The sequence below is a fragment of the Streptomyces sp. NPDC056452 genome (assembly GCF_042796085.1).
In the GTDB taxonomy this organism is placed as follows: domain Bacteria; phylum Actinomycetota; class Actinomycetes; order Streptomycetales; family Streptomycetaceae; genus Streptomyces.
In genome coordinates, this window is the sequence record NZ_JBHTRI010000004.1 from 115,344 (window position 1) to 172,888 (window position 57,545).

Genomic DNA, 57,545 nt, shown 5'->3' on the forward strand with positions numbered 1-57,545 from the left:
CAACTGAACCTCCACGGGGTGGGCCGCCGGTACGGCCTCCGCGGCCCCTGGGTGCTGCGCGGGGTCGACCTGGTGCTGCCCGCGCGGGGCCTGCTCCGGATCGAGGGCGCCAACGGGACGGGAAAGTCGACCTTGTTGCGGCTGCTCGCCGGGATCGACGCCCCGTCCGAGGGGCGGATCACGGGCAGGCCGCGTACGGCGTACGTCCCCGAGCGCTTTCCGGCCGCCCTGCCCTTCACGGCGGCCGGCTACCTCGTCCACCTCGGCCGGATCCACGGACTGCGGACCGCGGAGGCGGCCTCGCGCGCTCAGGAGTGGCTGACACGCTTCGGTGCGGCGGAGCACGCCCGTACACCGCTCGCGGAGCTGTCCAAGGGCACCAGCCAGAAGGTCGCCGTCGCCCAGGCGCTCCTGGCCGAGCCGGACCTGCTCGTCCTGGACGGGCCTGGACGCCGAGGCCCGGGACGCACTGGACCGGGCCGTCGGCGCGCGGGTCCTGGCCGGGGCCACCGTCGTCTTCGTCGACCACGATCCGCGCCGCCTGGCCGACAGCGTCGATGCCGTCTACCGGCTGGAAGGCCGCGCCCTCGCCCCGGCCGGGCTTCCGGCGCTGCCGCTCGAACCGCCCGGCCCCCGTGTCCGGATCGACGCGACAGGTCCGGCGGGCGGAGCCCTCCCGCCCGGACTCCGGGGTGCGCTCGCCGTGGAACGGACCGGGGGCGACGCCACGGGACGGGTGCGCCTCACCGTCGCCGCGGCACACTCGGACGCGGCCCTGCGGGCCCTGCTCGAGGCCCGGCCGCCCTGGCACATCGCAGGGGTCGCGCAGATGCCCCTCACGGACCGGGCTGTCACGCGGGAACGAGCCGTGGACGGGGTTGCGGCACCGGGCCGAGCACCTGCCCCGGACCTGGCTTCGGCCCCGGACCGCGGTGCGGCCCCGGACCGCGCCGTGGCAGTGGCACGGGTCCCGGACCTTGCCCCGGTCCCGGTCATGGCGTCGTCCTCGGCGCCCGGGCCCGCACCCCGGGGCGCCACGACCGCTCTGATGCGCTATCAGGCCGAACTGCTGGTGCGCTCGCAGCGCTGGCTCGCGCCCGTCCTCCTCTACGCGGCCTTCCTCGGCGTCGGTGTGGGCGCAGGGCAGCCCCTGCTGGACTCGCTCGGTTACGCCGCCGCCGCGCTGCTGCCCGTCGCCGCGTGGTTCGTCCGGCTCTGCGTCACCCAGGAGCCGCCCGCCGCCCGGACGGTCGCGGCCGCGGCTGCCGGGCAGCCGCGGGTCCACCGCGCCGCGCTGCTCACCGCTCTGGGATCCGCACTGGCCCTGGGCGTCGTGGCCGACGGGGCCGTGCTCCTCATCAGCAAACCGGTCAGCACCGACAACACTGTCGGCATCCCGATTCTGCCCGCCGCCTGCGCCGGTCTGCTCGCCACCGTCTGCTGCGCCCTGCTGGGAGCGGCGGTCGGAGCGCTCTGCTCCCGGCCGCTGCTGCACCGCCGCGGCTGGTCGCTGGCCGCCACCGTGTTCGGCAGCCTGCTCGCCCTGGTGGCCGGCGGCTCACCCGCGAGGTACGCCGTGACGAGCCTGGTCACCGGTTCGTCGGCCGGGACGGTCCCGGTCCCCGTCCTGCCGCTGGCCGGGGCCGCTGTCATCGCGGCGGCAGTGGCCGCCGTCACCTCCCGGCTCACTTCGGTGCGCGGGTGAGTACGCTCGCAGGCATGGACGATGCGTACTGCGGGACGCCCGCGCCGGCCCCCGTACCCGTCGACGCGGGCCCGCCGTACGCCGAGTGCGTGCTGTGCCGGAAGCCGACCGAGTACCCGGAGGCGACGAAGGGCAGCACCCTCTGCCCCGTCTGCGAGTGGCAGGAGGCGGGGCGCACCGCCTGCTCGGGCTGACGCCGGCTCTCAGCCCCTCATCAGCTCGGAGACCTTGACGAAGCGGTACCCCCGCGCGCGCAGCTCGGGGACCACGCGCCGCAGGGCCTCGTCGGTGACGGGCGCCGCGCTGCGCGTGCAGTGCATGACGACCAGCGAGCCCGGCTTCACGCCCGCCAGTACCTGCTCGGCCACCGCGTCCGCGTCCGTGGCGAACGCGTCGCCGCTGACCACGTCCCACTGGACCGCCGTCACCCCGGTGGCCGCCAGGGCCTTCAGAGAGACGTCGTCGTAACAGCCGCCGGGGAAGCGGAAGTACGGCACGACGTTGCGCGCCCCCGTCTTCCGGATCGCGGTGAACGCCCGCTCCACCTCGCCACGCATATCGCCCTTCGCGACCGTCGGCAGCCCGTAGCAGGGGGAGGAGAAGGCGTAGTGGCTGTACGAGTGGTTGGCGACCTCGAACAGCGGGTCCGTGCCGATCGAGCGGGCCTGGGCCGGGTACTCCTGGGCCCACCGTCCGGTCATGAAGACCGTCGACGGCACCTTCAGCCGACGGAGCAGTGTGATCAGACCGGGGTTGTCGAAGTGTTCGCCCGCGGCGGCGCGCGGTCCCTGATCCGCGGTCATGTCCGCGTCGAAGGTGAGCGCCACGACCTTGTCGGCCTTGCCGGCCCTGCCGTTCCTGTCCCCGGATCCGCCGGAGCGGCGCTCGAAGACGGGAGTCAGCCCGGCCGGCCCCGGAGCCATCGTGGGCGGCTTCGTCTGCGTGCCCCGCGCCTTCGCCGCGTGGCTCGGGCTCGGCGCGGCCGACGCGAGGGTCTGGGTGCGGGTGACCTCCGGGTTCCCGCAGCCGGCGAGTACCGCCCCCAGAATCGTCAGCATGGTCATCGTACGAACAGATTTGATCACTGAAGGACGCTAGCTGATGGGCGGTCAGCAATCCCTCCGGCACTCCGGCCCACCGGGGCTCGGAGCCGAGCCGTCCGGGGGCTGAGCGCAGAAAACCGGGGCCGGGCAGCGGATGCCGCCCGGCCCCGGTCGCGCTACCGGTCGCTCAGCGCCAGGGGCCCGTCACGGCGAACGTCGTCCCCGGCGTGTAGCAGTTCACGAACATCGTCCCGCCGTCCGGCGAGAACGTCACCCCGGCGAATTCGCCCCACTCCGGCTCCTCGGGCGTTCCGATGTTCTGCCGCCCCCGCGCCATCGGATAGACCTCCCCGCGCCGTGTCACCCCGAGGACGTGCTGTGCGCCCCCGCCGTCCTCGCACACCATCAGCCCGCCGTCGGCGGCGAGGCAGATGTTGTCCGGGGACTCGCCGGGCAGCTGGATGTCCGAATCAGGACCGAAGACGACCACCAGCGTGAGCCGGCGCCGCTTCGGCTCGTACCGCCAGACCTGGCCGAAGTGGTCGGCCGCCGACCCCTCCGTACTGTGGGCGAAACTGGAGACGAAGTAGACGGACGAACCGCCCCAGTAGCAGCCCTCCAGCTTCTGGGCGTGCGTGATGCCCTTCGGTCCGAAGTCCTGCAGCCGGATCGGGGTCTCGACGGCCTGCGGATCCGGGACGGGTACCCACTCGACCCGGTCGAAGCTCGCACCGATCTCCTGGACGACGGACAGGTCGGGTACCCCGGGCACCCGCATGGCTTCGAGCGCGCCACCGGCCCGCAGCGAACCCGTGCCGCCGAGCGGCTTCTCGGGCAGGAAGCGGTAGAAGAGCCCGAAGGGCTTCTGGAACGCGTCCTCGGTCTCGTACACGATCCCGTTCTTCGGATCGACCGCGATCGCCTCGTGCTGGAAGCGGCCCATCGCGGTCAGCGGTACGGCTCCGGTTCGGCGCGGATCGGCGCCGTCCACCTCGAAGATGAACCCGTGGTCCTTGGTGTAGCCGTTGGTGCCGGCCTTGTCCTCGGTCTCCTCGCAGGTCAGCCAAGTGTTCCACGGGGTGGGGCCGCCCGCGCAGTTGACCGCGGTACCGGCGATGGCGACGCGCTCCCCGAGGACGTTCCCCCGGCTGTCGAGCTCCAGGGCCGTACAGCCGCCCTTGCCCGTCGGGTCGTACGTGAGGCCCTCGACCGTCGGTACGCCGATCTTGCCGGTCGGCCGGTTCTCGTGGTTGCGCACGAGGTGGACCCGGCCGCGGCGGCCCGCGAAGGCGGCCATGCCGTCGTGACTGCTCGGGACCAGGCCCTCGCCGGAGAGAAGGGGCTCACCCTCCCGGGAGAGGACTCGGTAGCGGAAGCCTTTCGGCAGGTCGAGCAGTCCGTCGGGGTCGGGCACGAGGGGGCCGTAGTCGCCGTGCCCCCGGGCGACGGCGGTGCCGGCGAAGAGTTCGGTGAAAGCCCCGGCGAAGGCGATCGAGGCGGCGGTGGCGCCGGTGCCGGCCAGGACCTGTCGTCGTGTTGCGCGTCCTTGAGGTGCTGATGCTGATGACATGAGGCAACTCCCTGTTGGCGGACAGGTGAAGTGACCCGCATGTGTGTACCACGCGTAGTGTCGCGCGGGAACCATGCGGGCCACTGTGCCTCGATGTGACCCAGGGACGGACGTGCTCCCCGGGACAGGTGGGATCAGGCCAGCGAAGCGCTGAGCGTGATCGTCGTGCCCGTCAGCGCCTGGCTGACCGGGCAGTTCACCTTGGCGTCCTCGGCGGCCTTCACGAAGCCCGCCTCGTCCAGACCCGGAACCTCGCCCTCCACCGTGAGGTGGATGCCGGTGATGCCGGTACCGGGCTGGAAGGTGACCTCCGCCTGGGTGTTCAGCTTGGTCGGCGGGGTGCCCGCCTTGGCCAGGCCGTTGGACAGAGCCATCGAGAAGCAGCTGGAGTGCGCTGCGGCGATGAGCTCCTCCGGGCTGGTCTTGCCGTTCGCCTTCTCCGCGCGGGAGGGCCAGGAGACCGGGTACTCCCCGATCCCGGAGGAGTCGAGGGTGACAACGCCCTTGCCCTCGAGCAGGTTGCCTTCCCAGACCGTGTGCGCCTGACGCGTGGTAGCCATGCTGGATCCCTTCAAACGGTGTGCGCGGTTATACGGGACGTACGCGGTGCCGTGAGGCTCCTCGTACGCGGTACGCCCCCGAACCTACTGCGCCACCAGACCCTTTGCGTCACGCGCCAGTGCCGTCAGCCTGGAGATCGCCCGGAAGTACTTCTTCCGGTACCCGCCGTTCAGCATCTCGTCGCTGAACAGCTGGTCGAACGGAAGACCGGATGCGAGCACCGGGACCTCGCGGTCGTACAGCCGGTCCGCGAGCACCACCAGACGCAGCGCCGTCGACTGGTCCGGCACCGGCTGCACATCGGTCAGGCAGACCGCCGTGATGCCGTCCGTCAGCGCTCCGTAGCGGCTCGGATGGACCCGGGCGAGATGGTCGAGCAGGCCGGGGAAGTCGTCCAGAGCGGCGCCCGGGGTGGCGTACGCGGCCCTGGTGACCTGCTCGTCGGAGTACGGCGGCGGGGCCTCGGGCAGCCCGCGGTGACGGTAGTCCTCGCCGTCGATCCGCAACGGCCGGAAGTGGGAGGACAGCCCCTGGATCTCGCGGAGGAAGTCGGCGGAGGCGAAACGGCCCTCGCCGAGCTTGCCGGGCAGGGTGTTCGAGGTGGCGGCCAGCGCGACCCCCGCCTCGACGAGCCTGCTGAGCAGCGACGACACCAGGACCGTGTCACCCGGGTCGTCCAGTTCGAATTCGTCGATGCACAGGAGCCGGTGGCCGCTCAGGGTCTGCACGGTCTGCTGGAAGCCCAGCGCGCCGACCAGGTTCGTCAGCTCGACGAACGTGCCGAAGGCCTTCAGCGAAGGGGCGGCCGGGGTGGCGTGCCACAGGGAGGCCAGCAGGTGGGTCTTGCCGACGCCGTAACCGCCGTCGAGGTACACCCCCCGGGGCCCGGTGGGCGGCGCAGGCTTCTTGCTGAACCACTTGCGTTTTCCCGCACCACTGGCGTGCGCCCCGCCGAGACCACCGGCGAAGCCGCTGAGCACCTTGACGGCCTCGGTCTGGCTCGGCTGGTTCGGGTCGGGTACGTACGTATCGAAACGCACCGCGTCGAAGCGCGGAGGCGGCACCATCTCCGCGACCAGGCGGTCGGCGGGGACGCGCGGCTCGAGGGCGCACAGGGACTGCGGGGCCGTTTCGGCTATGGGGCTCTGCCCCGGCACGGCGGTGGAGGACGACACAACTCTCCACCTTAAGGGCCGTGCCAGACTGCGGGGCATGCGACGCCTGCTCCCTGTGACGGACCTGACAATCGCGGACCCGGCAGATGCCGCCGGGAAGACATCCGCAGCCAGCGATCGCGAGTGGACACTCGACGAACTGGCCGACGCCTACGCGTACCCCGGGGGCAGCCGCCCCTGGCTCCGCGCCAACATGGTCTCCACCCTGGACGGTGCGGCCCAGCACGAGGGCCGCTCCCAGGGCATCTCCAGTGCGACGGACATGCGGATCTTCGGCACGCTGCGGGGGCTGGCCGATGTGATCGTCGTCGGCGCGGAGACGGTGCGGCTGGAGGGCTACCGGCCCGCCCGGGCCCGCGATGCCTTCGCCGCCCGGCGCGCGGCGGCCGGGCAGGGCCCCGCCCCCGCGATCGCCGTCGTGAGCGCGAGCCTGGACCTGGACTTCTCGCTCCCCCTCTTCGTCTCGCCCCTGGTCCCGACCCTGGTGATCACCGGGGCGGCGGCACCCTCCGACCGGATCCATGCGGCCCGGGACGCGGGTGCCGAGGTGCTGATCGCCGGGGACGGCGCGGCCGTGGAGCCGGCGCGGGCGGTTGCGGAACTGGCCGCGCGCGGCCTCACCCGGCTGCTCACGGAGGGCGGACCACGGCTGCTGGGGCAGTTCGTGGCGGCCGGGGTGCTGGACGAGCTCTGTCTGACCGTGTCCCCGATGCTCACCGCGGGGGATGCGCAGCGCATCGCGGGAGGCCCCGGGGTGACCTTGCCGGAACGTTTCTCCCTCACATCCCTGCTGGAAGAGGCGGGATTCCTCTTCACCCGGTACGGGAAGATCTGACACTTAGCGGAATTTCCCGTTCCGGTTAGCTTCGGGTGGGCACACTTAGTCCTGCAGACCCCGTGCAATTGCGGGGAAGGATGGTTTCAGCAGCAGCGGCCGTCCAGGGCCGACGAGATGAAACGGAAGGGCGCCTGCCGTGTTCACAAGCGTTTTGATGATCGAGAAGCCCCTCACTCCCGAGGACGTGGAGTTCGTCACCACCCTCCACGGCGAGGAGCAGATCTCGTTCGTCGTACTGATGCAGCCGCGCGGTGACCAGGCCGATGTCCTGCTGCGGGCGATCGACGACGTGGCGCTCGGCGAACTCAGAGAAGCGGCCCGCGAGGGTGAGGAGCCGGAGGGCAAGGCGGCGCAGGAGCCTGCCGCGGTCGCCCTGGAGTACTCGCTCCAGGAACTGCGCAAAGCGGGATCCGAGGCCGTCGGACAAGTGATCGAGGACCACCCCCTGGACAAGCTGAAGACCGTGGTCGACGACTCCGGGGCCGACGAGGTCATCGTGCTCACCGCACCGCACTACGTCGAGGAGTTCTTCCACCGCGACTGGGCGTCCCGGGCCCGTCACAAGGTCGGCGTACCGGTGCTCAAGCTCTTCGCGCACAGCGAATAGGCTGGGCGGACCACATCCACGTCACACCTTCGGGAGACACACGCATGGCACCCGGTATTCCTGCCGCCCTTGAACGGCCGCACTTCATCGGCATCGGCGGCGCCGGGATGTCGGGCATCGCGAAGATCCTCGCCCAGCGAGGAGCGAAGGTGGCAGGCAGCGACTCCAAGGAGTCCGCCACCGCCGAGGCCCTGCGGGCGCTGGGGGTCACCGTCCACATCGGGCACGCCGCCGGTCACCTGGCGGACGACGCGTCCTGCGTGGTCGTCTCCAGCGCCATCCGCTCGGACAACCCCGAGCTGGTCCGCGCCGCCGAGCTGTCCGTGCCCGTCGTGCACCGCTCCGACGCGCTCGCCGCCCTGATGGAGGGCCTGCGCGCCATCGCGGTCGCCGGTACGCACGGCAAGACCACCACCACGTCGATGCTCGCCGTCGCCCTGTCCGAGCTGGCCCTCGACCCCTCGTACGCCATCGGCGGCGACCTGGAGGGTCCGGGCACGAACGCCGCGCACGGCGGCGGCGACATCTTCGTCGCCGAGGCGGACGAGAGCGACCGCAGCTTCCAGAAGTACGACCCCGAGGTCGCGATCGTCCTCAACGTCGAGCTGGACCACCACGCGAACTACGCGTCGATGGAGGAGATCTACGACTCCTTCGAGACGTTCGTCGGCAAGGTCGTCCCCGGTGGCACCCTGGTCGTCTCCGCCGACCAGCAGGGCGCGGTGGAGCTGGTCCAGCGGGTCCGCGACATCTCCTCGCTCAACGTCGTCACCTACGGCGAGTCGGAGACCGCGGACGTACGGGTCCACAAGGTCACCCCGCGCGGGCTGACCAGCGAGGTCACCGTCGTCCTGGGCGGCAAGTACCTCACCTTCACGGTCTCGGTGCCCGGCAGCCACTACGCCCACAACGCGGTCGCCGCCCTCGCCGCCGGTGTCGCCCTCGGCATCCCGGCGCACAACCTGGCCTCCGCCATCGGCAAGTACACCGGCGTCAAGCGCCGTCTCCAGCTCAAGGGCGAGGCCGCCGGGGTCCAGGTCATCGACTCCTACGCGCACCACCCCACGGAGATGACCGCCGACCTGGAAGCCATGCGCGGCGCGGCCTCCGAGGCCCGCCTCCTGGTCGTCTTCCAGCCCCACCTCTTCTCCCGCACCCAGGAGCTCGGCACCGAGATGGGCCAGGCACTCGCCCTCGCCGACGCCTCGGTGGTCCTGGACATCTACCCGGCCCGCGAGGACCCGATCCCCGGCATCACCAGCACCCTGATCGTCGATGCCGCGAAGGCGGCCGGGGCCGACGTCACGGCCGTCCACGACAAGGCGGCGATCCCCGCCGTCATCGCGGGAATGGCGAAGCCGGGCGATCTGGTTCTCACGATGGGAGCGGGCGATGTCACCGACCTCGGCCCGCAGATCCTGGACCACCTGTCGAGCTGAGGAGCCACCGTGTCGTACGACGTCGAGAAGCCCGACGAGCAGTGGCGGGCAGAGCTGAGCCCCGCCGAGTACGCGGTGCTGCGCAAGGCAGGCACCGAGCCCGCGTTCGTGGGTGAGTACACCGACACCAAGACCGCGGGCGTCTACTCCTGCCGCGCCTGCGGGGCGGAGCTGTTCCGCTCCGACACCAAATTCGAGTCGCACTGCGGCTGGCCGTCCTTCTACGACCCGAAGGACACGGACGCGGTCGAGCTGATCCAGGACAACAGCATGGGCATGGCCCGTACCGAGGTGCGCTGCGCCCGCTGCGGCTCGCACCTGGGCCACGTCTTCGAGGGCGAGGGCTACGCCACGCCCACGGACCAGCGTTACTGCATCAACTCGATCTCGCTGACCCTGGCGCCGGACGAGAGCTGAGCACGGGGACGGGGCGGCGCCGCGGTCGGTCCTCCCGGGACTCCGCGGGCGCCGCCGGCCAGTCCTGCCCGGGTGCGGCCGGTCAGTCCTCTTCGGGCTCCGCGGGCGCCTCGGGGCGCAGCAGCGGGTGCGCGACGCCGGGGAACACCCGGGCCCGCACGACTTCCTCGGCGGACCCGCCCTGGACCACCGTCTCCGCGACGCCCCACGGCCGGCCGGCCAGCCGCACGGTCAGGGTGTACGAGGACGAGCAGCCGGTGCACTCGTAGCGGTCGGCCCAGACCTCCACATCCGTGACGCTGCCCGGATACCGCCTCACGTGCAGGTGCCGGGCATGGCAGTGATCGCACGTCTCGCCCGGCTCGCAGGTGCCGCCGCACGGACAGGGCACGTCCAGCGACTCCGCCGGCTGCCAGCGCTGGATCAGCCTGGCCTCACGGGTCGCGCCCATGTCCTTCATGGCCTTGAGATTGCGCGCGGCGACGTTGTACGACTCGCCGGTCGCGGCCATCCGGTCCCGGATGACGTCCTTGCGCCCGCGGTTCGTCGTCATGTGTTCCTCCTGGGTGTACGCAGCCCGCCAGGAGGCCCACGAAATCGTTCTCCCTACGGTACCTGGCGCACCACCCCCGCCGCCCCGGCCCCGGCCCGCAGCCCGGGCGGCCCGCGTACCCACAGTGCGACTGTCTGTCCGGTATTCGAACCAAATGGCCATTCCTCGGGGCGGAACGCACGGCGGCGCGCCGTCATCGAGTCAATTCGGCTTGATTCTCTCGCGGGCTCAGACTTTTCTGTGAAGCGATGGTGAACTGAATCTTCATATGCTCATACGGAAATCCTCTGACCATGCCGAATCATTTATTGCAGATCCGGTCGGACCGTCCTGCCGGATGACCGAATCACCACCTTGACCGGCTCTCCGGGCGCGATACACACTCGCAAGAGGCACTCATGCATCAGGAGCCACCGGCGCACACGGATGCGGATGGCCCTGCGAGACCGATATCGCACGGGGTGAACAACGGGGGAAACGCGCGGGGGGATTATGTGTGCGGGTTCGACGCATGCACGCAATTCCTTCACCTCTCCTCTCATCTCTTGGTGCGCGAAGGGAATGGAGGGGGAATGCCGACGCACATGGGCTATCCCGGTGTTTACATCGAAGAACTTCCCAGCAGCATCCGTACGATCGCCTCGGTCACCACCTCGGTGACCGCGTTCGTGGGACACACACGCCGGGGTCCGCTCAACCAACCTGTCCGGGTCACCAGCTTCGCCGACTTCGAGCGCCGCTTCGGCGGGCTCACCTCGCAGAGCGCCCTCAGCTACGCGGTGCACCAGTTCTTCGGCAACGGCGGCACCCTCGCGGTGATCGTCCGTGTGGCCAAGGCCGGCACCGGCGAGGACGCCTGCGTCACGCTTCTGTCCACCGAGGGCCGCAGTGAGTGCCCGGTGCTGGAGGTGCACGCCAGGGAGCCCGGAGTCTGGGGCTCGGGCCTGAGGGTGGCCGTCGACCACGACACCCCGGCACCGGACAGGACGTTCAACCTCCATGTCCTCGACGCGCGCGGCGGAGCCCGGGAGTCCTTCACCGGCCTCTCGATGGACGCCGGTCACGGCCGCTTCGTCGAGACAGTGGTCAACGCGGGTTCCTCCCTCGTCCGGGTGAAGGCCCTCGATGAGGACCGGCCCGACCCGTCCGGCACGGTTTCCAAGCCCTTCGCTGCGGAACTTCCGGACCTGAACGTCGAGTTGAAGGTCAAGATCGGCGATGTGGAGCGTGAGTTCACGCTCTTCGAGCCCGACCGCGACGGTGAGCCGCCGAGCAACGTCATCGAGCTGGCCCTCCTGCTGGAGCGCAAGCTGCGCGCGCTGCCCGACGCCCCGGGGAAGCACGCCTTCGCCGGGGCCGAGGTCGCCGCCTTCGGCAGGCGGCTCCAGGTCGTCGCGGGGTCCGTCGACCCGGACGACGTGGTCCGCTTCGTCGGCGAGTGCGCCAACGACCTGGGACTCGAGGCCTCGGTCAACCCGCCCGTCTTCCCGCTGGAGGGCGGCAAGGACGGCGACCCGCCCGGGCCGCGCGACCTCATCGGCAGCGAGGCGCGCAAGACCGGCGTGCAGGCCCTGCGCGACGTGGACGACGTCAATCTGCTCGTCCTGCCGGAGCTGTCGGCGTACGAGTCCACCGAGGACATGGTCACCGTCCTGTCCGCGGCCGAGCAGCTCTGCCAGGAGCGGCGGATCTTCCTGCTCGTCGACTCTCCCTCGACGTGGGGCAACGTCGACGCCGCTCGGGCGGGGATCGGCGCGTTCGAACCCGTACGCAGCAGCCACGCGGCGCTGTACTTCCCGCACCTGCAGCTCACGGACCCGCTCACCGGACGGCTGCGCTCCTTCCCGCCGTCGGGTGCCGTCGCCGGTGTGATCGCCCGGACGGACGGCGAGCGGGGCGTGTGGAAGGCGCCGGCCGGGACCGAGGCGCGCCTCGCCGGGGTCCGGTCGCTCACGGTCAAACTGACCGACCGGGAGAACGGGCTGCTCAATCCGCTGGGCGTGAACTGCCTGCGCACCTTCCCCGTGGTGGGGCCGCTGGTCTGGGGCGCCCGCACGCTCGAGGGCGCGGACGCGCTCGACAGCGAATGGAAGTACGTACCGGTGCGGCGGCTCGCGCTGCATGTCGAGGAGAGCCTCTACCGCGGTCTGCAGTGGGTCGTCTTCGAACCCAACGACGAGCAGCTCTGGCAGCAGATCCGGCTCAAGGCGTCGGCCTACCTCAACGACCTCTTCCGGCAGGGCGCTTTCAAGGGCGGCACACCGCGCGAGGCGTACTTCGTGAAGTGCGACAAGGACACCACCACCGACGCCGACATCGAGCGCGGAGTGGTGAATGTCGTGATCGGAATCGCGCCGGTCAAGCCCGCGGAGTTCGTGATCGTCAAGATCCAGCAGTTCGCCGGGCAGTTCGACCTCTCGTAACCAAGGAAAAGGAACACGAAGGAAACCGATGGCTGAGTTCCAGATCAACGCCCATCGCTTCGACCCCTACAAGAATTTCAAGTTCCTGGTCCTCTGGGACGGTCGAACGGTCGCGGGTATCAGCAAGATCAGTCCACTGAAGCGCACCACCGAGGTGGTCAAGCACCGCCACGGCGGTGACCCGAGTTCACCCCGCAAGTCGCCGGGCCGCTCCGAGTTCGAGGGCGTCACGCTCGAACGCGGTGTCACCCACGATCCCGAGTTCGACCGCTGGGCCAACAAGGTCTGGCAGGTCGGCGCCGGGCTCGGCTCGGAGGTCTCGCTCCGGGACTTCCGCAAGGACATCATCATCCAGGTGCTCAACGAGGCCGGGCAGGTGGCCGTCTCGCACAAGCTCTACCGGGCCTGGGTCAGCGAGTACCAGGTCATGGGCGAGCTCGACGCGAACGCCAATGCCGTCGCCATCCAGAGCGTGAAGCTGGAGTGCGAGGGCTGGGAGCGGGACTACGAGATTCCGGAACCGGTCGAGCCGTCGTTCACCCACCCGGCCTGAACGTCGTCGTGATCCCCGGAACAGCCCCCGTGGGGCCCGCCGAGCTGCTGGCCGCCTGGGAGAGCGGGCTGGCCCTGGGTGCGGCGGAGAGGTCTCTGCTGCTGCACCGGGCGGCCCGCCCGGCGGCCGGTGCCGACGAGTTGCTGTCGGTACCGGTCGGTGAGCGGGAGGCCGACCTGTTCGCGCTCCGCCGGTCGCTGTTCGGCGAGCGGATGCAGGTGCGGGTCGAGTGCGGTGCCTGCGGCGAGGCCATGGAGTTCGACCTCGACGCCGGTGCACTGGGCGTGCGTCCGGCGGCGGGGGACCGGCTGCTGCGCGTGGCGGAGGACGATTGGGTGGTCGAGTTCCGGCTGCCCACCGTCGCCGACCTCGCGGCGGCCGGCGGGGCCGCCTCCCCCGCCGAGGCCCGCCGGCTGCTCGTGACGGGCTGCACCGTGCGGGCCCTGCGGGGCGGGGAGCCCGTCGACGTCGAGCAGCTGACCGCTCTGCTGCCCCCACGGGTGGAGCAGCTCATCGCCGAGCAGGCCGCCGAGGCGGACCCGACGGCCGAGGTGACGCTGAACGTGGCGTGCCCCGAATGCGGTGAGGCCACCCCGGCCGAACTGGACATCACCTTCTACCTGTGGACCGAACTGGACACCTGGGCACGGGACCTGCTCCTCGATGTCCATCTGCTCGCCACCGCCTACGGATGGAGCGAGCCGGAAATTCTGGCGCTGAGCCCCACCCGGCGCCGTTACTACCTGGAGCTGTGCACCGATGCCTGACTACTTCGACCGGCTGCTCGCCCGGTACACACCGGTGGCCGCGGCCACCGATGACACCGGCGCGCGCGTGCGGGTGCGGCCACGGCTGTCCGGCCCGTTCGAGCGGGCCGAGGCACTGCGGCACGGGCAGCCCGAGCCGGACGAGCCGGCCGCGCTGCTCCCCTCCGCTCCCCGGGCCGCCACGAACCCTGGCCAATCGGTCCGGCCGGCCCGGGAGGTGCACACCGAGCGGCACACCGTGGTGCGTACCGAGCAGGCTCCGCAGCCCGCTGAGCCGGGGCAGCCGGTCCGGTCCGCGGCCGCGGTCCCCGCACCCCTGCTACGGCCCCCGGCGGCTCCGTCGCCGGAGGCCCGGCCCAGTGGGACGGACGGCACGCGGGCCGCGCGCCGGGGGCGGCCGTCCGCACCGGACGACCCGGCGTCGGCGCCCGTCACGGCGGCCGCACCGGCACGGGCGGCCGCCGCACCGCCACGTGCGGCGCTGCTCCCCATGCCCCGCGACTCCGACTCGGCCGCCGCGCGAGGAGCGGCGCTCGCCTCGGTGGGACGGCGCGCGCCGCGACCGGCCGAGCGCGTCGTACACGTGCAGATCGGCCGGCTGGAGGTCAGCGCGGCGCCACCACCCGGAGCGAGCGGTTCACCGTCCGGCCGCCCCGCACAGCCGGCCGGACGGCCGGCCCCCGTACTGACGCTGGCCGACTACCTCTCGCGCGGCGGGAAGAGGGACTGACGACATGAGCAACGCACTCGCCGTCGCCTTGGTCACCCAGGCGCTCGCCCTGCTGATCGAGAGCAACCTGGGGCCCGAGATGGACATCGCCGTCAAGGTGGAGACCCGTAAGCCACCGTCGGAGCCGCCGAGCGAGCCGACGATCACGGTGTTCCTCTACCAGGTGACGCCGAACGCGGCGATGCGCAACAACGACCTGCCGACACGCGCCGCCGACGGAACGCTGCGCAACCGGGCGGCTGCGCCGCTGGACCTGCACTACGTGATCAGCGCGTACGGGGAGGAGACGGAGCTGGTCGGGCAGCGACTGCTGGGATGCGTGATACGCACGCTGCACGAATTCCCGGTACTGCCACGCGAACTGATCGAACTGGCCGCCGAACGACCGCATCTGGCGGGCACCGATCTGGCGGACTCGCTGCAGAAGGTGCGCTTCACACCGACGGTCATGGACGTCGACGAGACGTCCAAGCTCTGGGGAATGCTGCACCAGACGCCCTACACCCTGTCGGTGGCCTACCAGGCATCGCTGGTGGTGATCGAGGGCCGCGAGAAGCCGGTCCCGGCGAAGCCGGTCGAGCATCGCACGGTACGGGTGCTGCCGTTCGGGGCACCGGGTGCTCCCGTGCCGCCCGTCGCTGCTGTGGAAGAGGCGGACGAGGACACGTCCAGTCCGCCCGCCGGCAAGAAGGCCGTGGCGACGAAGGCTGTGGCGACGAAGGCCACGGCTAAACAGGCCACGGCTACACAGGCCACGCCTCAGCAGACCACGGCGAAGAAGGCCGCAGGGGTGGCGAAGGCCCCCGCCAAGGCCCCGGCCAAGGCCCCCGCCAAGTCCACCAAGGCGGCCGCCCGCCGTACCGCTCCGCCTCGTCCCCGCAGGACGGCCGACAGCGATACACCGGCGCCGGACGACAAGAGCTGAGCCGAAGTGCGGAACACGGGGGGTGAGGACATGGGTACATACGAGGAGGCCGGTCGGGGCGAGAGCGGCGACGCGGCAGCGCAGGGACGTGCGCTTCTGGCGGCCGTCCACGCCGTACTCGCCCGCGTCGACGCCCACGCCGGGCGTGCGACCGCCGGGGCAGCCGATTCGGCCGGGGCAGCCGATACGGCAGGAGGCGTGCGGCCCGCACGGAACGAACCCGAACCCGAACCCGACCCCGGATCCGGCACCGGTGCCACCCCCTCGACGGGCGCCGTCCTGGCCGCACCCCCCGGCCCCGCCGCCCTCGACGCGCTCGTCGCCTGCTTCGGCCTCAGCCCGTTCGAGCGCGAGATCGTCCTGCTGGCGGCAGCAGCCGAGCTCGAACCCACCACGGCCCCCCGCTGCGCCGCGGCCTGCGGGGACCCGGAGCGCGCCCACCCCACCTTCTCGCTCGCCCTCGCCGCCCTCGGCGATCCGCACTGGAGCGCACTCACCCCCGTCGCCCCGCTGCGGCGCTGGCGCATCGTCGAGCTGGACGACGAGACCAGGCTGACGACGTCCCGGCTCCGGCTCGACGAGCGGATCCTGCACTTCCTGGTCGGTTCGCCCTATCTGGACGCACGGCTCCACGGGCTGCTGCGCCGGACCGCCGTGCCGGACTCGCTGCCCGTCTCCTACGACCTCGCGGCGAGCCGGGTCGCGGCCGGCTGGGCGGGGGCCGGGCGCGGTGCGCCGCTCCGGGTCGAGCTGGTCGGGGGCGATCTCCGTACCCGCGCGGACATCGCCGCGGTCGCGGCCCGCCGCTCGGGACTCGGCCTCTACGAGATGTCGGCCGCCGACCTTCCCGCCGCTCCTGACCGACGCGACCGGCTGGCCCGCCTGTGGCAGCGCGAGGCGATTCTGCTGCCTGCGGCGCTGCTGGTGGAGATCGGTGACATGGACCGTGAACAGGCCGCCGCCACCGACGCGTTCGTCGAGAGCGCGGCCGTGCCGCTGGTCGTGTCGAGCCCCGATCCGCGGCAGACGGCCCGTCCCCGCGGGGAGCGCGTCACCGTTCCGCCGCTCGACGCGGACGAGCAACTCGGCGTGTGGACAGATGCGTTCGCCGACGTACCGGATGTGTCGGAGGGCGATCTGCGCGACCTCGTGGCCCAGTTCTCACTGCCTCCGCATCTGGTCCGCTCGGCCGGCGCAGCCGTGGCCCGGGACCTGCCCGGCGAGGACGAACTGGACGCGACCGGCCTGGCCTGGCAGGCGGGTCTGACCGAGGCCCGGATGGGCATGGACGAGCTGGGCCGTCGGATCGAGCCGCAGGCGACGTGGGGCGATCTCGTGCTGGCCGAACGGCAGTTGCGCGTCCTGCGCGAGATCACCGCACACGTGCGGCAGCGGCCGACCGTGTACCAGGAGTGGGGTTTCGCCGGGACGCTGCGCCGGGGGCTGGGCGTCACCGCGCTCTTCGCGGGCGGCTCCGGCACCGGCAAGACCCTCGCCGCCGAGGTGATGGCCAAGGAGCTCGGCCTGGACCTGTTCGTCATCGATCTCTCCCAGGTGGTCAGCAAGTACATCGGCGAGACCGAGAAGAACCTGCGCAAGGTCTTCGACGCCGCCGAGCAGGGCGGGGCGCTGCTGCTCTTCGACGAGGCCGACGCGCTGTTCGGCAAGCGCAGCGAGGTCAAGGACAGCCACGACCGGTACGCCAACCTCGAAGTCAGCTATCTGCTGATGCGGATGGAGGCCTACCGGGGGCTCGCGATCCTCACGACGAACATGAAGCAGGCCCTGGACACGGCGTTCATGCGCCGCATCCGCTTCGTCGTCGACTTCCCGTTCCCCGGCGAGAGCGAGCGGGCCGAGATCTGGCGCCGGGTGCTGCCCGCGCGGGCGCCGATGAAGGGCGTCGATCCGGAGCTGCTGGCCCGGCTGACCGTGGCGGGCGGTTCCATCCGCAACATCGCCCTGTCGGGTGCGTTCCTCGCGGCGGAGGAGGGCGACCGGCTCCAGATGCGCCACATGCTGGAGGCCGCTCGTACCGAGTACCTGAAGCTCGACCGTTCCCTGACGCCTTCGGAGGTGCACGGATGGGTCTGAACGAGCAGCAGCGCACGGTACGGGTGGACATCGGCGAGCTGGTACTCGACGGATTCGGCCGGGTCGACCCGGAACGCGTATCGGAGGCCTTCCAGGCCGAGTTGGGCCGACTCGTACGGGAACGGGGCGTGCCGCTCGCCGCGGACGGCGGACAGGCACTGGACGCCCTGGCGGGACTGCCCCCGCTGCCCGCGTCGCTCTCGGCGCGACGCCTCGGCCAGGAACTGGCGCGCGCGGTGCACACAGGCCTCTCGGGCGGGGGCGAGGTGACGCGATGAGTACGTCCCACTCGCAGGAGGCGCGGTCGGACCAGTCCGCCAAGCGTCGTAAGCGCAAGGAGCGCGCCGCGTCCCGGGCGCCCGAGCCGAAGAACATCGTCAGCGGCGCCGGCCAGCCGCTCGACGTGAGCGTACGCCGCGAACTGGAGGAACAGCTCGGGCACGACTTCAGCCGGGTAAGGCTGCACAACGACCCGGACGCCGCCGCGCTCACCGAGATGCTCGGCGCGGACGCGGTCGCGGTCGGCCAGGACATCTTCTTCCGGGAGGGCGCGTACCGCCCCGGCACCTTGGACGGTCAGCGTCTGTTGGCCCACGAGTTGCTGCACACGGTGCAGAACCCGCACGGCCTGGGCGCGCTGCGCGCCGGGCGCGAGCTGGGCGAAGTGAGCCTGCCGCAGCAGGCGATGGAGCGCGAGGCGGAGGCGGCGGCCCAGGAGTCCGTACGGGACGGGGAGCCCGGAACCCGGGTCGAGGAAGGGCAGTCGACGCCCGGCTGGCTGCGGTACGCGACCGTGGACGCGGACCGGAACCGGCTGGAGCAGATCGATCCGGCGACGCTCGTGGAGCGGCTCGCCAACTCGGTCGTCCGCTCGCTGCGCGGCGACCCGGAGGACCGGTCCAAGCGCACCCGTAAGCAGCTGGCACGGTTGCCCGAGGAGTTGCAGGACTCCGTTCTGGAGCGCCTGGAGGCCAGGCTACTCAACTCGGAGCACGAGCGGGTGCTCGACCTCGTCGACGAGGTGGAGGCCTACGACGACCTGGAGCGGAACTCGCTCGAGGCACCGGGCGTGGAGAACGATCCGGTCGAGGAACTGCGGTACGAGCGGGAAACCGAGCAGCGGTCGGCCGAGGAGCAGCGGGAGGAGGAGCAGCAGCCCGCGCCGGGTCCGGAGAAGGACCAGGACGACGAGGGCGGTGCTCCCGGCAGTACCCCGGAGAACGAATCCGCTCCCCAGGGCGGCCAGCAGCAACAGGCCCAGGAGCAGGACCAGGGCGCCGCTTCGGCGGCACCGGCTGCCGCACCTCAGCAGCAGGTGTCGTCCGCCTCCTCCGGCTCGGCCTCGTCCTCACCCTCGGGCGGTAGGTCCGAGGGTGGCGGAAAGCCGGCCGCCTCCTCCGGCGAGGGCAAGGAAGGCCAGGAGCAGCAGGGCGCCCCGGCCGCGAGCAAGGAGGAGTCCGCGGCCAAGAACCGTCCGGGCGCCGTCGATGCGCTCGTGGCGGGTCAGCAGCTGAAGCAGGAGGACAAGGGCGGCTCGGAGAAGCCCGCCGGCTCTCCGTCCGCGGCCGGCAAGGACACCCGGTTACCCGGTGCGTTCAGCACACTCGACGGCGTACGCAACCAGGATCTCGACGGCCCGGAGAAGACGTCCGACGACGACCCGTTAGCGTCCGGCAGCGAGTCGGAGGCCGAGGCCGGCGGGGAGCCGAGTGCCTGGGACGTCGAGCTCGAGCCGGAGGACTTCCTGCCGGCGCAGGACCTCGACGTCTCCGCCGTACCGACGGCGGACAAGCTGGACCCCTCCTCGTCCGGCGCCGGGACCGTCCCGTCGTTCCCCGCGCCGCCGGTCACCAAGGCCGACCAGGTGCAGGCCGAGCGGGACGCGGAGGACGCCGAGGACGCTGCGGCGGAGTCCGAGCCCGAGCCCGACGGTGCCGGTCCACCCGCCGATACGGAGCCGTCGGCCGAGGCGGACCAGGGCGCACAGGGGGACACACAGCTCGGCGGACTCGCCCTGGAACAGGCCGCCGAGGTGCGGCCGGTGACCGACTCGCGCGACCCGAAGAGCGGCGCCGACCCGAAGGCCGGTCCCGTCGCCGCGCAGACGACCGTGCAGGAGGCGCCGGGCACGTCGGAAGCCGGAAGCGACGCCAAGGAGGCGGCAGCCAAGGAGGAGAAGGGCACTCCTGCCGGGGGCGGCACGGCGGCGGGTGCGCAGGAGAAGGCCTCGCCGCCGGCGGTGGCCGGCAGCGCGGCGGCGCCGGAGCCTGCGGCCAAGGAGGAGCAGAAGAAGACGGACGCGGCTCCGGCGGGCCGGAGTGAACCGACGGCGGACTCGCAGGCCCCCTCGCCCGCACGGGACACGCATGTCTCCGGCGGGTCCACCGTGGACACGTCCGGCGGTGCACCGAGCGAGTCGTCGGACAGCGGCCCGGCGAAGAGCGAGCCCGCTTCGCGTACGGAGAGCCCGGCGCCGAAAGCCTCCGCGCCCACCACTGCTCCGGAACCCACTAGGGCTCCCGATGCCCCGAGCGCGGCGAAGGCCGCACCGGCCCCCAGGGCAGCGGCTTCCAAGCCGGCTCCCGCCCCCAAAGGGTCGAGCGGCGGTGGCGGTGGCGGTGGGGCCAAGGCGGCCGCACCGGGCAAGGGCAGGAAGGACTCGGGAGCGGCCCCGAACCTCTCCGGAGTGGCCCCGGAAGCGGGCCTGACCACCGCTTCGAAGCTCAAGCCGCACAAGGCACTTCAGGCGATGACCGGCGTGAGCGGCTCCGTGGACCGCACCGTCGGCGACGAGCACAAGACCCTCGCTGCCGCGCCGCCCTCGATGCAGCGCCCCGCCGGCGCCCCGCAGACCCTGGAGGGCAAGCCGAAGGCGGACGCACCGGCCCAGTACTCCCAGGATCCGGCGGCCAAGTCCGAGGCCCCGAAGGACGAGAAGGCCGAGGTCAAGGGGGCCAAGGAGCCCGAGGGCCAGATCGAGGCGGAGAAGGCGGAGGAGCCGGGCGGCTGGGACACCTTCAAGATGGCCCTGGGCTTCGGCATCGGCAAGGTCCTGAGCTGGGTCGGCTTCGAGGTGGACGCGTCCGAGCTGGCCGCCAAGTTCGCCGGACTGCCGACCAAGGACGAAGCGCTGAAGAAGGCCCAGGCGGGCAATGCGCCGGGCGTGGAGATGGAGGGCGCCGCCGAGCAGACGGCGGGCGAACAGGGCACCGCTGTCGACACCAAGGGCCAGGAAGTGGTGGCGACGGGCAAGGACGACGCAGCCCGCCCGATGGGGGAGAACCAGGTCTACCCCAACGCTCCCAAGGAGCAGATGACGGCGAAGGTGCCCGGCGGGCAGGGCGGCAACGGGGGCGCGCCCGACGGAAGCGCCGGAACCGGGGCCGTACCGCCGGAGGCGGCCTCCGAAGTGGCCGAGCACGAACAAGGGCCGCAGTTCCAGGCCGCGTTCAGCGACGGCCAAAAGGGCATGTCCGAGGGTCGGCAGACCAAGGACAGGGACTTCCGCGACTCGCAGCAGAAGCACAGGGCGAAGGTCGACACGGAGGTCGCGACCAACACCAAGAGCCAGGCGGGCGAGCGCGAGAAGGCCCTGGACGAGGTCACCGCCGAGCGCGCCGACTGGCGCACGGAACAGGACGCGGAGCTCAAGACCCTCGGCACCAGGAAGACCGAGCGGCACGAGAAGGTCCGCACGGACGTCAAGGAGAAGGAGAAGAAGACCGACGAGGACGTCGTCAAGGAGAAGGACGACGGCGACAAGAAGATCCAGGACGAGAACACCAAGGCGGAGAAGGACGCGGAGAAGCAGCGCGACGACAGCGTCGAGGACTCGGGCAACTGGGTCAGCAAGGCCTTCGACTGGATCAAGCAGAAGGTCATCGACATCAAGAACGCGATCGTCCGCGTCATCAAAGCGGCGCGCGACGCGGTCGTCGGCTTCATCAAGAACTTCAAGGAGACGGTCGAGCGCTGGATCAACGAGGCGCGGAAGTTCATCGTCGACGCGATCAAGAATCTGATCGACGATCTGATCGAGTTCGCGAAGTCGATGGTCCGGGCCGTCGTCGAACTGGCCAACCGCATCAGGAAGTTCATCACCGGGCTGATCGCTGCCGCGATCGCCCTCGTGAACAGGCTCGCCACAGCGCTGAAGCAGATCATCACCGATCTGCTGGACGCCATCGGCAAGCTCCTGAGCAGCATCCTGGACCTCCTCAAGAAGATGCTGCAGGCCGCGGTGAAGGCGGTCGTCGCCGCGGTGAAGGCGGTCATGGACTTCGCCTCGAAGCTGCTGAGCGCGCTCGGCGACTGGATGCTGATCGCGGTCGACTTCCTCTCCGACCCGGGCGGCTGGCTGGGCGGTGCCAAGAACTCGGCGGTGGACGGCGCGAAGAACCACCTGTTCCGGGAGGTCAAGGCCGCCGTCAAGCAGTGGTTCAACGACAAGATCCAGGAGATCATCGGCGTCCCGAAAGCCATCTTGGACAAGCTGCTCAAGGGCGGCATCAAGATGGAAGCCATCGTCAAGGAGGCCTGGGACGCCGTAGTCCCCCAACTCCCCTTGATCATCGGCGAGCTGGTCATGACCAAGATCGTCGCCAAGCTGATCCCGGGCGCGGGCTGGGTCATGGCCGTGATCGACGCCATCCGCACGGCCTGGGGCGCGCTGAGCGCCATCCTGAGCGCGCTGGGCATGGTCCTGGACTGGCTCAAGTCGGTCCGGAGCGGTGGCGCAGGCATCCTCTTCGCCAAGGCGGTCGCGGCGGGCGTGGTCGCCCTGCTCGAAGTCCTCTACCAGGCGCTGATGACCGGCATCGGCAAGTACGTGTTGAAGGTGGGCAAGCGCCTCAAAGGAGTCGCGGCGAAGCTCGGCAAGGACAAGGGCGGGGGCAAGGACAAGAACAAGGACGGCACGGGCTCGGACGACAAGGGCGGCGACAAGAAGAACCAGGAGCAGGCCCCGAAGAAGGACACGGCCGCCCCGGGCAACCGCCCCACCACCACGACTCCGAAGCCCGACCTCACCAAGCCCGGGAAGCCCAAGACCGCCCCGGGCAAGGGCAAGGACAAGGACGGCACCAAGCCGGACACCCGCCCGAGCCCGTCCCCGAAGCCCAAGCCGAAGCCGGAACCGCCGGCCAGGCCGAAGACCGAACCGGACACGAAGCCCAAACCGAAGGACGACACCCCGGACAAGCCGAAGGACGACACCCCGGACAAGCCGAAGGACGACGACAAGGACGCGACGAAGCCGAAGCCCGATAAGGACAAGGGCACCCCGAACAAGCCGAAGGACCAGGACCCGAACAAGCCCAAGCCCGACGACAAGGTCGGCCCGGCCAAACCCACCGAGGACAAGGGCAAGGACAAGGACGGTGACGGCAGGAAGCCGAAGCCCAAGGACGGAGACAAGGACCCGAAGAAGCCGAAGCCCGACAGGGACAAGGACAAGGACAAGAACGGGAAGCCGAAGGACAAGGACCCGGCCAAGGAGAAGCAGGCCAAGAAGGACCAGAGGAAGAAGGGCGAGGACTCGAAGGAGTCCAAGGATCAACGTCTCCAGAAGATCATCGCGCGCATCCGGCCGAAGCTCCTCAAGATCATGCGAGTGGGCGTTCCACGCCCAGTCATGAACGGAACGCTTTCCGGCATGCGGGTCTGGTACAGGCTCACTGCGCTCCTGCTCCAGGGCAAAGACAACGGCAGCATCATGGCCGAACTCAACCCGAAAGGGCCGGTTCTGCCGTTCCACAGCACCGACGGCTGGGAAGAGGAAGAGGCAGTAAAAAGGGCTCGCAACGAGGCGCGGGAGCAGGAGAAGGAAGCCACCCGCGGCCTCAGGGAATCCGGACGCGGCGAAGGCACTCAACGGACCGCGCACGAGAGGGAAGGAGGGACGTCTCCCGAGCAGTCCAAGCCGGGCTCGCTCTCCCCCCAACTGAGGAGCATTCTCGCAGCACCGTTGCCAGGCCATGGAAAGCGGCGAGGCCGGCGCGGCGGACCAGTTACACAGGGCGAGAGCCTGACATTCCGAAAGGCCAAGGTGAAGGGCCGGGAAGTGCCGGGCGACGGGCTCACTCCGGACCACATCCCGTCCGGCGGTGCGCTCATCTATGCGGCACAAAGAAAGGCCATCGCCAGGGAGGAGAAGAAACAGGGGACCAAACTGACTGACGCGGAGGTCTTGAAACTACTCAAGGACGAGGAATTCATAACCGTCGACTCGAAGGGAAACTGGAAGCGAGGACCGCGATCCGAAAAGCTTTACAAGGAAGCCTTGACCCTCATGATCACCGGAAAGGAGCACGAATATCGCAAGGCGGACCCGGAAGGTGGTTCGCGGACCCACGGGGCACGAAACGATGATCGCCAGATCGCCCTTGATGCCAGGGATCTGACAAAGGCCACCGAGGACGATTTCAGATTCTATCTGAACCGTTGGCTCGCAAGAAACACCCTCATCAAGAGTCTGGTCTACAGTATGGTGGTCCACTACAAGAGACTGACCGATCGAAAAGAAATCGAATACTCCGACAGCATCGACAATCTGCTGTTGCACTACTGGGAGAAGGCGAGAAATGACGCCAACTGAGGTAATCGAAAGAATTGTCCTCGATCCCGACCTGTCGGTTCCTGAGAAGGATGAACGCATCATTGCCTTCCTGGCGCAGTCCGTCGGCAAGGGGGTGGCCGCAGCCGTCCAATGCCTCAGTGAAACCTCCGACAAGCGGGTATCCGAGTTCGTCGCCGCCTACCTGGAGATGATCCCCGGAGCACGCCCGGAGAAGAAGCGGGTGGCGGAGCGGCTGCGCGGCGCCGGTCCGCTCGCCCAGTCGGCCGCCAGACTGGTCCCCTGGCTTCCAGGATCCCTCGTCGACGCATTCATCCAGGACTATCTGGCCGCCCCGGACCCGGATTCCCCTCTGGGATCGGTCCTTCTTGCCATCGGGATCTACTACCCGGAGAGTCTGCGCCCGCACGCCGACCGGATCGACAGCCCCTTCATCCGGCGCAGTCTTCTGTCCGGTGCCCCCGACTCCCTGGCCGACGCTCTTCTGGGCCAGTGGCAACAAGATCGGGACATCGACGAGCTGCACTCATTGGCACTCATTCGAACTCGACATGCCGCTGACCTTATCGAATCCGTACGCGACGACATTGATGACCCGGAGGACTGGGAATGGTTGATGCCGCTCGCCGGCCGCCTCCCGGACAGCGGTGAGGACTCCGGATTTCGCCCTTCTTTCATGGGATTCGTTGCCGACGAAGGCGAAAGCAGCCACGTCATGGGCGGAACGTACCCGGGTGACGTTCCCCTCTGCGCCGACTGCCGGGCACCGGCCGAGCGTGTTCTTACTCTCTCGGCAAATGCGCTACCCCACAATCTGAGCCAGGACCCCACATTCTTCTGGTTCTCCTGCGACTGCGAAGAAGTCGACAGAATTGTCGTGCGATTCAATCCGGATGGCACAAAGGTCTACTTTGGGCCGCAGGGGCCCGCTGGAAAAGGCTCACGCATCATCCCGGGTAAGCGTTCAATGGTTCTGGAAACGCATCCCAATCAGGCAGGAGTGAGCCTTATGGCTATTGCCGGACGGTCGCAGCACCAAGTGGGCGGCCTGCCTCGATGGCCCTCGCCTGAGCTGCATCCCATCTGTCCCGAGTGCGGAAATTTCATGCCCTTTCTAGCCGCCATCGACAGTGGCCCCACCCCGTACGGCCCGATGGGTTTTGAGGGTTTGCTCTTCGGCTTCTGGTGCGACGGCTGCTCCGTTTCCACCACGCAGATTCAGGAATGAACATCCAGAAGGAGAAGGCGTGACCCGCTACGCAGACATCCCCAAGCCCATCCGCTCCGGAATAGTCGTGGTCGACCCCGAACGCGGCACCCCCCAGCGCATCATCGTCCTCCAGTTCAACCCCGACACCCTGGAACGCAGCCTCGCGCCCCAGTCCGCCGGCGGGAGCGGTGACTCCGGGGGAGGCGGCAGTGGGAGCGGGGACCGCAACGAGGCCCTCCGCCTCAAGGGTCCCGCCCAGGAGACCTGGAAGTTCACCGCCGAGATCGATGCCACCGACCAGTTCGAGGTCGCCGCCCCCGACGGGATCCACCCCGAGCTGGCCACCCTCGAAATGCTCGTGCACCCGACCACCGCACAGCTGCGCGAGGCAAGCCGCCTCTCGAAGAAGGGGACCATCGAGATCAGCCCGATCGAGATGCCGCTCACCCTCTTCACCTGGGGCAGCAAACGCGTCATGCCCGTGCGGCTCACCGAACTGTCCATCAACGAGTCCGCGTTCGACGTGAACCTGAATCCGATCCGGGCGAGCCTCAGCATCGGCATGAAGGTACTCAGCGTCAGCGACCTGCCCGCCGGGCACCGCGGTGCCGATCTGTACATGGCGCATCTCGCGCAGAAGGAGCAGCTCGCCCGGGCCGCGCGCAGTGGTGGGCTCGCCTCGCTGGGGCTGGCCGGGGGCAACACCGTCATGGGGAGGGGCTGAAGGACATGGCCGACATCGAACCGTACGAGAACGCGCTGGACGCCGTCCCCGGCGCCCACCCCTACCCGCGCTCCAGCCGCTACCACGACGCCGAGATCGGCGTGCACCGTAGGGCGGACGGGACCGAAGTGCGCTACGCCAAGCGGCGGTTGCTGCCACCGCTGGACGAGACGGCGCAGGAGAGCGCGCCGCACACCGTCAGCAACGGCGACCGGCCCGACCTGCTGGCGCAGCGGTACTTCGGGGACCCCGGGCAGTGGTGGCAGATCGCCGACGCCAACCCGGTGCTCGACCCGCAGGAACTGACCGGCGAGCCGGGCCGCGCCATCGCCGTCCCGCATGCCGGGGGCTTCCCCGGGCCGGGGGCGCGGTATGTCTGAGCAGCCGGTGGGGACCGGGCCCATCCACATCACCCTGCAGACGGGTCCACGGCTGACCAGGCCCGTGCCGCCCGAGGTCGTCCAGGCGCTGCTGTCCGCCCAGATCACCGCCACCGCGGGTGAACGCAGCGGGTTCCAGATGGCGTTCGACCTCACCAAGCAGGGCGCGCTGTCACGGCGGCTGTTACCCGAGGGGTTCTTCGACCCGAAGACCCGGGTGATCCTCTCCGTGAGCGTGAAGGGGACGCCCCAGGTCCTGCTCGACGGGCTCATCGTGCGGCAGGAGGTCGGCGCGAGCAATCAGCCGGGGCACTCCACCCTGACGGTGACCGGTGAGGACCTCACGCTCCTCATGGACCTGGAGGAGCGCACCGACCGGTACCCGAATCTGCGGCCCTCCGGACGTGTCGCGCGCATCCTCGCCAAGTACGCCGACTACGGCATCGAGCCCCGCGTCTTCCAGGAGCAGATCGAGCAGCCGCCGCGCGAGCAGCTGAGGGTCGACTACCAGTCGGGCACCGACCTGAGCTACGTGAACGAGCTGGCCCGGGCGAACGGGTACACGTTCTACCTCGAACCCGGACCCCGCCCCGGTCACTCCACCGCCGTCTGGGGCCCGGAGGCCCGGATCGGGCAGCGGCAGCACGCGCTCAACGTGAACATGGACGTCAACTCGACGGTGGACCAGCTGACGTTCGCGTACGACGGGACCGCCCGCGAGGAGCCGCAGGCCCGGGTCCAGGACCCCGCCACCCGTGACAGCCGGCTGCTGCCGCAGCCCGACATCGGGCCGCTGCGCCCCCCGCTGGGCCGCCGGGCCACGCCCGCGCTCAAGCGGCGCACGCTGTCCGGCACGGCGAAGAAGGAGTCGGCGCAGGCACAGGCGGAGCTCCTGGCGCGAGCCGCGCTGTCCGCCGATGCCGTCTCGGGCTCCGGCTCCCTGGACGTGAACCGGCACGGCTACATCCTGCGGCCCCGCGAGCTGGTCGGGGTCCGCGGCGCCGGGGTGACGTACGACGGCGACTACTTCGTCAAGTCGGTCACCCACACCATCAGGCCCGGCTCGTACCAGCAGAACTTCACGCTCTCGCGCGAGGGCCTCATCGCCCGGAGCGACACCGTACGCCCGTGACGGCCGCGACAGCGGAAGTGGAAGAGGACCAGGAGAACTTGCATGGCTGCAGGACCGAACAACCGGTTTCTCGGGAAGTTCCGGGGGCGGGTGGTGGGCAATGACGACCCGCTGAGGATCGGGCGGGTCACGGTCAAGGTGCCGGACGTCCTGGGCGACGAGACGTCCACCTGGGCCATGCCCTGCCTGCCGTTCACGGGCCCGCAGTCGGGGCAGTACGTGGTCCCGGCCGAAGGGGCCGGGGTGTGGGTGGAGTTCGAGCAGGGGGATGTCAGTTTCCCGATCTGGACCGGCTGCTGGTACGGCGACACGTCCGAGCTGCCGCCCGACGCGCTCACCGGCGGTCCCGCCCACCAGAACGTGGTGATCCAGACCTCCGACCGGCACAAGTTCGTCCTGGGCGACGTGCCGGACGGCGGCAGCGGTATCCGCCTCCAGGCCGCGACCGGGGCGTACATCCAGGTCGACGAGAAGGGCGTGACGATCGCGAACGGCCAGGGCGCCTCGATCGTGCTGGCCGGCGGCGAGGTCGACATCAACGACGGCCGGCTGATCGTGGCCAAGAAGCAGTAAACAGACAACGGGGAGAGAACTCTTGTCCACCAGCTCAGGGACCATCGTCAGCGCCGCCGCGACCCTCACCTGCCCGCACGGCGGCCGGGCCTCCGCCACCTCCGCGCACCCGGCCGTGCGCCTGGACGGGAGGCCCGTGCACACCGCCTCCGACACCTTCGTGGTGACCGGGTGCCCGCACACCGTCGACGGCGCGCCGCATCCGTGCACCACCCTGCGGTGGAGCCCGGAGCCGGGCGGTGTGCTCATCGACGGCTCGCCCGTCCTGCTGCACACGAGCGCGGCGCACTGCTTCAGCGCGGCGCTCGTGCAGCAGGGGCCACCCGTCGTGAACGCGGACCGGCAGGGGGCGACATGCCGGTGAGGACCGTACGGAACGACATCGCGTTCCCCTTCCGCAGCGACCGGCGCGGGCGGACCGCCCACGCGAGGCACGACGAGCATGTCCGCGACCTGGTCGAGCAGTTGCTGTTCACCAGCCCGGGCGAGCGGGTGATGCGGCCCGACTTCGGCTGCGGGCTGCTGGATCTGGTGTTCACGCCGAACAGCCCCGAGCTGGCTTCGGCCCTCGAACTGTCGGTGCAGGCATCGCTGCAGCGCTGGCTGGGCGAGCTGATCGATGTGGAATCGCTGGACGTGGTGAGCGAGGAGAACGTGGTCCGGGTGCACCTGCGCTACGTGGTGCGCTCCACCGGGAACAGGCGCGACGAGGTGTTCGAGGGGAGCGGGCCCGCATGAGCGGCACGAGCAGGGAGTCGGTCTGCCGGACGGACGGCAGGCGCGGCAAGGTCCGCGCGGCGCGGCTCGACGGCGTGGACGCGGTCGAGGTGGGGGACGACGGGCTGACGCTGACGGTCACCTTCCTCGGCAAGGCGCCGCAGGGGCTGTGCCCGGAGAACATCCGGATCGACGGCGGGCGCCGGATCACGGGTATCGAGGCCGTCGAGGTGGCCGTCGAGCGGGAGGAGGACCCGGAGCTCGACGACCGGCTGCTCGTGACGGTCGACCGTACCGGGGACACCTCGCGCTACCGGCTTTCGGTGGTGGACACCGATCCGTACGGGCGCCCCGGCACGGAGCCGTTTCCCGGTTTCGACCAGCGCTATTTCGGGGCGGAGTTCGAGTTCCGGCCGGACTGCCCCACGCCCTTCGACTGCGCGGACGAGGCGGCAGGCGGTGACCCCGGCCTCCCGGTCGCGGCGCCCGTCATCGACTACACGGCGCGCGACTACGACTCCGTACGCCGCCTCCTCCTCGACCGGCTCGCACTGACCACCCCTGGCTGGGTCGAGCGCAACCCCGCGGACCTCGGCATCACCCTCGTGGAGCTGCTGGCCCACACGGCGGACCGGATCAGCTACCACCAGGACGCGGTGGCCACCGAGGCATACCTGGACACCGCCCGCAGGCGGGTGTCGGTACGCCGGCACGTCCGGCTGATCGACTATCCGATGCACGACGGGTGCAACGCCCGGGCCCTGGTCACCGTCGAGGTGACGAAACGGCTGACGCTGCTGCCGGGGACGTTCCGCTTCGCCGCGGTCGACGTCCGCACACTGGGGCCGCGCGACCGGCCCGAGACCGGCACCGTCATCGAGGACGGCGACCTGGCGGTGCTGGCCGAGCGCGGTTCGGTGGAGGTCTTCGAGCCGGTGGTGGCCGCCGAGCCTGCCGAGCTGCGCCCCGCGCACAACACCATCCGCTTCTGGACGTGGGGCGACGAGGTGTGCGCCCTGCCCAAGGGCGCGGTGTCGGCGACGCTGCGGGACGAGTGGGCCGACAGGAAGTGCACGGTACGGGCGCTGGACCTGGCGCCCGGCGACCTTCTGGTGTTCGAGGAGGTACGCGGGGCGCGCTCGGGAACGCCGGGCGACGCGGACCCCGCGCACCGGCAGGCCGTACGGCTCACCTCGGTCACCCCGGGCCTGGACCGGCTCACCGACCAGCCGGTGCTGGAGGTCACCTGGGCCCGCCAGGACGCGCTCGCCCTCCCCCTGTGGCTGTCGACGCGCGCCGCTCCGGGCTGTGAGCCGGTCGCGGACGTGAGCGTCGCCCGGGGCAACGTGGTCCTCGTCGATCACGGCAGGTCGCTGACGTTCGGCGGGGCCCTGCCGGAGACGGTGACCGTGCCGCCGGAGCCCGCCGTACCCGGGTCCTGCGAGCCGTCCGGCTCCGGGTGCGGGGACATCGACGCGGGCAACGCGACCGCCCGGCTCCTGGGCGAACGCCTGGAACAGACACGGAGCGGACGGCTGCTCACCGCCGAGCAGGTCAGGGAACTGTCCGAGCAGGTCGGCGACGACCAGGTGACGCGCGCCGGAATCGGCCGGGAGCTGGCGGGGCGACGGCGCGAGAAGGTCGTACCCGGTACGGCCTACGAGCAGGCCGAAGCACTGGCGACGCTCCTGGCGCAGGTGGTGTACCCCGGCATCCGGCCCCGCTTCAGGCCGGTCCTCCAGCGATCGCCCGTCGTCCAGGCGGCACCGTTCCCGCTGCCGGAACACGTGTCGGCCGGACAGGCCGACCGGCTGGCCGCCGTACCCGGGCGGGTGCGGGAACGGCTGGTGGAGCTGTGGCGCAGCGCCCGTGACCACGACGGGCTGACCGAGGCGGAGATCGACGAGCTGACCGTGGTCTTCGGGCTGCGGACGCTGGAGCACCTGGAGCTGCACCGCCACCCCGTACGCGCGCTGCGCGACCTGCTGCACCGCAGCGAACGGCTGCTGGCACCGAAGCTGCGCAGGCTCGAGGTGCTGACGGCCCGGGCCCGTGCGGGTGCGGTGCTGGACGCGGGCATCGCCTGGGAGATCGCGCACAGTTGGGGCCCCGGCCACGCGTCCGGGCTGCACCCGGACGAGCCGGTGCTGCGCGGTCCCGCCGCCGCCCTGGTCCAGGATCCGCGGGCCGCGCTGCCCGCGGTGACGGCCGTGGACGGCGACGAGGTGTGGACCGCCCGGCGGGATCTGCTCACCAGCGGACACCGGGACCGGCACCTCGTCGGTGAACTGGAGGACGACGGGCGGATCGCGCTGCGGTTCGGCGACGGGCGGCACGGTGCCCGGCCGCGGCCCGGCGCCCGGCTGGAGCTGCACTACCGGCTCGGCGGCGGCACGGCGGGCAACGTCGGCGCGGAGGCCGTCAACCACCTGGTGCTGCGGGGCGACACGGACACCGGGAAGGCGCTGCCGGTCGCGGGAGTACGCAACCCGCTGCCCGCCGTCGGCGGAACGGAGCCCGAACCACTGCAACAGGTACGGCAGTTGGCCCCGCTCGACCTGAAGCGCACCACACAGCGCGCGGTGACGGCCGCGGACTACGCGGCGCTGGCCTCCGCACTGCCGGGGGTCCAGCGGGCGGCGGCGGAGATCCGTTGGACGGGCAGTGTGCAGGAGGCCCATGTCGCCGTCGACGCACTGGGGGCCGCGGAACCGGCGCCCGAGCTGCTCGACTCGGTGGCGTACGCGCTGGAGGGATACCGCCGGATCGGACACGACCTGGTGGTCGGCCCCGCCGGCACCGTACCGCTGGACATCGCACTGGCGGTGTGTGCGGCACCCGGCCACCAGCACGGGCAGATCCTCGCCGAGCTGTACCGGCTGATGGGCAGCGGGCGGCTGCGCGACGGACGGCTCGGCTTCTTCCACCCCGACGCCCTCGTGTTCGGCGAACCGGTGCGGCTCAGCCGGCTGGTCGCCGCCGCGGCCGCGGTACAGGGGGTGGAGAGCGTGACGGTGACCCGGCTGCGCCGGCTCTTCGACGACGCGGGCGTGGACGACGGGGACGACACAGCTCTGGAGGCAGGCGTGCTGCGGATCGGCCCGCTGGAGATCGCGCGGTGCGACAACGACCCGGACCGCCCCGACAACGGGCGGCTGACCATCGAACTCGCCGGAGGTACCCGATGAGCGGCGCGGGCAACTGCGGCTGCGGCTGCGGCGGACACGACGAGAGCAGGGCTCCCGAGGCCCTCTACAACCCGCCGGGGCGCACGGCCCTCGACTACCGGGTGGGGGACTACGGCTCCTTCCTGGCGGCCATGGTGGACCGGCTCGCCTCCCCGGCCTATCCGGCCCTGCGGGGGCTGACGGTCCGTACGCCGGACGATCCGGCGATCGGGCTGCTGGACTCCTGGGCCGTCGTCGGCGACCTGCTGACCTTCCACTCCGAGCGGATCGTGGACGAGGCGTATCTGCGCACCGCGAACGAGTACCGCTCACTGGCGCTGCTCGGGCGCCTCGTGGGGCACCGGCCGAGGCCGGGCATCGCCGCCGACACCCATCTCGCGTACACCCTGGACAAGGACCCACGCGGCGTGGACGTGGAGGTGGTCATTCCGCGCGGGGCGCGCAGCAACAGCGTTCCCCTCACCTCCGAGGAGGAGTCGCAGGTCTTCGAGACGGACACCGGACTCGTGGCCCGCGCGTCGTGGAACGAGCTGGCGGTGCGCAGGCGCAGGCCCTCGCTGCTGACGGAGCAGGACCTGACCCGGCGCTCCGAGATCCAGGTGTCGGGCACCATGACCGGTCTGCGGACCGGCGACCGGCTGCTCTTCGTCTTCAAGGGGCAGGGCGACGGTGTTCCCGGGCAGCGGCTGATCCGCACGGTGGCCCGGCTCCGCGTCGACCGGGAGGACGACGTGACGGGGATCGGACTCCAGCAGTCCGCCCCGCCGACCCTGGGTGAACTGGTGGCGCTGCTGCTCGAGTGGATCACTGAGGACGAGCGGGCGGTCGAGGACGGCGAGCCCGTTCCCGACAACCCCAATCCGCGTCCGGTCAGCAGGTTCATCGCCGACTTCGACGCCCAGGTGCTCGCCCCGCTGCGGGCGGGCCTCGGCACCGTCACCTCACCCGCCCGTCTCGTGGCCGTGCTCGCGGAGCCGCACGAACGGCTGGCCGAGGCACAGTCCGTCGCCCGTGCGCACGCCGAGGTCGTCGCCTGGTTCGAGCAGCTGGAAGCCATGATCGGCGAAGTCATGGCGCAGGCGGCCGAATTGGAGCCGTCCCGGCCGGCCCCCGAGGCGCTGCGCGCGGCCGCGCCGGAGGGTTCCGCGGCGCTGCGGGCGCTCGGCGCCGTGCTGCCCGCGCTGCGCGGCGAGGTCGTGCGGCACGGTTCCCGCAACCGGTCCGGACCGGGGTCCGGTCCAGGTTCGGCGGATGCCGGGGCGGACCGGCTGTCGGCTCCGGGCTCCGACCTGGGGGCTCAGCTGCTGGCGGCGCTCGACCCGCGGATCGCCGACGGGATGTACCCGGCGTGGCGGCAGTCGGCCCCCACCGTGCCACCGCTCCTGCACGAGGTGCAGGCGATGCGGGTGACAGCGGCACCGTTCGGCGCGACGGCACCGCTGCGGCCGGTGCAGGACGACCGGGGACGGGTGGTCAGGCAGGCCGACTGGCCGCTGACCGGCTCGGCGCTGACGACGATGCGGGTGGTGTTCGACACGGCGGGCAAGGTCCCCCAGCGGGCCGAGTTCCAGCACACCGAGACGGGTTCGTCCGTCCAGCACTCGGAGACCCTGCCGTCGGAAGCGACGTTCGATCTCGGGCCGGGCCGCGTCGCGGTCATGACCCGGACCGCTCAGGACCACGATCTGAGCTGGCTGAACAGGCGGCCCGCCGACTCCCAGGAGCCCGGTGTCACCGCCCAGTTGCTCGACGGTCTGCCGGAGCGGACGCTGTTCGTGTCCCGGCCGGCGGACGACGGACGGGTCCATGTCGCCGTCCACAACGGTGAACCGCGGAGCTGGCGTCTGGCACCCGGCGACCACCACCAGATCAGGCACGAGGGCTATGAACTGACCGTGCGCTACACGGTCGGCAGCGAACCGGCGAACGTGGTGATCGGCATCGCCACGGTGCCGGAGCCCGCGAACCGCCAGGTGATCGCGCTCGACTCGGTACAGGACTCGGTCACCGTCGGCAGCTGGATCGCGATCGAGCGCCCCCGCAAGGGCGCCGAGGGGCCGGACGGCATTCCGGGCGACGCGGCCCTCAGCTTCGTCACCACCAGGGTGACCGCCCTGCGCACCGCCGTGTACACCGACTTCGGAATCACCGGCCGCGGTACGGAGCTCACCCTGGCCGACCCCTGGCTGGACGAGCACGACGTACTGCTCTCCACGATCCGTGACGCGACCGTGCACGCGGGCGGGCAGGCACTGCGCCTCGCCGAGGAGCCGCTCGGTGAGGACGTGCACGGCAACGAGCTCGAACTGGCCGAGCTGTACGACGGGTTGCGGCCCGGTCGGCAGCTGATCGTGTCCGGGGAACGCACGGACGTACCCGCCTCACAGGCCACCGAACTGGTGACGGTCGCGGGCGTCGAGCAGGAGCTCGACCCGCTGGTGCCCGGCGACCACGTGCACACGAGGCTGACCCTGACGACGGACCTGGTCCACCGCTACCGGCGGGCCACCGTCCGGGTACGCGGCAACGTCGTGGCGGCCACCCACGGCGAGAGCAGGGAGGAGCCGGTCGGAAACGGGGACGCGGACCTGGCCAACCAGACGTTCGCGCTCTGGCAGGCACCGCTGACCTGGCTGCCCGCCGACAACCCGCTGGGAGCGGCCCCCGCCCTCGAGGTCCGGGTCGACGGGCTGCTCTGGCACAGGGTGGACAGCCTCGCCGGGCGCGGCCCGCGCGAGCGCGTCTACGTGTGCGGCGAGGCGGGCGGCCGGACGACGGTGACCTTCGGCGACGGGGTGCACGGCGCCCGGCTGCCCACCGGCCACGAGAACGTACGGGCCCGCTACCGCTTCGGTACCGGCCGGGCCGCGAACATCCGGGCCGACCGCATCACCCAGGCGGTCACCCGTCCGCTGGGCGTCACCGGCGTCACCAATCCGCAGCCCGCGACGGGCGGCGCGGACGCGGACGGCCCCGGCCGGACCCGGTCGGCGATCCCGCTCGCCGTGTCCGCCCTCGACCGGCTGGTGTCCCTCGCGGACTACGAGGACTTCGCCCGCTCCCGGGCGGGGATCGGCCGGGCGGCGGCCCGCGAGATCTTCGACGGCAGGCGGCGGCTGCTGCACGTGACGGTCGCCGGGGTCCAGGACATCCCGGTCGCCGAGGACTCCGATGTGCTCTCCGCGCTGCGCTCCTCGCTCGCCCGCTACGGCGACTCCCGGCTGCCCGTACGCGTACAGGTGCGCGAACTGGTCCTGCTGCTCCTCGCGGCCAAGGTGAAGGTGGCACGCGACCACAGCTGGCAGATCGTCGAACCAAGGCTGCGTCAGGCCCTGCTGACCCGGTTCGGCAGCTCCCGGCGCGAGCTCGGCAGCCCGGCACACCTCTCGGACGTGCTGGCGACCGCCCACCGTGTTCCCGGTGTCGACCACGTGGACGTCGACGTCTTCGGCGGAGTCCCGGCGTCGCTCACCCCCGGTGGACTGCCCGGCCTCGCCGACACGCTCGCCGAGCCGCGGACGACGGTCCCGGCGCGGCTCGCCGCGTACGACGAGGACGTGCACCGGGTGACCGAACCCGAGGGCGAGACGCTCACCTCGATCGCCGCCCGGTACGGCATCGCGCTCGTCGAACTGCTGCGCCTCAACCCGGACATCACCGACACCCGGCGACTGGAGAAGGGCCGTGCGGTGTTCGTCTTCCGCGGGATCCGGCCCGCCCAGCTCGCCCTGCTGTCACCGGACGTCCCGGACACGCTGATTCTCACGGAGGTCACCGCATGAACACCCAGGAAGGGAGCGTCGCATGAGCAGGGAACCGGACGGGCTCGCGGAGCTGCTCCCGCAGTGGCACCGGCTGCGGGACGCGGAGGGCGGGGAGCCGCTGCGGGCACTGCTCGCGGTGATCGCCGAGCAGGTCGACCGGGTGCGCGACGGGGTCGACCAGAGCTACGAGGACCTGTTCGTGGAGACGGCCGCGCCCTGGGTGCTGCCGTACCTCGGAGACCTGGTGGGCTACCGGCCGCTGCCCGGGTACGAGCGGGTCCGGTCGGCCGGGCTCGGCGACGCGGACGACAAGGACGCCCGCACCCGGCTCGCCGAGGCTCTCGCACCGCGCCGCGATGTCGCCGCCACCGTTGCCAACCGCCGCCGCAAGGGCACCCTCGCCCTGCTGGAGGAGCTGGCCCAGGAGGTAGCCGGATGGCCGGCCAGGGCCGTGGAGTTCTCCCGGCTGGTCTCCCACCACCAGCCGGTCAGGCTGTACGGGACGGGGGCGGCGGCCACCGACGTACGCAGACTGGGGCGCGGCAGGCTGGCCGACGTACGCGAGGGTGCGCAACTGGACCTCGCGGGCGGGCCGTTCGACACGACCGCCAGGTCCGTGGACGTACGCAGGGCCGGTTCGACGCGGCGCAGGGGCGGCCATTCGCCCGCCGGCGTCGGGCTGTTCGTGTGGCGGCTGAAGCCGTACCGGGTCAGCCGGGCACCGGCGTACTGCATCGACCGCGCCCGCAGCCTGTACACGTTCTCGATCCTGGGCAACGACAGCGGGCTGGTGACGCGACCGGTGCCGGAACCGTCCGCCACGCACATCGCGACCATCGACAACGTGCCCGCGTCCATCAGCCGGCGGCAGCTCGCGGACCGGCTCGCCGACCACTACGGGCCGGGCAAGAGCTTCACGATCTGGCGCGACGGCCAGGACGAGCCGGTGCCCATGTCGGACATCGTCGTGGCGGACCTGTCGGGCTGGCGCTACCGCCCCAGGCTCGGCCAGGTGGCCGTCGACCCCGTGCTGGGCCGGATCGCCTTCGGGTCCCGTTCGGCACCCCGGCAAGGGGTATGGGTCACCTACCACTACGCCTTCGCCGACGACACCGGCGGCGGGGAGTACCCGCGCGAGCGCGTCACCTCGCCCGCCGCCCGGATCTACCGGGTGGGACCCGGCAGGCCCCACCAGCGGATCATGGACGCGTACGAGCAGTGGCGCAACGACCGGCGGACGGGGCACTGCGGCGCCGAGGGCATCATCGAGATCACCCACAGCGGCGCCTACCAGGAGCAGCTCGACTTCGACCTCGGCCGCGGAGACCGGCTGGAACTGCGTGCGGCCGAGGGCTGCCGCCCGGTCATCCGGCTGCTCGACTGGTACAGCAACCGCCCCGACGCGCTCAACATCCGGGCACAGGAGGGCGGACAGGACGGCGGTGAGGACGGCGCCAAGCCGGGTGGGCAGGCCGGGGGTCCGGCGCATCACGAGGGCGAAGCCCCCCGGATCGTGCTGGACGGCCTGCTGATCACCGGACGCGGGCTCCACGTCAGCGGCCCCGTCGGCGCGGTCGCCCTGCGCCACTGCACCCTGGTGCCCGGCTGGTCGCTCGAAGCGGACTGCGATCCGCACTCGCCCGAGGAGCCGAGCCTCGTCCTGGACCGGACCACCGCCTGCGTGTCCATCGAGCGCAGCATCCTCGGCACCATCGAGGTCATCGGCGAGGAGGTGAGCACCGACCCGTTGCCGATCCACATCCGCGACAGCATCCTCGACGCCACCGGCCACGGCCTTCCGGCGCTCTCCGCCCCGGACTGCCGCCACGCGCACGCCGTGCTCCACGCCCACCGCACCACCGTCATCGGGGAGGTCCACACCCACGCGGTGGAGATCGCCGAGAACAGCATCTTCACCGGGCAGGTACGGGTGGCCCGGCGCGGCATCGGCTGCCTGCGGTACTCGTACGTGCCGCCCGGCTCCCGCACGCCCCGCCGCCACCGCTGCCTGCCCGACCTCGTGGGCACCGACCGGGCGCAACAGGTGCGCCCCCAGCTGAGCAGCGAGCGATACGGGACCCCCGCGTACGGGCGGCTCGCCGACGGCGGCCCCTGGCAGGTCCGGCGGGGCGCCGACGACGGCTCCGAGATGGGGGTCTTCCACCACCTGTACGAACCGCAGCGCGAGGACAGCCTGCGGGCCCGGCTCGCCGAGTACACCCCTGGCGGTACGGACGCCGGGATCTTCCCCGTCACCTGACACGGCCGCCCGACCCGAACCGCTTCCGACCGACGCACAACCGACGGACTTCCAAGGGGGACCCCTTCCCATGCACGCAGATCTCTCCCGCGACACCTTCCGGCCCGACCGGCACTACGCGGCCGTCCTCGTCCAGCAGGGCCGGGTCCAGCTGGACGCGGACGCCAACGAACAGGCGGCGATCCAGCTCCACCGGGCCAGGACCACCGCCGCCGACCTGATCGGGCGGCACGGCGGCCCGCGCGGCGCGACCGGGTTCGAGGTGGGGTTCCTGGGCGGCAGCCGGGAGCTGGACGACCTCTCCATCGGCGCCGGCCGCTACTACGTCGACGGGATCCTGCTGGACGCCGGCCGCCCCGAGCCGGGCGTCCCCGCCGGGGAGGACACCGCCGAGGACGGTGACAGCCCGGCTGCGGTCCCGGCGACCTGGACCTACTGGGACCAGCCCGACGGCCACCGGGACCCGGAGCGCCCCGGCGACCGGCTGCCCACCCAGTTCCCGTACCTCGCCTACGTCAAGGTGTGGGAGCGCGCGGTGACGGCGGCCGAGGATCCGCTGCTGCGCGAGGTGGCGCTCGGGTCGGCGATGCCCGACACGGCGGCCCGGCTCCGCACCGTCTGGCAGGTGCTGCCGCTGCCCGGCGCGCAACTGGAACTGGAGGACGGGGCGACCAAGGACCTGATCCGCCCGGCGTTCGAGCGGTGGGCGGCGGCGCAGGCGCCGACCGCACGCATGGCGGCGCGCAGCGAGCGCCCCGAACACGCGGACGAGGACCCCTGCCCGGTCGGGCCGGACGCCCGGTACCGGGGCCCGGAGAACCAGCTGTACCGCGTGGAGATCCACGAGGGCGGCCCGGCGAAGGACGCGACCTTCAAGTGGTCGCGGGAGAACGGCTCGGTGACCTTCCCGGTCGACGAACTCGACGGAACCTGGGCGGAGCTGGCAACCCTCGGCAGTGACGACAAGCTCGGTCTGAGCGTCGGCGACCAGGTGGAGTTCGTGGACACCGCCTACACCAGCAGGGGCGAGCCGCTGCCGCTGCTGCGCATCGAGGAGGTCGACCTGCCGGGGCGGCGGGTCCGGCTCTCGGGCGAGCCGGATCCTTCGGTCGGACGGCGACCCGAACTCCACCCGTACCTGAGGCGCTGGGACCACCGTTCCGGCTCCCGGCACGGGGGCGGCGCGGGCCGGGGGAAGCAGGCCGCCGCGCAGCTGCGGGGCGGTGCGGTCCGGATCGAGGAAGGCGCGTGGCTGCACCTGGAGGACGGTGTGCTCGTGTACTTCGAGCCGGGCAGGACCTACCGCTCCGGTGACTTCTGGACCGTCGCGGCCCGTACGGCGACGGGCAGCGTCGAGTGGCCGACGGACGCGGCGCGCCGCCCCCTGCTGCAGTCCCCGAAGGGGATCGAGGTCCACTACGCGCCGCTGGCATGGGTGCTGTCGGAGGGCTCCGTCGCGGATCTGCGCATGACGTTCGCACCGCTCGCCGCCGTCATTCCCGCAGCGAGCGAGGAGGAACTGGCCGCCGAGGCCGAAGCCGAGGCGGAGGCCGTGGCCGCGGAGGCCAAGGCGGCGAAGACGGCCGGAGCGGCCGGTTCGGGCGGACGCACGGCGGGGCAGGACGACGAGGGACAGCCCGAGAACTGACGCATCACCTGGGTAGATGAAGGAGCACCACGATGGCAACGCCTCTGTCCGCCGACAAACTGCTCAAGGCCCTCCGGGACGAAGGTCTGCATGTCGTCGAGCACCGGAGCTGGCGCACGCACAACCGCAACCACAAGGGCTCGTGGGGGCCCGTCCACGGTGTGATGATCCATCACACCGTCACCTCGGGCACCCAGAGCTCCGTCGACCTCTGCTACAACGGCCATTCGAGCCTGCCGGGCCCGCTGTGCCACGGGGTGATCGCCAAGGACGGCTCGGTCCACCTGGTCGGCCACGGCCGCGCCAACCACGCCGGACTCGGCGACGACGACGTCCTGCGCGCGGTGATCAACGAAACGGCGCTGCCCGCCGACAACGAGGCCAACACCGACGGCAACCGCTCCTTCTACGGCTTCGAGTGCGTCAACCTCGGCGACGGCAAGGACCCGTGGCCGGCCGCCCAGCTGGAGGCGATCGAGAAGGCGGCCGCCGCGATCTGCCGGGCGCACGGCTGGAACTACCGCTCGGTGATCGGCCATAAGGAGTGGCAGCCGGGGAAGATCGACCCGCGCGGATTCACGATGGACTCGATGCGCGGCCGGATCAGGACACGCCTCGGCGGCAAGCCGGACGGCCCCTCCAAGCCGCCGGCGACGCAACCCCCGGCGAAGTACGAGCCGTTCCCCGGAGCGACGTACTTCCGGGCCGGCCGGCGCAGCGCCGTCATCACGGCGATGGGGAAGAGACTGGTGGCCGAGGGCTGCGGAAAGTACGAGGTCGGCCCGGGCCCCGACTGGTCCGAGGCGGACCGCAAGTCGTACGCCGCATGGCAGCGCAAACTGGGCTACTCGGGGAGCGGCGCGGACGGCATCCCGGGCAAGGCCAGCTGGGACAAGCTCAAGGTGCCCAACGTCTGAGCCGCGGGTGGTCCGGTACCGCCCGGTGCCTGACCACCCGGGATCACCCCCGGCGTACCCGCCCCACGATCCGCTTGCCCAGCCGCCCGATCGAGCGGGACGGCCGGCGGTTCCAGGCACGGAAGGCGTCGAGCGTGCGGCTGTTGACCTCGCGCTCGACGGCCCCTTCCACCGCCGCGACCCCGTCGGGGGACAGGGCGCGCACCGCCGGACGCAGCACCTCGTCCAGCAGGGCGGTGCGGGTCCCGGTCCAGGCGTCGCCGGCGTGCGGGTGGGCGGTCCACACGGTGAAACAGTCCGCCACGTACGCGGGTTCGGCCCGGAGCCGGGCCAGGACCTCGTCGCGGCGGGCGGCCCTGCCGTAGGCCGCGATCAGGTCCTCGTCCCCGCTGTGCACGAACGCGTACAGTTCCGCCTCCGGCCGGTCCGGGGCGAGCAACCGCTGGGCCAGGGCGCCGTAGGCGTGCTCCAGCACCAGGGGCTCCACCGGTTCGGCGAGGGCGCGCAGCGACCCGGCCCGCTCCGCCCAGCCGGGCTCGGCCGCACCCGAGCGGACGTCCCGGGCGAAATCCAGCAGCAGCAGCGAGGCACGCACCCGGGCGCCGATGTCGTGCGGGAAGCTGCGCAGCAGGTCGTGGGCGAGTTCCGGGGCGGCCTCGTCGTCGAAGGGCGCCGCGAGTGCCGCGGCGACGAGATGCCTCCAGGTGCCGGCCGTCCGGTGCGCGTCCGACGTGGTCTCGCCCAGCAGCGAACGGGCCTCGCCCGCCGTCGGGGTGTCCTCGCCCCAGACCAGGCCCACGGCGGTCCGCAGCACCAGCGGCTCGGCGAACGGGGACATGCCTGCCGCCCGCAGCACCGTGTGCAGGACCATCACCCGGTCGGCGCCGCGGGCCTTGGCTCCCGGAGCCTCGGCGCACATCCGCAGATGCGGCAGCGCCTGCGTCCCGGTGAACGGGAGGGCGACCCGGACCAACAGCCGCTCCGTGCCCGCGGGGTCGTCCGGCGCCAGCCGGTCCAGCTCGCCCAGCAGCGCCGTACGCACGTCGAACTGCTCGTCCAGCAGGTCGAGCAGCGCGGGACAGGCGCCGGCCTCCGGGTCGTCGAGCAGCGCACGCGCCAGCCCGCGTACGACACCGGGCAGCAGCTCCGCACAGTCCACGCCGAGCAGCCGCACGATCCGCAGCACCTGCACGGTCCGCGCGACACCCCGGGGGACTCCGGCGGCGAGCTCGGCCAGGAGGTCCTCGCCGAGCTCCGCGACCAGCGCGGCGACGGCACGCTCCCCGGCCGGCTCGGCGAACGCCGAACGCGGGGGCGGCTCGAGGGCGACATCGGTGCCCCGTACCGCCTCCGTCACCAGCAGCGCGGCCAGGGGCGCCGTGACTTCGGCAGGGGAGCGGCCGTCGAGCGCCGTGAGGAGCCGGAGCGCGGAGGCGCATTCGGCGGCCGTGCGGTCGTCGGCGGGCGCGGTCAGCGCGTCGGTCAGCTGCCGGGTCTGCTTCTCGTCGAGGGCGTAGGGCCGGTCGGCGGCCCAATCAGCCGCAGCGGCACGCTCGTTGGACCCCAGCGCGATACCGGCTCCGAGCGCTGTCACGGCGAGCGGCCCGGCGGCGAAGGGCTCGCCCGGCAGCTCCGCCGCGTCCCGGAAGAGCTCGGGGGCCCGGCTGCGCCAGATACGGGCAGCGGTTCCCGCCCAGGCGTCGTCGACGGGTATCGCAGGGCGCGGACCGGTGCTTGCGTGCACCCGGAAGCGGGGGTTGCCCGCGTCGGGGGTGTCCTGCGGCAGCACACCGATGACCTGGTGCGACGCGCGTCCCGGATGCCGGGTGTACGTGGTGAACGTCAGCCGTTCGGCATGCTCCCGGGGCAGTACGGCGGCGGCCAGCGCGACCCACCGGGCCACGTCCGCGCTGTGCCGCTCCACGAGGACGACGCGCGGCGCGGACGGATCCTCGCTCACCCGGCGCAGGTCCGCGAGCACGGCCGCGAGCCAGGGGCTCCGGGACACGGCGAAGTCGCCCAGCCCCTCGCGGGAGAGGCCGCCGGAGGCGGACGGGGAGGTGGAGCGCGCGGTCAGCGGATCGGGCAGCGCGCGGTCCGGTGTCGCGGCCAGCCAGCCCGAGGCCCCCCAAGCGGCGACGGGGAGCGCACCGCCCGGCAGTGGCGTACCGGCCGGCAGGTGGACGCCGTGCGCGTGGAACGCTCCGGCGCCGACGGCCACGGTGCGGCCGAGCAGATGACTGCCGTCGGACAGTGCGCTGAAGCTGAACGCGACGGGCAGCGCGCGCAGTTCGGCGTCCGTGAGGCGCCCGGACGCCCCGGACGTCCCGGAGGCGCCGGGAGTGCCTGCCGGAGGCTCGTACCCGAGGAGCTGCCCGGCCTCCGCGCGTACCGGTCCGGGTATCGCGGGATCGACGGCGGTGAACCGGCCGCCGGGCTCCCCGTCCCCGGCCGCGGCGGAGGTGTAGTGCAGCTGCGCGAGGCTCATGTGAGTCGGTCCTTTTTCCGTGCCACGTCCGTCCGGGCCCACCGCGGTCACAACTCCGTGAAGGGAGCGGTCCGTAGTCGCGTGGGCGACGCTATCAAGGCCCGGGCCATGAGCTCTCGTTGTCGAGGTACGAGGGCGGCCGACGGGCGCCGTACGGCGCCGGACGTACCGGAGTCCGGGGCATCCGCGGCACTTTCGACATGGCCGGAACCCGCAGCCCGCTCCACCCCGCCCGGGCGGTGACGGCGGTTTAGGTTGGTCGCATGACCGATGTGCTGCTTTCCGCAGGAGTGGTGGAGTACGAGGACACGGGTGGCGACGGACCCGTGGTGGTCCTGCTGCACGGGGTCGCGATGAACGGCACGCTCTGGCGGCACGTCGTCGGCGAGCTGCGCGACGACTTCCGGTGCATCGTGCCCACGCTGCCCCTGGGGGCCCACCGCCGGCCCATGCGCCCGGACGCCGATCTGACGGTCCCCGGGGTCGCGCGGCTGGTGGCGGAGTTCCTGGACGCACTGGACCTCACCGACGTCACGCTGGTGATGAACGACTGGGGCGGGGCGCAGGCCCTCGTCGCGGACGGGCGGGACCAGCGGATCGGCAAGCTCGTCATCACGTCCTGCGAGGCCTTCGACAACTTCCCGCCCGGCCTGCCCGGCCGCAATCTGTACGCCGCGGCGAAGATGCCCGGCGGCATCGAGCTCGCCTTCGCGCTCCTCAAGCTGAAGCCGATGCGCAGACTGCCCATGACATGGGGGTGGATGAGCAAGCGGCCCGTCCCGAACGAGGTGCTGGACGCGTGGTTCCAGCCCCTGTGGACCTCCACCGAGATCCGACGGGACCTCAGGGCGTACGTTCTCGGGGTACCGCCCAAGGACGAACTCCTGCGATGGGCGGAAGGGCTGCGCGCGTTCGACCGTCCCGCACTCGTCGTCTGGGCGACGGAGGACAAGGTCATGCCGCTCGACCACGGACGCAGGCTCGCCGAGCTGCTGCCACAGGGCGAGCTCGTGGAGATCGCCGACAGCTACACCCTGATCCCGGAGGACCAGCCGCAGCAGCTGAGCGCGGCGATCAGAGCGTTCCTGCTCAAGACCGCAGGGGCCTGAGCCCGCATCCGGGGGCCAGGTGGCCCCGCGGAACCGGGGCTGCCGTGTCACACCCTCCGGACGTCCACGCCCACCGCTCTCAGCGCCTCGACCTCGTCATCGGGAGCCGCCGCGTCGGTCACCACCGTGTGCAGGGCGGCGGCGGGGGTGACCAGGGCCAGGGCCGTACGGGAGAGCTTCGGGGCATCGGCAACGGCGATGACGCGGCGGGCCGACGCGATCGCCGCGCGCTTGACCGCCGTGTCCTCGAGGTCGTAGGCGGTCAGCCCGTCGGCAGCGGTCAGACCGCAGCAGCCGATGACCGCGGTGTCGAAGCGGAGCGAGGCGAGGGACGCCTCGGTCAGCGGGCCGGTCAGCGCGAGCTCGCCGGGGCGGGGGCGGCCTCCGGGCAACAGCAACGTCAGCCGCTCCGCCCCGGTCAGGGCGTTGGCCGCGTGCAGGGACAGCGGCATGACGGTCAGTCGGCGGTGGGCGAGGGCGTGGGCCACTTCCAGACACGTGGTGCCGCTGTCGATGACGACCGACTCGCCGTCCGCGATCAGTGAGGCGACCTCCGCCGCGATGCGCCGCTTCGTCTCCAGGCCCTCCTGCGCCCGCAGGGCGAACGGCGGCTCCTCGCCCCGCAGCACCAGGCTTCTGGCCCCGCCCCGGTATCGCTCCAGGACGCCCTGGCCGGCCAGGGTCTCCAGATCGCGGCGGATGGTCATCTCCGAGGCGCCCGTGAGCTCGGCCAGTTCCGCCACGGTCTGCCGGCCCGCACCGAGTACCGCGTGCGTGATCTGCTTCAGTCGGTCTGCGCTCGCCATGGACAAAGTGAACACCAAAGATGTGCGTAAAACAAACTTACGAACAGAAAATCTGTTTGTTAGGTTTGCGCGCATGGAAAGACTTCTGCGGGTCGGCCGACTGGCCACCTTCGTGTACTTCACCCTCTGCGGCTTCATCCTCGGGATGTGGATCGTCCACATCCCCACCATCGAGCACCGGGTGGGTATCAGCCATGCCGTCCTCGGCTGGCTCCTCCTGCTGCTCGGCGGTGGAGCGTTCGCGGGGATGCAGCTGATCGGTCCGCTCAGCGACCGCTTCGGCGCCCGCAAGGTCGTCCCGGTCAGCGCCGTACTGTCCTGCGCCGCTCTCGTCCTGCCCGGCCTCGCCACCGATGCCTGGACCCTGGGTGCCTCGCTCTTCGTGCTCGGCTGCGTCACGGGCTGCCTGGATGTGGCCATGAACGCCCATGCGGTGCAGGTCGAGCGGGGTTACGGACGACCCGTGATGTCCGCCTTCCACGCCATGTTCTCCATCGGCGGGGTCTTCGCGGCACTGGTCGGCGCCTTCACCCTCGGCCGGAACTGGAGTCCGGCGGTCACGCTCGGCGCCATGGCCGTACTCAGCCTCGCCGTCACCCTGGCCGCGATGCCGGCGCTGCTGCCCCCGGACGCCGCCCCGGCGGAGGCGGACGACGCCCCGAAGTCAGCCAAGGGCCCCGTGCCCCGCCGGATCTGGATCATGGCGGCACTCGCCCTCATGCTCATGCTCTCCGAAGGGGTGGCCGGAGACTGGAGTGCCCTGCACCTCAAGGACGTCCTGGACGCCTCCCCGTCCACCGCGGCCTTCGCCTACGGCGCCTTCGCCACCGCGATGACCATCGGCCGCCTGCTCGCCGACCGGGTCTCCGCACGCTTCGGCCCCGTCGCCATCCTCCGTTACGGATCCGGCCTTGCGGCCGCAGGACTCGTCCTGGCCGCGCTCTCGCCCACGATCCCCCCGGCCCTGATCGGCTGGACGCTCTTCGGCATCGGCCTGTCCGGCACCATCCCCCAGCTCTTCAGCGCCGCGGGCCACATCGACCCGGCCGCCGCGGGGACGAACGTCTCGCGCGTTGCGGGCCTCGGCTACATCGGCATCCTGGCGGGTCCCGCGGTGATCGGGCCGATGACCCACTTCATGCCGCTGAACCTCACCTTCTTCCTGCCGGTGGCCTTCTGCGTCATCGCCTGCCTCACGGCCCCGATCCTCATGACCGACGCCGCGAAGCCGGCCGAGGCCGTGAGCAAGGAGCCGGCGCCCCAGGAGGCCTGAGCACTCCCGCCGCCCCTGCCTGCGTAAATCGTGATCAAGGGATCGTTGACCATGGCACGGGGTGTTGGGGACGCTGCTGGTTCGAACCAGTGGGGCGGGAACATGGAACGGCAGCAGTACATACAGCGGTGCTCGGAGCTGTACGCGGTGGGCGGCTACGCAGGGGTCAGGGAGACGGCGGAGGCCGGGCTCGCCGAGCTCGGGCCCGATCCGGTCCTCTTCCGCTGGCTCGGGCAGGCGCACGCCGCCGAGGACGAGGACGACCACGACACCGAGGCCGAGGGCGCGTACCGCAAGGGGCTCGCGCTCGCGGCGGACGACCTGGGGCTCCTCGTGTCCTACCTGGAGCTGTGCCTGCGGTCCGATTCCTTCACCTACCCGGGCCGCGCGGCCCGCGCCGCGGCCATGAAGGTGCGGCTCGATGAGCTGGCCCCGCCCGGGTCGGCGGAACGCGCGCGCGTCGACGAGGTGACGGGGTGGGCCGGCCGCGGCTACTGGGACGACATCGGAGAGGCCGCCGCGGAGGGGCGTGCACGGCGCGAAGGGGCCGCCGAACGGAGCGCCCTGGTCACCGACGCGTTGCGGCGGGCGGCGCGCGGTGAGTCCGCCGACGAGCCCGCAGAGGACCTCGCCGCCGCAGAACTGGCGGCGGCGGTCGAGCTCCTGCAAGGCCCCCGCAACGCCCCTCTGCGCCTGCTCCTCGCCCATCGGGCCCCGGCGCACGTGCTGATCCTCGCACTCTGCCTCGGCGTCAACTACGGCCTGGTGCTGAGCGGAATCCTGCAGTACAGCCTGTGGGGCTGGCTGCTCTGGACCCCGGTCCTGGCCGCGGAAGCCAAGCTCCGCCAGGCCAGGAAGCTGGGACGTGAGCGCGTCATCGCCCGCATGCGGGAGCGACATGCGCGGGTGGACTCCGCCGCCTGACACCGGAGGTACGGGGGCGGGACCGGCCGGACAGGTCCTCAGTCCTCCACGGCCTCCGCTCCGGTGCGACGGCGCATGCCGAACCCGGCCAGCAGCGCACCGGCGGCACACAGGGCCGCGGTGACGACCACGGCGGTGTGCACACCGTTCATGAACGCGTTTCCGCTGCCCTCGATCACGGCGGCCCGCAGCTGCGCAGGCATGTCGGCCGAGACGGGCGGGACACCCATGGACACCGCGTCCTTGGCCTCGTCGAAGCTTGTCGCCGCCCCGGCCGGGACGCCGGCGGAAGTCAGCTCGCCGGTCAGGGTGGAACCCACCCTCCCGCTGATCAGGGAGACCAGCACGGAGGTGCCGAACGCACCGCCGATCTGCAGCGCGGTGGCCTGCAGTCCACCCGCCACGCCGCCGTCCTTCCTCGGCGCGTTGCCGACGATGGCGTCGGAGGAGGCGGACATCACGATGCCGACGCCCAGGCCGATGGCGAGGAACGGAGGCCACAGGGCGGCGTACGGGGAAGAGGTGTCCCAGGACAGCATCCACAGGGCTGCCGCGGCCTGGAGTGCCATGCCGACCGGCATGGTGACCCGCGGGCCGAAGCGCTGGGTCAGGGCGGCGCCGAGCGGTGCCGCCACCACGGTGGCCAGGCTGAACGGCAGGGTGCGGACACCGGATTCGACCGGGGAGAAGCCGCGCACGTTCTGCAGGTACAGCATCACGAAGAAGATGACACCGAGCATCACGAAGAAGTTGATCGCGGTGACGATCGTGCCGATGGCCAGGGAACGGTTGCGGAAGAGGCGCATCGGCAGCAGCGGGTGCTCGCGCCGGCTCTCGTACCGGCAGAAGAAGGCCAGCAGGACCAGGCCCGCGGCCAGGGACCCCAGCGTTCCGCCGGAGGCCCAGCCCCAGGTCTCCCCCTTGACCACGCCGAAGATCAGGGCGACGAGGCCGACGGCGAGCAGGAGCACGCCGGGTACGTCGAAGCGGTGGTTCCCCGTGGAGTCCTTGCTCCTGGGGAGGACGAACAGGCCGAAGGCCAGGGCGAAGACGCCGATGGGGGCGTTGATGTAGAAGACCGACTCCCAGTTGACGTGCTCGATGAGCAGACCGCCGACGATCGGGCCGAGCGCGGTGGAGCAGGACGCCACCATGGCCCACAGGCCCACGGCCATGCCGAACTTCCGGGGCGGGAAGACCGCGCGCAGGAGGCCGAGGGTGTTGGGGATCAGCAGGGCGGCGAAGAGGCCCTGGACGGCGCGGAAGGTGATGACGCCCTCGATCGAACCGGAGAGGGCGATCGCGACCGAGGCGAGCGTGAAGCCGAGGGTGCCCACGAGGTAGACCGTGTGCCGCCCGAAGCGGTCGCCGAGTTTGCCGCCCAGGATCAGCAGGGCGGCCATGGCGATCAGATAGGCGTTGGTGACCCACTGCAGGTCGGCGGTGGACGCGCCGAGGTCCCGGCCTATCTCGGGGTTGGCGATCGCGACGACGGAGCTGTCGAGGTTGACCATGAAGAGGCCGATGGCGACGGCGACCAGCGTCAGCCAGGGGTTGGCGCGCCGGCCCTTCGGGGCGTCCGGGGGAGCGGCCGCGGGCAGGGGGGACCTGTCCACTGTCGTGGAGGACATGGAAATGCCTTGTCTGTGTACGTACTTCGGAAAAAGAAGGAAACGGAGGTGGCGAAGGAGAGGCGTCGCGCGGGCAGGCGTGAGCGCGCGGCCGCGGCGACGAAAGCGCCCCGCGGTGGCGAAAGTCCGGCGCGGTCAGGGACCGCGTGTCAGCCGGCGGAGGCGCGGAGCCGCAGGTTCAGTGACGTCAGCGCGCCCAGAGCCGCGCCGAGAGCGTCGAGCTCGCCCTCGGTGAGGGTGTGGAGGGCGTGCGCCACGAGGCCCTCCTTGAGCAGCCGCGCCTCCGCGAGCCGCTCCCGGGCGGTGGCGGTGGGATACAGATGGGCGACCCGCTTGTCGGCCGTGTCCTGCTGGCGCTCCAGGAGTCCCAGCTCGGTGAGCCGGGAGACGAGGGCGCTGACGTTGTTCGGCTTCATCAGCAGTGCTTGTGCCGCCTCGCGGACGGTGACGCCCTCATGTTCCTCGACGAGGAACAGCAGCGCGAGCTGGCCCTCCGGAAGCCGTGGGTGCGGGAACTCGCGGCCGACATGCCGCTCGAGGCTCCGCTGCAGCGCGGGCAGGACCGTCACGAGCGCGGAGGCCACGCGGTCGACGTCCTGGGAGAGCGCGCTGGAGTCGGGCATGCCCGCAGCATAGGTACCCAAAGATACCTACGTCAACATACCTAAATGTTCTGCCCGCCCGCCGTCGTGGACCCGGGCAGCGGCCGGCGGCTGACGCGGGGCTCTTCGCCGTGGTGGTATATCTGCAGTTGAGAGCCCCGGCGCACGGTGAAGACAGCCGAGAGAAGGACCATGGACAAGCCCACGCACTTGATCGAGTTCGAGACCATGCTGCTCGGGCGGCACCTCCAGCTGAGCGCGCCCCGGCTGAGGCGGAACAGCCAGAACCTGGACCGCAGCGCGTACACCCTGCTCAGCCGCATCCGGATGGAGGGCCCGATGTCCATCGGACAGCTCAGCGACGCCTTCGGGCTGGACGCCTCCACCCTGAACCGGCAGACCGCCGCCATGCTGCGGGCCGGGCTCGTCGAGCGCATCCCGGACCCCGACGGGGGGATCGCCCGCAAGTTCCGCATCACCGAGGAGGGCGCGCAGGGCCTCGACGCCGAACGGTCCGCGAACATCCGCGGCCTGGAGAAGGTCATGGCCGAGTGGGATCCGGAGGAGGTCGCCGCCTTCGCCACGTATCTCAAGCGGTTCAACACCGACATCGAGCACCTCGACGGGCGGCCCTGGCCCCGCCCCTGATCCGGCGGGGGCCAAGTGCGTTGACCGGCCGGTCTGTTGCGCCGAGTCCCCACCGGCCCACAGTGGAACAGTTGGCCGGATTCCTGTGGCCGTCGAAACGGCGCTCCTATGATCGAAGCCCCCGTCCGGGAGATGGGGGTCAGGGGCTCGTGGCGCACCCGGGCAACGGGGCCGAGGGGCGTACCGAGGAGGAGACTTCCGAGCTGGTGACCGAGGGGCAGGCCGACATGCCGGTACGGCTCGGGTCCGCCGTCGAGAAGCGGAGCTGAGGATCGATGGACGAACTTCGGCCCACGGACCCCGCGCGCGTCGGCGAGCACCGGCTGCTCGGACGACTCGGCGCAGGCGGCATGGGGGTGGTCTACCTCGGCCGTACGGACGCGGGAGCGACCGCCGCCATCAAGGTGATCCTCCCGGAGTACGCCGGGAACGACGAGTTCCGGGCCCGGTTCCGCCGTGAGGTCGAGGCCGCGCGCAGGGTGCGCAGCCCTTGGGCCGTCGCGGTCATCGGTGCCGAGACGGAGGGCGAACGCCCTTGGCTGGCAACCGCGTTCGTGCCGGGCCCCTCGCTCGCCGAGGCGGTCGCCCGCTGCGGACCGCTGCCCGCCCGCAGCGTGCGGGTGCTCGGCCAGCTGCTCTCCCGTGCCCTGACCGCCGTACACGCGGCCGGACTCGTCCACCGCGACGTGAAGCCCGGAAACGTCCTGCTCGCCGTCGACGGGCCGCGGCTCATCGACTTCGGCATCGCGCGGGCCGGTGACGCCCCGGCGCTCACCGCCACCGACATCGTCGTCGGCACCCCCGGCTTCCTGTCACCGGAACAGGCCTCCGCGGACGGTACGGCGCCGGGCCCCACGAGCGACGTGTTCTCACTGGGCTGCCTCCTCGCGTACGCCGCGACAGGCAGGCCGCCTTTCGGCAGCGGTGCCGTGGATGCACTGCTGTACCGCACCGTGCACGACGAACCCGACCTGGACGGGGTCGGCGACACCGGACTGCGCGCCCTGGTCGCCGACTGTCTGGCCAAGAACCCCGCGGACCGGCCGACAGCGCGACAGCTCGACGAGCGCATCGTCGAGGACGCCCCGCACGGGTCGATCGACTGGCTGCCCGAAGACGTCGTACGGCTGATAGCGGACCGGTCCGCCGTGATGCTCGCCCTGCCCGACATCGAACCCACGATCGCCGAGGAGCCCGTACCCGCACCACCGGGCAGACGCCGCTTCCGCCGCACGGGAGGCCCTGCGTGACGAACCGGCCGGCAGCGGCGCGGAGGCCCCGCCGGCTCGGCCTCCACATCACGGCGTGAAGCACAGCTGCGGCGGAGCTTAAGAAATCCTCGATGGACCTGGGGCCCGGCGTGCGGCACTGTCGTTGTGACGGCAGTGGGCGGCGAAGCACGGCGTTCGTAGGACGTACGGACGCACGCGTTTCGCCCTTTCCCGTCCGCCGTACCCCCATGCACCCCGGGCCGCAGGCCGCCTTCGGCATGCCCCCGGCCCGGGGTATTCACCAGGTACCAGGTACAGGGAGCCGCAGCCGTGAAGGCACTCGTGAAGCACAAGGCCGAGCCGGGACTCTGGCTGATGGACGTGCCGGAGCCGGAGATCGGCCCCGCAGACGTGCTGATCAAGGTCCTGCGCACCGGAATCTGCGGCACCGACCTGCACATCCGGAACTACGACGGCTGGGCGCAGCAGGCCGTGCGCACCCCGCTGGTCCTGGGCCACGAGTTCGTCGGCGAGGTCGCGGACCTCGGCGCCGACGTCGTCGACATCAAGATCGGTGACCTGGTCAGCGGCGAAGGCCACCTGGTCTGCGGAAAGTGCCGCAACTGTCTGGCCGGACGGCGCCACCTCTGCCGCTCCACCCTCGGCCTCGGCGTCGGCCGGGACGGGGCGTTCGCCGAGTACCTCTCGCTGCCCGCCTCCAACGTGTGGGTGCACCGGGACAAGGTGGACCTCGACATCGCCGCGATCTTCGACCCGTTCGGCAACGCCGTGCACACCGCGCTGTCGTTCCCGCTGGTCGGCGAGGACGTGCTGATCACCGGCGCGGGACCGATCGGCATCATGGCCGCCGCCGTCGCCCGCCACGCGGGAGCCCGCAGCGTCGTCATCACCGACGTCAGCGAGGCCCGTCTCGAACTGGCCAGGAAGGTCGGCGTCAGCCTCGCCCTCGACGTGAGCAAGGAGACCATCGCCGACGGCCAGCGCCACCTCGGCCTGCGCGAGGGCTTCGACATCGGTCTGGAGATGTCCGGCCGCCCCGAGGCGATGCAGGACATGATCGCGAACATGACGCACGGCGGCCGCATCGCCATGCTCGGACTGCCGGCCACCGAATTCCCCGTCGACTGGTCCCGCGTCGTCACCTCGATGCTCACCATCAAGGGCATCTACGGCCGTGAGATGTACGAGACTTGGTACGCCATGTCCGTCCTGCTGGAGGGCGGACTCGACCTCGCCCCCGTGATCACCGGACGGTACGGATACCGCGACTTCGAAGCCGCCTTCGACGACGCCGCGAGCGGCCTCGGCGGCAAGGTCCTGCTCGACTGGGCCGCCTGACCCGCAACCCCCACCTCGTACCCCCGGCCCGTACCCACCTGGGAGACATCCTTCATGTTCGACTCCGTACGCGACGACCTGCGCCTGACCCTCGACGAGATCAGGGACGCCGGACTCCAGAAGCCCGAGCGGGTGATCGGGACCCCGCAGTCCGCCACCGTCGGTGTCACCTCCGGCGGGCGCCCGGGCGAGGTCCTCAACTTCTGCGCCAACAACTACCTGGGCCTCGCCGACCACCCCGAGGTCGTCGCCGCAGCCCACGAGGCGCTGGACCGCTGGGGCTACGGGCTCGCGTCCGTCCGCTTCATCTGCGGCACCCAGGAGGTCCACAAGGAGCTGGAGCAGCGCCTTTCGGCCTTCCTCGGCCAGGAGGACACGATCCTCTACTCCTCCTGCTTCGACGCCAACGGCGGTGTCTTCGAGACCCTCCTCGGCCCCGAGGACGCGGTGATCTCCGACGCCCTCAACCACGCCTCCATCATCGACGGCATCCGCCTCTCCAAGGCGAAGCGCTACCGCTACGCCAACCGCGACATGGCCGACCTGGAGCAGCAGCTCAAGGAGGCCTCCGGTGCCCGGCGGCGCCTCGTCGTCACCGACGGCGTTTTCTCCATGGACGGCTACGTCGCCCCGCTCGCGGAGATCTGCGACCTTGCCGACCGCTACGGCGCCATGGTCATGGTCGACGACTCGCACGCCGTCGGCTTCGTCGGGCCCGGCGGCCGCGGCACCCCCGAGCTGCACGGCGTCATGGACCGCGTCGACATCATCACCGGCACGCTCGGCAAGGCGCTGGGCGGCGCCTCCGGCGGTTACGTCGCGGCGCGCGCGGAGATCGTCGCCCTGCTGCGCCAGCGCTCGCGCCCGTACCTCTTCTCCAACTCGCTCGCCCCGGTCATCGCCGCCGCCTCCCTCAAGGTCATCGACCTGCTGGAGTCCGCCGGCGACCTGCGCGAGCGGCTCAACGCCAACACCGCGCTCTTCCGGTCCCGGATGACGGCGGAGGGCTTCGACATCCTGCCCGGTGACCACGCCATCGCCCCCGTGATGATCGGGGACGCGGCGAAGGCAGGCCGGATGGCGGAGCTGCTCCTGGAGCGCGGTGTGTACGTGATCGGGTTCTCGTACCCCGTCGTCCCGCAGGGAGCCGCGCGCATCCGCGTCCAGCTCTCCGCCGCCCACTCCACGGACGACGTCAACCGCGCGGTGGACGCGTTCGTCGACGCGCGGGCCGCGCTGGGGGAGTAGTCGCCGGTCTCCCGCGACCTGGGACAATGAGCGCATGATCGATGCACGGCGGCTGCGCATTCTCCGCGCGGTGGCAGACCACCGCACGGTGACCGCGGCAGCCGCCGCGCTCTACCTCACTCCCTCCGCCGTCTCCCAGCAGCTCGCCGCGCTGGAGCAGGAGACCGGACACCGCCTGGTCGAGCGCGGTGCGCGCGGTGCCAGGCTCACCGCGGCAGGGGAGATCCTGCTGACCCACGCCAACGCGGTGCTCGCCCAGCTGGAGCGGGCGGAGGCGGAGCTCGCCGCCTACAGCACAGGCGTGGCGGGCACGGTCACGGTCGCCGCGTTCGCCACGGGCATCGGCCTCGTCCTGGCCCCCGCCATCGCCGAGCTGACGCGTACCGCCCCCGGTATCCGGGTCCGTGTGCAGGATGCCGAGGGCGACGCCAGCGTGCCGATGGTGCTGGACCGGCAGGTCGACGTGGCGGTCGCCGTCGAGTACCGGGGCGCGCCCGGTGACGACGACCGGCGTCTGACGCGGGTGCCGCTCTACTCCGAGCCCTTCGACGCGGTGCTGCCGGTCGGCCACCGCCTCGCCGGACAGGAGCACGTCGCCGTCGCCGACCTCGCCAAGGACCCGTGGATCGGCCCGTACCCCGGCAACCCCTGCCATGACGTGGTGGTCCTGGCCTGCGAGTACGCGGGGTTCGAACCCCAGCTGGAGCACTCGTCGGACGACTTCCACGCGGTGGTCGCCCTGGCCGGGGCGGGCGCCGGGGTGGCGCTGGTGCCCCGCTCGGCGCTGCGCGGTATGGATCTCGGCGGTGTCGTCGTACGGCCCGTGGAGGGCAGCGCCCCGACACGACGGGTCTTCGCCGCCGTGCGGCAGGGCGCCGAGGGGCATCCGCTGATCAGGCCGGTCCTGGACGCGCTGGGGTCGGCGGCGGGGCTGGCGTAGCCCGCGGGCGTGCACGGACCGTGGCAGCCCGCGCAGCCCCCGGCCCGGCTCAGGCGGGCTGCAGCAGGTCCCACCGGTTGCCGTACAGGTCCTCGAAGACCGCGACCGAGCCGTACACCTCGTGGCGCGGTTCCTCCAGGAAGCGGACCCCGGCGGCCCGCATCCGCTCGTGGTCGCCCGCGAAGTCCTCGGTGTGCAGGAAGAGGCCGACCCGGCCGCCCGTCTGCGCCCCGACGGCTGCCAGCTGGGCTTCGCCCTTCGCGCGCGCCAGCAGCAGCCCCGTGCCCTGTGTGCCGCGCGGGCGCACGACGACCCAGCGCGAGCCGTCGCCCCGGTCCGTGTCCTCCACGAGCTCGAATCCGAGAGCGTCCGTGTAGAAGGAGAGAGCCTCGTCGTAGTCGCGGACGACCAGGGTGACCAGGGCGATGTGGGACATGGGGGGCCTCGGGTTCCTCGAGTGGACGGACATTCACGTCTGGACGGCTGTGGCGCGCCTGGACGGCTGCGCGCGTCGGTTATACGTAACACTAACGCTGTCCCGCTGCGCCCGGGGACAATGCCCCGCATGGTCACGAGCGACTTCACCGAGCTGACGGTCCGCGCCCGCCGCCTCGCCGCCTCCGGCAGGCGCCACATCCTCGGCATCGCGGGACCGCCCGGAGCCGGGAAGTCCACCCTGGCCGCCCTGCTCGTCGAGGCGCTCGAAGGACACGCCGTCCTCGTCCCGATGGACGGTTTCCATCTGGCCGGCGCCGAGCTGGAGCGCCTCGGCCGTGCCGACCGCAAGGGAGCCCCCGACACCTTCGACGCCGCCGGGTACGCGGCCCTGCTCCGGCGGCTGCGCCTCGCCGAAGGGCCGGGCCCGGTGTACGCGCCGGCGTTCGACCGGAGCCTGGAGGAACCGATCGCCGGGGCGGTACCCGTCCCCCAGGACACCCCGCTCGTGGTGACCGAGGGCAACTACCTGCTCCTGGCCGAGGGGCCCTGGGCGCCGGTGCGCGGGCTGCTCGACGAGGTGTGGTTCGTCGACGTCGACCCCGCGCTGCGGACGCGCAGGCTCGTCGACCGGCACGTGCGGTTCGGCAAGCCGCGCCCGTACGCGGAGCGCTGGGTCGCCCGGTCCGACGAACCCAACGCCCGGCTGGTGGAGCGGTACCGCGACCGCGCCGACCTGGTCGTGCGGCTGCCGGACACGCCCTGACACCTCCGGGCCCCCGCCCGGACGGGGTCGCGACCGGGCCGCCGTCGACCGCCCGGCGTCGCGACCGGGACGGTCCGGTCGCACGACCCCGCGCCGCGTTCCGAATGCGTTCGCATCCACCGGCACGTACGGGCAGGATGCTGTGTGCCGCGTCGCCCCGCCAGGAGGTCCGTCATGTCCAGCTCCGACCAGCCCGTACCCTTCACCGCCGACGACTACAGGGCCCGGATGACCCGGGCGGCCGAGTCCGCCGACGCCGCAGGCCTCGCGGGTGTCCTCGTGGCGCCGGGCCCCGACCTGGTCCACCTCACCGGATACCGGCCGACCGCCGCCACCGAACGCCTCACCCTGCTCGTCATCAGGGCGGGCCACGACCCCGTCCTCGTCGTCCCGGCCCTGGAGGCCGCGGACGCCGAGCGTGCCGTCGGCGCCCCCGTCCTCACCCTGCGGGACTGGACCGACGCCGCGGACCCGTACGCCCTGACCGCCGAACTGCTCGGCGACAAGGGCCGGTTCGGGGTCAGCGACAACGCCTGGGCACTGCACCTGCTCGCGCTGCAGGAGCTCCTTCCCGCCACCTCGTACGCCTCCCTCACCGCCGCCCTGCCGATGCTGCGCGCGGTCAAGGACGCAGCCGAGCTGGAGCGGCTCGCCGCGGCGGGGGCCGCCGCCGACGCCACGTACGAAAAGATTCTGAAGGTCCGCTTCTCCGGCCGGAAGGAGACCGACGTGGCCGCGGATCTCTCCGCCCTGCTTCTCGAATTCGGCCATGCGCAGGTCGACTTCACCGTCGTCGGCTCCGGTCCGAACGGCGCCAACCCGCACCACGAGGCCGGAGACCGCACCATCGAGCAGGGCGACATGGTCGTCCTCGACTTCGGCGGCCTCAAGGACGGCTACGGCTCGGACACCTCCCGTACGGTGCACGTCGGCGCACCCACCGCGGAGGAGCAGCGGGTGCACGACGTCGTACGGGAGGCGCAGGAGGCGGGTTTCCGCGCGGTGCGTCCCGGCGTCGCCTGCCAGGAGATCGACCGGGCGGCGCGCGCCGTCGTCACCGAGTTCGGCTACGGCGAGCGCTTCATCCACCGCACCGGCCACGGCATCGGTGTCACCACCCATGAGCCGCCCTACATGATCGAGGGCGAGGAGCAGCCGCTGGTACCCGGCATGTGCTTCTCGGTGGAGCCCGGCATCTACCTCCCGGGCCGCTTCGGCGTCCGGATCGAGGACATCGTCACCGTCGCCGAGGACGCCGGCCGGCGGCTCAACAACACCCCGCGCGAGCTGGCGGTCGTCGACTGATCAGTCCTGCGGCTCACGGTCGCGGAAGCGGTGCAGCACGTCGTACGGGTAGGGCAGCGGACGCGCGCCGGCCTCGTCCAGCCGCGTCTCCTGATCCGGCGTCAGGTCCCAGCCCACGGCGCCCAGATTGTCGGTCAGCTGCTCGACCGTGCGGGCCCCGATGATCGGTGCGGTCACGCCGGGGCGGCCGAGGAGCCAGCGCAGCGCCACCTGTGCGGGGGTGCGCCCCGCCTCCTCGGCGACCGCCACCAGCGCTTCGACGACCCGCCAGGTCTCCTCGTTGTCCCGCTCCCGCCAGGCCTCGCGGCCCAGC

General features: G+C 71.6%; 47 protein-coding genes and 2 pseudogenes (2 of these 49 cut by a window edge). 38 read left to right on the forward strand and 11 right to left on the reverse strand.

Translation table 11 applies throughout. From position 1 onward, the window contains the following. The 4 genes and pseudogenes from ACFQ6X_RS05715 to ACFQ6X_RS05730 form a co-directional block, all read left to right on the forward strand. Positions 1–7, forward strand: the 3' end of a protein-coding gene (locus ACFQ6X_RS05715) for an AIM24 family protein (protein ID WP_383176417.1). Its footprint begins 671 nt before the window's first position; 7 of the gene's 678 nt are visible here — the last part of the coding sequence; its start codon lies beyond the left edge, outside the window; it ends in the stop codon at positions 5–7. A 44-nt stretch (positions 8–51) separates the two neighbouring features. Beyond that, positions 52–835, forward strand: a pseudogene (locus ACFQ6X_RS05720) (ATP-binding cassette domain-containing protein); the annotation flags it as partial. Positions 836–994: 159 nt separating this feature from the next. Next, positions 995–1,705, forward strand: coding sequence for an ABC transporter (locus ACFQ6X_RS05725; RefSeq protein ID WP_383176855.1), 711 nt, complete (start codon positions 995–997; stop codon positions 1,703–1,705). 14 nt (positions 1,706–1,719) lie between these two features. Further along, positions 1,720–1,899 carry a hypothetical protein gene (locus tag ACFQ6X_RS05730; RefSeq protein WP_383176420.1) on the forward strand — a complete coding sequence of 60 codons (180 nt, stop codon included), beginning with the start codon at positions 1,720–1,722 and terminating at the stop codon, positions 1,897–1,899. Between the two features lie 9 nt (positions 1,900–1,908). On the opposite strand, the gene ACFQ6X_RS05735 is transcribed toward ACFQ6X_RS05730, so the two are convergent. The 4 genes from ACFQ6X_RS05735 to zapE form a co-directional block, all read right to left on the reverse strand. Beyond that, positions 1,909–2,769, reverse strand: a complete 861-nt coding sequence (locus ACFQ6X_RS05735) for a polysaccharide deacetylase family protein (RefSeq protein ID WP_383176858.1) — start codon at positions 2,767–2,769, stop codon at positions 1,909–1,911. A 166-nt stretch (positions 2,770–2,935) separates the two neighbouring features. After that, positions 2,936–4,318, reverse strand: coding sequence for an alkaline phosphatase PhoX (locus ACFQ6X_RS05740; protein ID WP_383176423.1), 1,383 nt, complete (start codon positions 4,316–4,318; stop codon positions 2,936–2,938). A 134-nt stretch (positions 4,319–4,452) separates the two neighbouring features. After that, positions 4,453–4,878 carry an OsmC family protein gene (locus ACFQ6X_RS05745; protein ID WP_329206326.1) on the reverse strand — a complete coding sequence of 142 codons (426 nt, stop codon included), beginning with the start codon at positions 4,876–4,878 and terminating at the stop codon, positions 4,453–4,455. An 84-nt stretch (positions 4,879–4,962) separates the two neighbouring features. Further along, the gene (gene zapE / locus ACFQ6X_RS05750) at positions 4,963–6,054 is read right to left on the reverse strand and encodes a cell division protein ZapE (protein WP_383176426.1); all 1,092 of its coding nucleotides are present in this window, start codon (positions 6,052–6,054) and stop codon (positions 4,963–4,965) included. 37 nt (positions 6,055–6,091) lie between these two features. On the opposite strand from zapE, the gene ACFQ6X_RS05755 reads away from it, so the two are divergent. From ACFQ6X_RS05755 to msrB, 4 genes are all read left to right on the forward strand, one after another. Then, entirely contained in the window at positions 6,092–6,889 is a 798-nt protein-coding gene (locus ACFQ6X_RS05755; protein ID WP_383176429.1) for a pyrimidine reductase family protein, read from the forward strand. A 157-nt stretch (positions 6,890–7,046) separates the two neighbouring features. Next, positions 7,047–7,499, forward strand: coding sequence for an indole-3-glycerol phosphate synthase (locus tag ACFQ6X_RS05760; protein ID WP_383176432.1), 453 nt, complete (start codon positions 7,047–7,049; stop codon positions 7,497–7,499). A gap of 44 nt (positions 7,500–7,543) precedes the next feature. Beyond that, positions 7,544–8,938 (forward strand): UDP-N-acetylmuramate--L-alanine ligase, encoded by a 1,395-nt coding sequence (gene murC, locus ACFQ6X_RS05765; protein ID WP_383176435.1) that lies wholly within the window; start codon positions 7,544–7,546, stop codon positions 8,936–8,938. 9 nt (positions 8,939–8,947) lie between these two features. Continuing rightward, positions 8,948–9,355: a peptide-methionine (R)-S-oxide reductase MsrB gene (gene msrB, locus ACFQ6X_RS05770; RefSeq protein ID WP_383176438.1), complete on the forward strand. Its 408-nt coding sequence runs from the start codon at positions 8,948–8,950 to the stop codon at positions 9,353–9,355. An 82-nt stretch (positions 9,356–9,437) separates the two neighbouring features. On the opposite strand, the gene ACFQ6X_RS05775 is transcribed toward msrB, so the two are convergent. Further along, positions 9,438–9,908, reverse strand: coding sequence for a hypothetical protein (locus tag ACFQ6X_RS05775; protein ID WP_383176441.1), 471 nt, complete (start codon positions 9,906–9,908; stop codon positions 9,438–9,440). Positions 9,909–10,480: 572 nt separating this feature from the next. Between ACFQ6X_RS05775 and ACFQ6X_RS05780 the strand changes: the two genes are divergently transcribed. The 20 genes from ACFQ6X_RS05780 to ACFQ6X_RS05875 all read left to right on the forward strand — a co-directional run bounded on the left by ACFQ6X_RS05780 (position 10,481) and on the right by ACFQ6X_RS05875 (position 40,487). Further along, the gene (locus tag ACFQ6X_RS05780; RefSeq protein ID WP_383176444.1) at positions 10,481–12,331 is read left to right on the forward strand and encodes a phage tail sheath family protein; all 1,851 of its coding nucleotides are present in this window, start codon (positions 10,481–10,483) and stop codon (positions 12,329–12,331) included. 28 nt (positions 12,332–12,359) lie between these two features. After that, entirely contained in the window at positions 12,360–12,884 is a 525-nt protein-coding gene (locus tag ACFQ6X_RS05785) for a phage tail protein (protein WP_329206313.1), read from the forward strand. An 8-nt stretch (positions 12,885–12,892) separates the two neighbouring features. Then, complete coding sequence (locus ACFQ6X_RS05790) at positions 12,893–13,651, forward strand: hypothetical protein (RefSeq protein ID WP_383176447.1); 759 nt, start codon at positions 12,893–12,895, stop codon at positions 13,649–13,651. Continuing rightward, positions 13,644–14,381, forward strand: coding sequence for a hypothetical protein (locus ACFQ6X_RS05795; RefSeq protein WP_383176450.1), 738 nt, complete (start codon positions 13,644–13,646; stop codon positions 14,379–14,381). The genes ACFQ6X_RS05790 and ACFQ6X_RS05795 overlap by 8 nt, the downstream gene beginning before the upstream one ends. A gap of 4 nt (positions 14,382–14,385) precedes the next feature. After that, positions 14,386–15,306 (forward strand): DUF4255 domain-containing protein, encoded by a 921-nt coding sequence (locus ACFQ6X_RS05800; RefSeq protein WP_383176453.1) that lies wholly within the window; start codon positions 14,386–14,388, stop codon positions 15,304–15,306. A gap of 30 nt (positions 15,307–15,336) precedes the next feature. Next, positions 15,337–17,400 (forward strand): ATP-binding protein, encoded by a 2,064-nt coding sequence (locus ACFQ6X_RS05805; RefSeq protein WP_383176456.1) that lies wholly within the window; start codon positions 15,337–15,339, stop codon positions 17,398–17,400. Beyond that, complete coding sequence (locus ACFQ6X_RS05810; RefSeq protein WP_383176459.1) at positions 17,391–17,678, forward strand: hypothetical protein; 288 nt, start codon at positions 17,391–17,393, stop codon at positions 17,676–17,678. The genes ACFQ6X_RS05805 and ACFQ6X_RS05810 overlap by 10 nt, the downstream gene beginning before the upstream one ends. Then, positions 17,675–23,995 (forward strand): DUF4157 domain-containing protein, encoded by a 6,321-nt coding sequence (locus ACFQ6X_RS05815; RefSeq protein WP_383176462.1) that lies wholly within the window; start codon positions 17,675–17,677, stop codon positions 23,993–23,995. The genes ACFQ6X_RS05810 and ACFQ6X_RS05815 overlap by 4 nt, the downstream gene beginning before the upstream one ends. Then, the gene (locus ACFQ6X_RS05820) at positions 23,982–25,202 is read left to right on the forward strand and encodes a hypothetical protein (RefSeq protein ID WP_383176465.1); all 1,221 of its coding nucleotides are present in this window, start codon (positions 23,982–23,984) and stop codon (positions 25,200–25,202) included. Before ACFQ6X_RS05815 ends, ACFQ6X_RS05820 begins: the two co-directional genes overlap by 14 nt. 19 nt (positions 25,203–25,221) lie before the next feature. After that, positions 25,222–25,908, forward strand: coding sequence for a hypothetical protein (locus tag ACFQ6X_RS05825; protein WP_329206299.1), 687 nt, complete (start codon positions 25,222–25,224; stop codon positions 25,906–25,908). 5 nt (positions 25,909–25,913) lie between these two features. Continuing rightward, positions 25,914–26,288 carry a hypothetical protein gene (locus ACFQ6X_RS05830; RefSeq protein ID WP_383176468.1) on the forward strand — a complete coding sequence of 125 codons (375 nt, stop codon included), beginning with the start codon at positions 25,914–25,916 and terminating at the stop codon, positions 26,286–26,288. Continuing rightward, complete coding sequence (locus tag ACFQ6X_RS05835; protein WP_383176471.1) at positions 26,281–27,420, forward strand: hypothetical protein; 1,140 nt, start codon at positions 26,281–26,283, stop codon at positions 27,418–27,420. Before ACFQ6X_RS05830 ends, ACFQ6X_RS05835 begins: the two co-directional genes overlap by 8 nt. Positions 27,421–27,462: 42 nt before the next feature. Then, a complete protein-coding gene (locus tag ACFQ6X_RS05840; protein ID WP_383176474.1) occupies positions 27,463–27,993 on the forward strand; it encodes a phage baseplate assembly protein V in 531 nt (176 codons plus the stop codon). A 22-nt stretch (positions 27,994–28,015) separates the two neighbouring features. Next, on the forward strand, positions 28,016–28,357 hold the full coding sequence (locus ACFQ6X_RS05845) for a hypothetical protein (RefSeq protein WP_383176477.1): 342 nt from the start codon (positions 28,016–28,018) through the stop codon (positions 28,355–28,357). After that, complete coding sequence (locus tag ACFQ6X_RS05850; protein ID WP_383176480.1) at positions 28,348–28,731, forward strand: GPW/gp25 family protein; 384 nt, start codon at positions 28,348–28,350, stop codon at positions 28,729–28,731. The genes ACFQ6X_RS05845 and ACFQ6X_RS05850 overlap by 10 nt, the downstream gene beginning before the upstream one ends. Beyond that, positions 28,728–31,898, forward strand: a complete 3,171-nt coding sequence (locus tag ACFQ6X_RS05855; RefSeq protein WP_383176483.1) for a putative baseplate assembly protein — start codon at positions 28,728–28,730, stop codon at positions 31,896–31,898. Before ACFQ6X_RS05850 ends, ACFQ6X_RS05855 begins: the two co-directional genes overlap by 4 nt. Further along, positions 31,895–35,680: a putative baseplate assembly protein gene (locus ACFQ6X_RS05860; RefSeq protein WP_383176486.1), complete on the forward strand. Its 3,786-nt coding sequence runs from the start codon at positions 31,895–31,897 to the stop codon at positions 35,678–35,680. Before ACFQ6X_RS05855 ends, ACFQ6X_RS05860 begins: the two co-directional genes overlap by 4 nt. Before the next feature lie 22 nt (positions 35,681–35,702). Next, the gene (locus ACFQ6X_RS05865) at positions 35,703–37,922 is read left to right on the forward strand and encodes a hypothetical protein (protein WP_383176489.1); all 2,220 of its coding nucleotides are present in this window, start codon (positions 35,703–35,705) and stop codon (positions 37,920–37,922) included. Between the two features lie 70 nt (positions 37,923–37,992). Further along, positions 37,993–39,570 (forward strand): DUF6519 domain-containing protein, encoded by a 1,578-nt coding sequence (locus ACFQ6X_RS05870; protein ID WP_383176492.1) that lies wholly within the window; start codon positions 37,993–37,995, stop codon positions 39,568–39,570. Positions 39,571–39,602: 32 nt separating this feature from the next. Continuing rightward, positions 39,603–40,487, forward strand: coding sequence for a peptidoglycan-binding protein (locus tag ACFQ6X_RS05875; protein WP_383176495.1), 885 nt, complete (start codon positions 39,603–39,605; stop codon positions 40,485–40,487). 43 nt (positions 40,488–40,530) lie between these two features. On the opposite strand, the gene ACFQ6X_RS05880 is transcribed toward ACFQ6X_RS05875, so the two are convergent. Then, positions 40,531–42,975: a GTPase-associated protein 1-related protein gene (locus ACFQ6X_RS05880; protein ID WP_383176498.1), complete on the reverse strand. Its 2,445-nt coding sequence runs from the start codon at positions 42,973–42,975 to the stop codon at positions 40,531–40,533. Positions 42,976–43,238: 263 nt separating this feature from the next. Here ACFQ6X_RS05880 and ACFQ6X_RS05885 point away from each other — a divergent pair, with 263 nt between their 5' ends. After that, positions 43,239–44,084, forward strand: coding sequence for an alpha/beta fold hydrolase (locus ACFQ6X_RS05885; protein WP_383176501.1), 846 nt, complete (start codon positions 43,239–43,241; stop codon positions 44,082–44,084). Positions 44,085–44,131: 47 nt separating this feature from the next. Here ACFQ6X_RS05885 and ACFQ6X_RS05890 read toward each other — a convergent pair whose 3' ends face one another. After that, entirely contained in the window at positions 44,132–44,890 is a 759-nt protein-coding gene (locus ACFQ6X_RS05890) for a DeoR/GlpR family DNA-binding transcription regulator (RefSeq protein ID WP_383176504.1), read from the reverse strand. Between the two features lie 73 nt (positions 44,891–44,963). Between ACFQ6X_RS05890 and ACFQ6X_RS05895 the strand changes: the two genes are divergently transcribed. Together ACFQ6X_RS05895 and ACFQ6X_RS05900 are read left to right on the forward strand one after the other, a co-directional pair. Beyond that, positions 44,964–46,163 (forward strand): MFS transporter, encoded by a 1,200-nt coding sequence (locus ACFQ6X_RS05895; RefSeq protein ID WP_383176507.1) that lies wholly within the window; start codon positions 44,964–44,966, stop codon positions 46,161–46,163. Positions 46,164–46,214: 51 nt separating this feature from the next. After that, positions 46,215–47,087 (forward strand): hypothetical protein, encoded by an 873-nt coding sequence (locus ACFQ6X_RS05900; RefSeq protein WP_383176510.1) that lies wholly within the window; start codon positions 46,215–46,217, stop codon positions 47,085–47,087. Positions 47,088–47,125: 38 nt separating this feature from the next. On the opposite strand, the gene ACFQ6X_RS05905 is transcribed toward ACFQ6X_RS05900, so the two are convergent. Both ACFQ6X_RS05905 and ACFQ6X_RS05910 read right to left on the reverse strand, forming a co-directional pair. After that, positions 47,126–48,718, reverse strand: a complete 1,593-nt coding sequence (locus ACFQ6X_RS05905; RefSeq protein WP_383176513.1) for an MFS transporter — start codon at positions 48,716–48,718, stop codon at positions 47,126–47,128. A gap of 149 nt (positions 48,719–48,867) precedes the next feature. Continuing rightward, positions 48,868–49,341, reverse strand: coding sequence for a MarR family winged helix-turn-helix transcriptional regulator (locus tag ACFQ6X_RS05910; RefSeq protein ID WP_383176516.1), 474 nt, complete (start codon positions 49,339–49,341; stop codon positions 48,868–48,870). A 171-nt stretch (positions 49,342–49,512) separates the two neighbouring features. Here ACFQ6X_RS05910 and ACFQ6X_RS05915 point away from each other — a divergent pair, with 171 nt between their 5' ends. The 5 genes and pseudogenes from ACFQ6X_RS05915 to ACFQ6X_RS05935 all read left to right on the forward strand — a co-directional run bounded on the left by ACFQ6X_RS05915 (position 49,513) and on the right by ACFQ6X_RS05935 (position 54,726). Next, the gene (locus ACFQ6X_RS05915; RefSeq protein WP_383176519.1) at positions 49,513–49,968 is read left to right on the forward strand and encodes a MarR family winged helix-turn-helix transcriptional regulator; all 456 of its coding nucleotides are present in this window, start codon (positions 49,513–49,515) and stop codon (positions 49,966–49,968) included. Positions 49,969–50,243: 275 nt separating this feature from the next. Beyond that, a pseudogene (locus ACFQ6X_RS05920) lies at positions 50,244–51,194 on the forward strand (serine/threonine-protein kinase); the annotation flags it as partial. A 315-nt stretch (positions 51,195–51,509) separates the two neighbouring features. Beyond that, entirely contained in the window at positions 51,510–52,538 is a 1,029-nt protein-coding gene (gene tdh, locus ACFQ6X_RS05925; RefSeq protein WP_383176522.1) for an L-threonine 3-dehydrogenase, read from the forward strand. Positions 52,539–52,592: 54 nt separating this feature from the next. After that, on the forward strand, positions 52,593–53,786 hold the full coding sequence (locus tag ACFQ6X_RS05930; protein WP_383176525.1) for a glycine C-acetyltransferase: 1,194 nt from the start codon (positions 52,593–52,595) through the stop codon (positions 53,784–53,786). A gap of 34 nt (positions 53,787–53,820) precedes the next feature. After that, positions 53,821–54,726, forward strand: a complete 906-nt coding sequence (locus ACFQ6X_RS05935) for a LysR family transcriptional regulator (RefSeq protein WP_383176528.1) — start codon at positions 53,821–53,823, stop codon at positions 54,724–54,726. Positions 54,727–54,775: 49 nt separating this feature from the next. Here the strand turns inward: ACFQ6X_RS05935 and ACFQ6X_RS05940 are convergent, their stop codons facing one another. Continuing rightward, positions 54,776–55,162: a VOC family protein gene (locus tag ACFQ6X_RS05940; protein ID WP_383176531.1), complete on the reverse strand. Its 387-nt coding sequence runs from the start codon at positions 55,160–55,162 to the stop codon at positions 54,776–54,778. A gap of 129 nt (positions 55,163–55,291) precedes the next feature. Between ACFQ6X_RS05940 and ACFQ6X_RS05945 the strand changes: the two genes are divergently transcribed. Both ACFQ6X_RS05945 and ACFQ6X_RS05950 read left to right on the forward strand, forming a co-directional pair. Continuing rightward, positions 55,292–55,927, forward strand: a complete 636-nt coding sequence (locus ACFQ6X_RS05945) for a nucleoside/nucleotide kinase family protein (RefSeq protein ID WP_383176534.1) — start codon at positions 55,292–55,294, stop codon at positions 55,925–55,927. A 174-nt stretch (positions 55,928–56,101) separates the two neighbouring features. Further along, positions 56,102–57,232 carry an aminopeptidase P family protein gene (locus ACFQ6X_RS05950; RefSeq protein ID WP_383176537.1) on the forward strand — a complete coding sequence of 377 codons (1,131 nt, stop codon included), beginning with the start codon at positions 56,102–56,104 and terminating at the stop codon, positions 57,230–57,232. Here the strand turns inward: ACFQ6X_RS05950 and ACFQ6X_RS05955 are convergent, their stop codons facing one another. Next, on the reverse strand, positions 57,233–57,545 hold the end of the coding sequence (locus ACFQ6X_RS05955; RefSeq protein WP_383176540.1) for an aldo/keto reductase. 704 nt of this gene lie beyond the right edge of the window; 313 of the gene's 1,017 nt are visible here — the last part of the coding sequence; the start codon falls outside the window, past its right edge — the gene reads right to left on this strand; its stop codon occupies positions 57,233–57,235.

Coding starts and splice junctions, on each gene's coding strand:
- ACFQ6X_RS05815 (WP_383176462.1), top strand. CDS start 17,675: ATGAGTACGTCCCACTCGCAGGAGGCGCGGTCGGACCAGTCCGCCAAG.
- ACFQ6X_RS05785 (WP_329206313.1), top strand. CDS start 12,360: ATGGCTGAGTTCCAGATCAACGCCCATCGCTTCGACCCCTACAAGAAT.
- murC (WP_383176435.1), top strand. CDS start 7,544: ATGGCACCCGGTATTCCTGCCGCCCTTGAACGGCCGCACTTCATCGGC.
- ACFQ6X_RS05755 (WP_383176429.1), top strand. CDS start 6,092: ATGCGACGCCTGCTCCCTGTGACGGACCTGACAATCGCGGACCCGGCA.
- ACFQ6X_RS05735 (WP_383176858.1), bottom strand. CDS start 2,769: ATGACCATGCTGACGATTCTGGGGGCGGTACTCGCCGGCTGCGGGAAC.
- ACFQ6X_RS05835 (WP_383176471.1), top strand. CDS start 26,281: ATGTCTGAGCAGCCGGTGGGGACCGGGCCCATCCACATCACCCTGCAG.
- ACFQ6X_RS05860 (WP_383176486.1), top strand. CDS start 31,895: ATGAGCGGCGCGGGCAACTGCGGCTGCGGCTGCGGCGGACACGACGAG.
- ACFQ6X_RS05725 (WP_383176855.1), top strand. CDS start 995: ATGGCGTCGTCCTCGGCGCCCGGGCCCGCACCCCGGGGCGCCACGACC.
- ACFQ6X_RS05865 (WP_383176489.1), top strand. CDS start 35,703: ATGAGCAGGGAACCGGACGGGCTCGCGGAGCTGCTCCCGCAGTGGCAC.
- ACFQ6X_RS05885 (WP_383176501.1), top strand. CDS start 43,239: ATGACCGATGTGCTGCTTTCCGCAGGAGTGGTGGAGTACGAGGACACG.
- ACFQ6X_RS05930 (WP_383176525.1), top strand. CDS start 52,593: ATGTTCGACTCCGTACGCGACGACCTGCGCCTGACCCTCGACGAGATC.
- ACFQ6X_RS05935 (WP_383176528.1), top strand. CDS start 53,821: ATGATCGATGCACGGCGGCTGCGCATTCTCCGCGCGGTGGCAGACCAC.
- ACFQ6X_RS05890 (WP_383176504.1), bottom strand. CDS start 44,890: ATGGCGAGCGCAGACCGACTGAAGCAGATCACGCACGCGGTACTCGGT.
- ACFQ6X_RS05810 (WP_383176459.1), top strand. CDS start 17,391: ATGGGTCTGAACGAGCAGCAGCGCACGGTACGGGTGGACATCGGCGAG.
- ACFQ6X_RS05830 (WP_383176468.1), top strand. CDS start 25,914: ATGGCCGACATCGAACCGTACGAGAACGCGCTGGACGCCGTCCCCGGC.
- ACFQ6X_RS05745 (WP_329206326.1), bottom strand. CDS start 4,878: ATGGCTACCACGCGTCAGGCGCACACGGTCTGGGAAGGCAACCTGCTC.
- ACFQ6X_RS05945 (WP_383176534.1), top strand. CDS start 55,292: ATGGTCACGAGCGACTTCACCGAGCTGACGGTCCGCGCCCGCCGCCTC.
- ACFQ6X_RS05760 (WP_383176432.1), top strand. CDS start 7,047: ATGATCGAGAAGCCCCTCACTCCCGAGGACGTGGAGTTCGTCACCACC.
- ACFQ6X_RS05805 (WP_383176456.1), top strand. CDS start 15,337: ATGGGTACATACGAGGAGGCCGGTCGGGGCGAGAGCGGCGACGCGGCA.
- ACFQ6X_RS05740 (WP_383176423.1), bottom strand. CDS start 4,318: ATGTCATCAGCATCAGCACCTCAAGGACGCGCAACACGACGACAGGTC.
- ACFQ6X_RS05795 (WP_383176450.1), top strand. CDS start 13,644: ATGCCTGACTACTTCGACCGGCTGCTCGCCCGGTACACACCGGTGGCC.
- ACFQ6X_RS05895 (WP_383176507.1), top strand. CDS start 44,964: ATGGAAAGACTTCTGCGGGTCGGCCGACTGGCCACCTTCGTGTACTTC.
- ACFQ6X_RS05900 (WP_383176510.1), top strand. CDS start 46,215: ATGGCACGGGGTGTTGGGGACGCTGCTGGTTCGAACCAGTGGGGCGGG.
- ACFQ6X_RS05940 (WP_383176531.1), bottom strand. CDS start 55,162: ATGTCCCACATCGCCCTGGTCACCCTGGTCGTCCGCGACTACGACGAG.
- ACFQ6X_RS05775 (WP_383176441.1), bottom strand. CDS start 9,908: ATGACGACGAACCGCGGGCGCAAGGACGTCATCCGGGACCGGATGGCC.
- ACFQ6X_RS05840 (WP_383176474.1), top strand. CDS start 27,463: ATGGCTGCAGGACCGAACAACCGGTTTCTCGGGAAGTTCCGGGGGCGG.
- ACFQ6X_RS05950 (WP_383176537.1), top strand. CDS start 56,102: ATGTCCAGCTCCGACCAGCCCGTACCCTTCACCGCCGACGACTACAGG.
- ACFQ6X_RS05870 (WP_383176492.1), top strand. CDS start 37,993: ATGCACGCAGATCTCTCCCGCGACACCTTCCGGCCCGACCGGCACTAC.
- ACFQ6X_RS05875 (WP_383176495.1), top strand. CDS start 39,603: ATGGCAACGCCTCTGTCCGCCGACAAACTGCTCAAGGCCCTCCGGGAC.
- ACFQ6X_RS05915 (WP_383176519.1), top strand. CDS start 49,513: ATGGACAAGCCCACGCACTTGATCGAGTTCGAGACCATGCTGCTCGGG.
- ACFQ6X_RS05855 (WP_383176483.1), top strand. CDS start 28,728: ATGAGCGGCACGAGCAGGGAGTCGGTCTGCCGGACGGACGGCAGGCGC.
- ACFQ6X_RS05850 (WP_383176480.1), top strand. CDS start 28,348: ATGCCGGTGAGGACCGTACGGAACGACATCGCGTTCCCCTTCCGCAGC.
- ACFQ6X_RS05880 (WP_383176498.1), bottom strand. CDS start 42,975: ATGAGCCTCGCGCAGCTGCACTACACCTCCGCCGCGGCCGGGGACGGG.
- ACFQ6X_RS05910 (WP_383176516.1), bottom strand. CDS start 49,341: ATGCCCGACTCCAGCGCGCTCTCCCAGGACGTCGACCGCGTGGCCTCC.
- ACFQ6X_RS05730 (WP_383176420.1), top strand. CDS start 1,720: ATGGACGATGCGTACTGCGGGACGCCCGCGCCGGCCCCCGTACCCGTC.
- ACFQ6X_RS05780 (WP_383176444.1), top strand. CDS start 10,481: ATGCCGACGCACATGGGCTATCCCGGTGTTTACATCGAAGAACTTCCC.
- ACFQ6X_RS05800 (WP_383176453.1), top strand. CDS start 14,386: ATGAGCAACGCACTCGCCGTCGCCTTGGTCACCCAGGCGCTCGCCCTG.
- ACFQ6X_RS05905 (WP_383176513.1), bottom strand. CDS start 48,718: ATGTCCTCCACGACAGTGGACAGGTCCCCCCTGCCCGCGGCCGCTCCC.
- ACFQ6X_RS05820 (WP_383176465.1), top strand. CDS start 23,982: ATGACGCCAACTGAGGTAATCGAAAGAATTGTCCTCGATCCCGACCTG.